Source organism: Clostridium sp. Marseille-P2415 (genome assembly GCF_900155545.1).
Taxonomy (GTDB): Bacteria; Bacillota; Clostridia; order Lachnospirales; family Lachnospiraceae; genus Lacrimispora.
In genome coordinates this window covers 1,500,573-1,543,929 of the sequence record NZ_LT732526.1, presented here as the reverse complement: position 1 = coordinate 1,543,929, position 43,357 = coordinate 1,500,573, and the positions used below count along the sequence as shown (strand labels likewise).

Sequence of the window (43,357 nt, the reverse complement as noted above, 5' to 3'; positions counted from 1 at the left end):
TCATGTAAAGAAACTCCGCAAAAAACTTTATAAGATCAAAGCCGAAGAAGGAATTGAATTCGTCCATGGAATCGGAAAACGTAAAACACAGTTGCAGCGCTCAATTGAGCGACTAGAAGAATATCTGGATAAGCTGAAAGAATACACAAAGAAAATCTACCAATGCGGTAGTCGTAATAGTTATTCAAAAACGGATCCAGATGCAACCTTTATGCGAATGAAAGAAGATGCGATGCTGAATGGACAGCTGAAGCCAGGCTATAACCTTCAGCATGGTGTGGATTCGGAATACATCACATGGCTTACGATCGGGCCACAGCCAACAGATACCACAACACTGATCCCATTTCTGAAAGATATGGAAGAACATTTAAATTTCAAATATAAAAACATCGTAGCGGACTCTGGATATGAAAGCGAGGAGAATTACCTATATATTGAAGAAAATGAACAGGTTTCATTCATCAAGCCTGCAAACTATGAGATTTCCAAGACGCGAAAATATAAAACAGATATAAGCCGCAGAGAAAACATGGAATATAACACAGAAAACGACTGCTATACCTGCAAAGCCGGGAAAAAACTTGTTTTAACAGGTACGAAACAAGGGAAAAGCAAAACGGGTTATGTAATCAGAAAAAACATCTATACCTGTGAGGACTGCTATGATTGTCCGTACAAAAGGGAATGTATCAAAGGAAACAACAGTAAGATACCTTTTGAAGAACGAGTAAAACGGCTTGAAGTATCAAAGGTGTTCCAACAAAAACGAGCAGAAGATCTGGAACGTATTCTCTCTGATGAAGGCTGTCAGCTTCGAATGAACAGAAGCATCCAGGCTGAGGGTTCATTTGCTGATGTGAAAACAGATATGAATTTCCATCGCTATCTATGCAGAGGGAAAAACAATGTACTTGCGGAAAGCGTTCTTCTTGCAATGGCTCACAACGTGAATAAGCTGCACCATAAGATCCAAAGAGAATGTACAGGAACACATCTGTTTAACCTTAAAGAAAGCGCATAAATTTAAAAAACCTTAAATAGCAGACAACTAAAAGCCGCTGAACAATCAGAGGTATAGTAGTTGTCTGCTATTTTTCTTTGTTCGTAAATCCAGAATAAAAATGAACTCTAAAAGCACTCAAAAGAGCTGGGCACCAGCTGATTTTAATCAACTAGTGCGACAGCCCCGCTTCTTTTGCTGTTTATTGAAAAATGGAAGTAATGGGGCTCGAACCCATGACCTTTCGCGTGTGAGGCGAACGCTCATCCCGGCTGAGCTATACTTCCATTTCGTGGAGATAGCGAGACTCGAACTCGTGACCTATGCGTTGCGAACGCATCGCTCTCCCAGCTGAGCTATATCCCCATGCCTAAATTATAGCACGAAGATTCTGAATTACAAGTATTATTTGCACAAATAAAAAAATATTCCTGGCAATGGAACCGGACCTGATTTTTTATTTCTGCATTTTTTAAAGAATCACATTAGTCTGACGGCCCTCCAGCCATTTGGTGATGTTGTCAAACACAATTCTTGCACGGGTTTCCATGGATTCTGCCGAAGCAAAGGCTACATGAGGTGTGGCTATGGTATTTTTGCTGTTAAGCAGCGGATGGGCCGGGTCAAGAGGAGGCTCTGTTTCAAAAACGTCGATTCCGGCACCGGAAAGATAGCCGTTATTCAAAGCCTCGGCCAGGGCATGGGAATCCACCACAGGGCCCCGGGCTGCGTTGATTATGTAAGCGCCCTTTTTCATTTTAGCGATGGTATCCTTGTTTATTAAATGACGGGAATCTTCATTTAAAGGGCAATGGAGGCTGACAATATCGGAACGGGACAGCAGTTCATCAAGAGATACGAACTCGATAAAAGAGGGCTCGTTTCCTGTCGGGCGGCGTTTGTATCCCAAAACCCTGCAGCCAAAAGCAGAACAAAGCTCTGCAGTTCTTGTACCGATAGCGCCGGTGCCGATGATCCCCACTGTCTTTCCCATGAGTTCACAGCCCACAAGTCCGTCCTTGGTTTTTCCTTCCCTGCAGCGGGCTTCAACCTGCGGTACATTCCGGAGAAGAGAAAGCATCATGCAGATGGTCAGCTCTGCCACAGCCTGGGTGGAATAACCGGCCGCATTGCTGACATGGATTCCTCTCGATTTTGCAGTCTCCAGGTCTACGTGGTCAACGCCTGTAAAGGCTACATCAATGAATTTCAAGTTCTCACAAGCAGAGATCACCTGCCCGGATAAAGGCATATTGGCAATCATGATGACATCCGCCTTCCCGGCCCGTTTGATCTGTACATCAGGGTCCGTGTCTTTGGGATAAGCGGTAAAGCTGTGTCCTGCTTCGATCAATGGCTTTGCGCATTCATTCAGTATGCTGTCCGGGATTCCCAGGGATTCCAGCAGTACGATATTCATAAGAATCACTCCAATCATAGTATCATATTTCAGGGCCGCAGTGACTGCGGCCCTGCAAAATTCATTATACCACTGTTTGGAAGATTAAAAAAGGTGGGATTTATATTTCTATACCGATTCGATAGAGTTCAGTTTTCAAATAAACAAAACAGGAAGAATTCCTGCTCTGATTGTTAAAAAAATAACTTGATAAAGACAGCGTTTTCAGGATTTTATAATCTTCATAATTATTTTCAACCATAAAAATTAGTTAAAGTGCAAAAAAAAAACTATACAAAAATTCTATTGTTTATGATAAGTTATTTGTATTTTCCTTCAAGGGGAAAAAGCGTTAAAATAATAACTGGAAACAATGTTAAAAAAATCACTAACAAGGAGGAATAAAATGAGTCAAATCATTCAACATTTGGTAGAACGATCCAGAAAGGCACAGCAGATTTTGAGTACCTATGACCAGAAAAAAACAGACGAAATTGTAAAGATGTTTGGAAAGGTGATTTTCGAACATGCAGAGTCACTGGCAAAGCTGGCAGTGGAAGAAAGCAGAATGGGCGTTTATGAAGACAAGGTTGCCAAAAACAAAGCAAAATCCAGAATTATCTGGAATGCCTTAAAAGGCAGGAAATCCATAGGCATCATTGGAAGAGACGAAAAAGCAGGGTTAATTGAGGTGGCTAAGCCAATGGGAGTCATTGCAGCAGCCACACCCTGTACCAATCCGATTGTAACACCAATGTGCAATGCCATGTATGCGGTAAAATGTCAGAACAGTATTATTATTGCTCCTCATCCCCGCAGTAAGAAATGTGCCATGGCGGTAGCGGAATTATATTATAAAGAATTAGACCGGATGGGGGTGCCCAGAGATATATTCCTGGTAATTGAAGACCCCAGCATTGATCTGACCAATGAACTGATGGCTGCCTGCGATGCGGTGATCGCTACCGGCGGAATGGGAGTTGTAAAATCTGCTTATTCCAGCGGAAAACCCAGTTATGGTGTGGGACCGGGGAATGTCCAGGGGCTTATTGATGAGGGGATTGATTACAAGGCAGCGGCAGGCCGCATGATAGCCAGCCGTATCTTTGATAATGGGATTATCTGTTCCGGTACCCAGAGTATCATTGCTCCCGAAAAAGATTACGACACTGTTATAAAAGAGTTTGTTTCCCAGGGCGCTTATTATATGGATGACCAGACAGTGCTTAACAGACTGGCAGATGTGGTATTTCCAGACGGTGTGATTAACAAAAAGGTAGTCGGACAGTCGGTGCAGACGATTGCAAAACTAGCCGGGATCACTGTTCCGGAAACTACAAAGGTGCTGGTAGTAAAACCTGAAAAGTACGGTGCCGGTGTGGTTTGGAGTAAGGAAAAGATGTGTCCGGTCATGGCTGCATACAGCTATAAGACATGGGAGGAAGCAGTACAGATTGCGTATGAAAATCTGGTTTATGAAGGAGAAGGACACACGGCAGATATCCAGTCGGATAACCAGGAGCATATTGAATATGCAGGTGTGAAGCTGCCGGTAAGCCGTGTGGTAGTCAACCAGACCTGTTCCAGTATGGCAGGGGGAGCCTTTGCAAATTCTCTGAATCCTACCACAACCCTTGGCTGTGGAAGCTGGGGCAACAACGCGATCAGTGAAAATCTGTTCTACACCCATCTGATGAACAAAAGCCGGATTGCATTTATTAAGAAGGATTGGAAGCAGCCATCTGATGAAGAAATTTTTGCTTAGGAGGGCAGGGCATGAATGAAATTATCTTAAAGTCTCAGATTTCATATTTTAATACCTGTGCGGAATTTGCAAAAGAATTTGATCTGGGAAGTCAGGATCTGGTGTTGACGAATGAATACATATATCAGCCGTATTTCGGACATCTGGGTCTGAACGTTCCTGCCATTTTTCAGGAAGCATATGGCACAGGAGAACCTACGGACGTTATGGTGGATGCCATTTTAAAAACGGCGGATCAATATAACTGTAAAAGAATTATTGCGATTGGCGGAGGTACGGTCATTGATATTGCGAAAGTGCTGGCAGTATCAGCAGGAGATTCTCTGGATTCTCTTTATGCCAATCCGGAGAGTATAAAAAAGAAGCATGAACTGGTCATTCTGCCGACGACCTGCGGGACCGGAAGCGAGGTAACAAATATTTCCATTATCAACAGAACCAGGCTTGGTACAAAGGTAGGTCTTGTATCTCCCCATATGTATGCAGAGCATGCCGTACTGGTACCTGAGCTTTTAAAGGGGCTTCCATTTTCCGTATTTGCAACCAGTTCCATTGATGCGCTGGTCCATGCGGTAGAATCAAGCCTTTCTCCTAAGGCAACATCTTATACCAAGCTGTTTGGGTATCAGGCGATTGAGATGATTTTAAAAGGTTATCAGGCCATTGCAGCCAATGGAAAAGATGCCAGATTACCACTTATGAAGGACTTTTTAATTGCCAGCAATTATGCAGGAATCGCATTTGGAACCGCAGGCTGTGCTGCCGTCCACGCCACCAGCTATCCTTTGGGAGGGACCTATCATGTGGCTCATGGAGAAAGCAATTATGCGATGTTTACCGGTGTACTGAAAAATTATATGGAGATTCGTAAGGAGGGTGAGATTGCCGTTCTGAACCAGAAGCTGTCCGGATTGCTGGGCTGTGATGCCAATGTGGTTTATGACAAGCTGGATGAACTGTTAAGCACAATTATTCCCAAAAAACCGCTTCATGAATACGGTGTCAAGCCGGAGGATTTAAAGATTTTCACAAAGAGCGTTATGGAACAGCAGAGCAGACTGATGGCAAATAATTTTGTACCTTTCAATGCGGAGAGGGTTTTAAAAATTTATCAGGAACTATATTAATTTAGAATATATGCTTGTGCTCCAAATCAAAGAGATATATTAGGAGCGCAGCAAAAGGAGGAGAGGATCATGGCATTAATGACAGGGGAAGAATTTGTAGAAAGCATGCGTAACATGAAGCTGAATATTTATATGTTTGGGGAAAAGATAGAAAACCCAATAGACCATCCGATTCTAAGACCATCCCTTAATTCTGTAAAAGCTACATACGATCTGGCACAGATGCCGGAATATGAGGATTTGATGACGGTAACTCTGGATGACGGGCGTAAAATCAACCGGTTTGCTAACATTCACAGAAGCACCGATGATCTTATCAAAAAGGTTAAAATGCAGAGACTGTGCGGTCAGAAAACGGCTGCCTGTTTCCAGCGCTGTGTGGGAATGGATGCCTTTAACGCGGAGTGGTCCACCACTTATGAGATTGATCAGAAGTATGGGACTCATTATCATGATAATTTTAAAAAATATCTCCGCATGGTTCAGGATAAGGATTTAACCGTGGATGGAGCGATGACAGATCCGAAAGGTGACAGAGGATTGGCACCCCATGAACAGCCTGATCTGGATCTGTATTTAAGGGTAGTAGAACGCCGTGACGATGGAATCGTAGTAAGAGGAGCAAAGGCTCATCAGACCGGAATCATCAATTCTCAGGAAGTGATTGTTATGCCTACCGTTGCTATGGGACCGGATGACAAAGACTTTGCGGTATCCTTTGCAGTTCCCACCGATGCAGAAGGTATTACAATGATTATCGGAAGACAGTCCTGTGATACAAGGAAGCTGGAAGACTCTCAGATGGATGTTGGAAACAGTGAATTCGGCGGAGTGGAAGCTCTTGTGGTATTTGATGATGTATTTGTTCCCAATGACCGGATCTTTATGAACGGGGAATTTGAGTTTGCAGGGATGCTGGTTGAGCGCTTTGCAGGATACCACAGACAGTCCTATGGCGGCTGTAAAGTGGGCGTGGGGGATGTTTTAATTGGTGCAGCCGCGCTGGCAGCAGATTATAACGGAGTTCCGAAGGCTTCTCATATCAAAGACAAATTAATCGAAATGACCCATTTAAATGAAACTCTGTATTGCTGCGGGATTGCATGCTCTGCCGAGGGAACACCGACAGAATCAGGGAACTATATCATTGATCTTCTGCTTGCCAATGTATGCAAACAGAATGTCACCAGATTCCCATATGAAATCGCCCGTCTGGCAGAGGACATTGCCGGAGGTCTTATGGTAACGGCTCCTTCTGAAAAGGATTTAGACAATCCGGAGATCGGCGGCTATGTGAGGAAGTATTTAAAAGGAACCGAAGGGGTGTCTACGGAAAATCGTCTTAGAATCCTGCGTCTGATTGAGAATTTGACCCTGGGAACTGCAGCAGTAGGTTATCGGACAGAATCCATGCACGGTGCAGGTTCTCCGCAGGCACAGCGCATTATGATATCACGCCAGGGCAACATTGGAAGGAAGAAAGAACTTGCCAAAGCGATTGCAAAAATCAAAGAACAGGAATAAAGGTGAGGTTACATAAGTATGGACTGGAGAAAAATATATACATCAAAACTGAAAACCATGGAAGAGGCCGTTAAGACAATAAAATCCGGCGACCGCGTGGTAATTGGCCATGCGGTGGGGGAACCGGTTAAATTAGTTGATACAATGGTGGATTATGCGGTTAAAGCTGATTTACGGGAGATTGAAATTTTTCAGCAGGTGGATATGGGGCATTCCCTCTATGCCCAGCCGGGAATGGAAAAACATTTCAGAGAAAACAGCCTTTTTCTCGGGGCGAAAACCAGGGATTGTGTCAACAGCGGACGGGGAGATTTCACACCCTGCTACTTTTACCAGACGCCTGATTTCTACCGCAATATAAAACGGCCGGATGTGGTACTGGCAACTCTGTCCCTGCCGGATGAAGACGGTTACTGCAGCTTTGGTGTTTCCTGTGACTATACAAAACCGGCAGCAGAGGTGGAGGGTGCGAAACTGATTGCAGTCTTAAATCCCAATATGCCGCGTACCCTGGGAGACAGTTTTATCCATGTAAGCGAGATCGATGTGATTGTGGAAGATGATACGCCTTTACCGGAGCTGGGGCTTCCTAAAATCGGTGAGACAGAGATGGCGATAGGAGAACACATTGCCTCTTTGGTTAACAATGGGGACTGTTTGCAGCTTGGGATCGGGGCCATCCCGGATGCAGTTTTAAAATTTCTTGGGAATAAAAAGGATCTGGGCATTCATTCTGAGATGATTTCCGATGGTGTGATTGATCTGTATGAAAAGGGGGTTATCAACTGCCGGGTAAAGAATTTTAATCGGGATAAGATGGTGGTGTCATTCCTTATGGGAACGAAACGGCTGTATGATTTCGCAGACGACAATCCCGGCATTTATATGGCACCGGTGGATTATGTCAATCATCCGGTAATCATAGGAAAGAACGATCACCTGGTTTCCATCAATTCCTCCTTAGAAGTAAACCTTATGGGAGAGGCATGTTCCGAAGCAATCGGGTTAAAACAGTTTTCCGGGATCGGCGGTCAGGTGGACTTTATCCGGGGAGCTTCTTTCTCAAAAGGAGGACGGTCTATTCTGGCCTTTCCTTCAACAGCAAAAAAAGGCACGATTTCAAAAATTGTTCCCTATCTGACCAGGGGAGGTACCGTAACTGCCGGCAGGAATGATGTGAACTATATTGTAACAGAATATGGAATCGCTAAAATGAAGGGAAATACGCTCAGAGAACGGGCACGTCAGTTGGTTGGAATTGCTGCCCCTCAGTTCCGGGATGATCTTGCAGAAGAATTTGAGAGACGGTTTGCAGAAAAATATCAGGAGGTGTAAGCTTATGGACTGGAGAAAAACGTATGCTTCAAAGGTAACCTCCCCTCAGGAGGCAGTAAAAATAATCCGTTCCGGCGATACGGTGTTAATTGCCCATGCGGCAGCAGAACCGGATTTGCTTGTAAGTGCAATGGTGGATTATGTAGTGGAACAGGATTTAAGGGATATCCATATTGTCCAGCAGCATGATATGGGGATATGCAAATATTTTGAGCCGGGGCTGGAAAAGCATTTTAAATATTCCTCTCTGTTTATAGGAGCCAGAAGCAGAAGTTATATTGCAGAGGGAAAAGGAGATTTTGTACCTGTTTTCTTTCACCGGATTCCTGATTTCGTGACCAATACAGAACCGGCAGATGTATTTCTTGTAACTCTGTCCCAGCCGGATGAACATGGGTACTGCAGTTATGGGTTATCCTGCGATTTTGCAAAGGAAGTTGGAGAAAGACCGGAAACGAAGGTAATTGGAGTTGTAAACCCCAATATGCCGAGAGTCATGGGGGATAATTTTATTCATGTAAACAAACTGGAATCCATTGTTGAAAGTGAGGAACCCATTCATGAACACAGCCGTCCGGCAATCGGGGAAGTAGAGGAGAAAATCGGAGCCAATATTGCCGGTCTTGTGCGTGACGGAGACTGTCTGCAGCTTGGAATCGGTGCGATCCCAGATGCGGTTTTGAAGTTTTTGGGGGATAAAAAGGATCTGGGTATCCATTCCGAGATGATTTCCGATGGGATTATGGATCTGTATGAGACAGGCGCAATTACCGGAAAAAAGAAAAATATAGACAGAGGCAGGATGGTAATTACATTCATGATGGGTACCAGAGAACTGTATGATTTTGTAAATGATAATCCAGCCATATGTATGATGCCTGTAAGCTATGTAAATGATCCGTTTGTCATAAGTCAGAATGACAATGTGGTATCCATTAATTCGGCTTTGCAGATTGATCTGATGGGGCAGGTCTGCGCGGAGTCGATCGGACTGAAGCAATACTCTGCAGTCGGGGGACAGATGGATTTTATCAGAGGTGCTTCCGCATCGAAAGGAGGAAGATCGGTCATCGCATTTGGATCTGCCACCAAGGGAGGAACCATATCAAAGATCGTCCCTTTTCTGACGGAAGGAGCTGCTGTGACCACAAGTAGAAATGACGTGGATTATATTGTAACTGAATATGGAATCGCCCATTTAAAGGGGAAATCCCTGAGGGAACGGGGGAGAGAACTGATAAAAATTGCCGCACCGCAATTCCGCGACGGACTGACAGAAGAATTTGAGAAACGTTTCAGGGAAGCATTTTAACTGCGAATCTAAGGGGGAATTATATGGACATAACAATGGTATCAAATTTATTGGAAACGCTTATGATTGTCGGATTTGGGCTGTCCTGGCCGTTTTCAATCTATAAGTCTTATGTATCGAGAACTGCAAAAGGAAAGAGTCTGCATTTTGAGTTTTTTATATGGCTGGGGTATATTTTTGGGATCGCCAGAAAATATATTTTGTATTATTATGCACATTCTGCCTATGACTGGCTGTTCTTTCTGTCCTGGTTTTTCTATTTTTTGAATTTTGTTGAAATTACATACGATATGTGGCTTTATAAAAGAAATGTAAAATTGGATAAAGAAAGAGATGGAGGTATGAAAAATTACCATGTTACAGACCCGGAATCCTGATTTCGGGTCAGAATAACATGGCTGTTTTGATATAAACAGGGATTATAACTGATGCCCAAGTATCTTATGTGCCATGTCAAGCAGTTCCGGATTTATTTCTTCCACCAGAACAACATCTTTTACGGTGGGGAAAGCGGTCTGGATCTCATACGTGATCAGTTCCTCATTTGTACTGTGGGCAGCAGGGCATCCGGAACATTTACCGGTTAGTCTTACTTTCAGGATCTGGTGTTCCAGACTTTGTATCGTTACATCCCCTCCATGCTCTTTCAGAATCGGACGCACCTTTTCATCAAGTATTGCTTCTATTTGTTTCACCGTAGTTTCCATATGAAACCTCCTTTGCATAGTAGTTTATCAGTGCGTTGGACGTTTGTCAATTATGACAGTGATATAAATATCTTATGGATGCAGATAAAAATTAAGAGAAGGAAGTAATGGTATGACTGCTAATTTCGAACATTATAAAGTTTTCTATTATGTGGCTAAATATAAGAATTTCACCAGAGCAGCCAATGCTTTGGTAACCAGCCAGCCATCGGTAACTTATTGCATGCAGAATCTTGAAAACCTGTTGGGCTGTAAGCTTTTTATCCGTTCCAGAAAAGGAGTCAAGCTAACAGAAGAAGGGGAATTGCTTTATGGCTATGTTGCTCCTGCATGCAGACAACTGCTTCAGGGGGAAGAAAAACTGGGGGAACTTCTGGGAGCGCAGCATGAGTACATAAATGTAGGAGCCACACAGATCGCCATGTTATCTTATCTGGTGGCAAGGCTGAATTTATTTCAGGAACAATATCCAAAGGTAGAACTTAATATTTTCAATTATAATACACATCAGACATTAAATGAGTTAAAAGCCGGAAAGATTGATTTGGCCATTATAACAACACCTTTTGAAGAGGAACAGACATTAAAGGTGGTCAGAGTTAAGCCCTTTAACAGCTTATTAGTGGGGGGAATTAAGTATAAGGAGTATGGGTCCGGCACTGCGTACTTATCAGAACTGTCAAAACTTCCGCTGATCACCATGTCCAGTTCCACAAGCACGTTTTCCTTTTTACGGGAATTTTACCGATCCTGCGGGCTGACCATGCAGCCTGCGATTAAAGTAGCGACTATGGATCTGATTCTTCCAATTATAACAAAAAATCTTGGCATTGGTTTTGTCCCGGAAGAGTTTGCCCGTCCTTTTATTGATCAGGGAGAGATTGTTGAGATAAAGCTGCATGAACCAATTCCGAAGCGCGATATCTGTATCGTAAGCGACACCAACCGGCCTTTGAATCCGGTTGCCAAAAAACTTCAATATATGCTGGAATGTCAGGAATAGCAGGAGGATTGAATGGTAATAGGAATCAAGTATTGCGGTGGCTGTAATCCGGTATATGACAGAGTCAGACGGGTGAGAAGATTTATAGAAGAGAATTCTCTTTATGAATACGTGGGGATATCTGCAAATCAACCGTGTGATTACTGGCTGGTAGTATGTGGATGCATCCGGAGATGTGCCAGATCAGTCCTGGTACGGTGTTTGGATCAGATACCGAAAAATGAAGCAGGAAAGCCCCTTTATACGGAACTGGATTCCCAAACGGGCACAAAGGGATAAGTGGTTTGTAACAATACATATGACCTTAACATAAAATGACAATATGAATTCCCCTTTTATAGAGAGGCAATGCCCATGTTTTCAAGCATTGGGTTTATAAAACAATCTCTGGGTTTCCATCAATAAATACAATGAGGTGGTTAAAATGCCAAACGAATTACACAGACATAGCTATAGTGGAAGTACAACGTTTGACAGCGGACATTTTCATGAATATTCAGGAATGACAAGCTCCGACCCTGATAGCGTAGGCCATATCCATTATATGGAAGGAACTACATCTTTTAATGATAGTCATGTCCATAATTACAGGATCGCAACAAGTCCTGCAATTTACGTTGATGGCGGTCATTATCACTATTACAGCGGTATTACCAGTGCAGCATTCATACCTGATATGCATATTCATTCATTCGCCGGATATACGTCAATTTACAATGGATGAGGTATCTTCTTCAGCGGTAAACTTTATAAGTCTGGGCTGCCTTTTTTGGGGAAGGCAGCCCTTTGCCTTGTTCATGGCCGGCCAGTATTGGTTGGCTGACATGTCATTTTATATTTTAGTGGTCCATGATTTTGGATTCCTCTACTGTGCTGTTAATAGGATGGCCATCCGTTACTGAAATACAGATCACTGATTAATAAGGTAGGAGCTCCATTATTATCTGCATCATATGCATGGCGTGCAATTACATAGTTATTTCCGTTCTTATATACATCCTGTCCGCCCGGACCCTTCCACTTGGAATTACCGGAATCTAAGATGGTGCCTCCTCCGTCTGCCATGCTCGTACCGTTCTTATCCTTAAATGGTCCGGTAATACTGGTGGAACGGCCATATATGATCTTATAAGTACTATTTACGCCCTGGCAGCAGACGCCGATGGAGGCGAAGAGATAATAATATCCGTCCTTGTAAATCATGGAGCCTCCCTCAATACCTCCGGATTTATAAGCAATGGAGTAAATGGTACCGGTCGGTTTCATTGTGGACGTATTCAGCTTTACAATATGCAGACCGTCAAACCAGGATCCAAATATAAGCCAGGGGCTCCCATTGGCGTCAATTACCATATTCGGATCGATAGCATTGTATGCATTGGTACCGGATTTTGAGGAGATAACCATTCCGTCATCCCTCCAGTCACCAGTCAAAATACTGGAGCAGGAGGTAAGTCCGATGGCTGAATTATTCTTTCCGAATTCCGATACGCAGTAGTACATGTAATACCGTCCATTATAATACTCTATATCCGGGGCCCATACATCATTTGTTCCCATCTTGGGAGCATAGTTCCTCCACCAGGGCAGCTCCGATGCAAAAATCTGCACTCCATTATGCCACGCCAACCCATCTGAGGAGTATTTCATTGCCAGACCCGTACCGGTACAAGGTGACCACCAGAGATTCCCCTCTTTAATTAGTGTGGGATCGTGAGAACCCACGTCCCCGGTAAGGTCCCAGAAAGCAGCCTGAACCGGTATTGTGCTTATCAGGGATACAAGCACGGATACAGCAATTGTTCGCAATAACATCTTCAATTTCAATATTGATCTCATCCTTTGCGCCTCCTTTAATCAGTTTTATTTAATTATATAATGTAATATAAATATATACTTAAATATATGCTTTTGTGACAATACCCTCACATAAGTGGATTTAGATTCTGCAGATTATACGGTTACGGTTGACTTAGTTAATCCGACAGAGGAAGCTTTGAATGTTAATCTGGAAGCAGAAGACATCACAAAATGCAGTGATATCACTGTAGCGCCCGGAAAAACATCAAAGCAGACGTTTACTGCATGTTTGGTAGACGGTCAACTTAACTTGAAATTTTTGGCAGCGAGTTCTGCTGTACAGGAATATATGTATCGTTTCTGGGCTGTCCCCCCTTACATTTGATACTGTTTTATTCGGCATATAGTTTTCTTCTATTTTCCCCTCTCCATTAACTTTTCAGTCCATATTTCCAACAAAGTATTTACATCATCAGAAAATTCACGTTCTGTTTGTGTTTCCTTCTTTTGTATTTCCTCCAGTATTTCAAAGGAAAAAGCAGACGCACCAAACTGATTCCATGCTTCAATCATACATGTTTCAGGGCAGAAATCAGTTGATACAGAAAATGCAAAACGATTCTGAGAACCCTGCATATCTGTTGTTGCCCGAATCCAGAGATTAATATTGCCATTACATTTAATACAGTACACTCCACCAATGAGTACTCTGTTTTTATATTGCTCTTTCAGGGCTTTTTTTGTAAGTTTTTCCATTTATTTTTCACCATCCATCTAAAAAATTATATTCTTAAATTCATAATACTTCAGACCCGATTCACACTCCCATTTTGAAATGACTTTATCGTTTTCTATGGTTTACTCCCCACGAAATAATTGTAGCTTTTGGTTATAGGTTTTTCAATAAACGCTCCGTAGAGTTATCAATCTATGCATTTATTCAGCCATTCGTCTGCAAGGACTGTCTGTCTCGGAATGAATGGAATATTATCAATTAAGATCTGGACAAAAGAATACAGGACCGCAGCAGATACGGTCCTGTAAATGAGATTACATCACTGGTGGCAGGATTAATTAAGGCGGAATTATTTTGCTGCCTTTTCCGAATAAACAGTGGTCACAAGAGTTTCATAAGGAACCCGTTCCTTTAATTGTCCGGATTCCTCCAGAATGTTTTCCAGAAGCTCAAAGCTGTCTTTCTGGAACACGGTATCCTTCTTCCAGGTATCCTGATCCTTATAACGTTCAATGATCGTTGCTATGGTATCTGCATCGGTTTCTTTAAACTGAGGCCGGATCACTTTAGCGATTTCTTCAGAAGAATGGGAATTCACGTATTCCAGGCCTCTCTGAATGGCGTTGGTAAATTTCTGAATCGTTTCCGGATTTTTTTCCAGATAGCTTTTTTTGGCACTGTAGGCAGTGTAAGGTACATAGCCGGAATCAACCCCCAGGGAAGCGACCACATATCCGCTGCCTTCTTTTTCCAGCCCTGTGGCAAATGGCTCAAACTCTACGGTATAGTCTGCATCATTGCTGGTAAAAGCGGCGGCAGTCAGACCGAAGCTGATGCTCTGGTCAATGGTCAAATCCGTGGCAGGGTCGATGCCATTCTTTTTTAGGATGTACTCGAATACCATTTCCGGCATACCGCCCGCTCTTCCGCCGAGAACCTTTTTTCCTTTTATGTCCGTCCATTTAAAACCAGGCTGGCCGCTTCTTCCTACAAGAAAGTTTCCGGCGCGCTGGGTCAGCTGGGCGAAGTTAACGGCATAATCCTCAGAACCGTTGGCGTAAGTATAGATGCTGGCCTCAGAACCCATAAATCCGATATCCGCATCACCTGAAATCAAAGCAGTCATTACCTTGTCGGCTCCGGCTCCATTGACCAGGGTCAAGTCAATGCCTTCCTCCTTAAAATATCCCAGTTCAATGGCTGCATATTGAGGAGCATAGAAGATCGAATGGGCAACTTCATTTAAGGTGACCTTTGTTAAATCGGATGCATTTGCTTTTGAACCGCAAGAAGTCAAACTAAGTAAAGCAGCTCCGGTAAGCATGGCCGCCAGAAGAATGTGATAGGCTTTTCTCATAAAATCCTCCTTTGGGAAACCTTAATACTACATTTTATTATGAGAATATGAGAACGTACTTTGTCTTAAAAAATTTTATAATTCCATGGTTACGGCAGATACATGGAAGAAGAGCGGTTTTATCTGTTTTCTGGCTGTGGTTCTGCAGCCTGTCAGGGAGATGGCCAGCATGGATGCCGCTAGGAGTAAGGCAATTGTCTTTTTCATATCATTCTCCCTTTATTCGTTCCTCCTAGTGCATTGTATGAAAGCTGACAAGTGCCGGTTCCGGTCATTTTTATATTTGTATATTTTAACATGGAATAAGAAGAGAAATTATGTTATACTGCTATAGTAAAATTTACAAAAGCAGGAGATATGCAATGGACTATCGGATGATTGTGCTGGATTTGGATGGGACTCTGACCAACCGGAATAAGGAGATTACACCCAGAACCAAGGAGGCACTTTTTGAATTAAAAAGGCAGGGGGGAGTCATTGTGCTGGCTTCCGGACGGCCTACCTATGGGGTGGTGCCGCTTGCCAGAGAGCTGGAGCTTCAGAAGTCAGGGGGATATATTCTGTCCTTTAATGGGGGACGCATGATCGATTGCAGGACCGGGGAAACTGTTTTTGCAAAAGAACTGCCTGTATCCTCCAACCGGAAAATTATCCGCATGGCCAGGGAGCATGGGGTGAACATTCTTACCTATGAGGATGACTTAATTGTCACCCCGGATGCTGCAGATGAATATGTGTGTAAGGAATCCGCCGTCAATAAGCTGGAAGTGAAAGAAGTGGAGGATATGGAAAGCTACGTGCAGTTTCCTGTTGTAAAATTCATGATGCTTGAAGAAGGGGATTACCTTGCCATGGTGGAGCCTAAAGTAAAGGCTGCTTTAGGGCGTGATTACAGCGTTTACCGGTCAGAACCTTATTTTCTGGAAATCCTTCCGAAGGGGATTGACAAAGCTGCAAGCCTGGAACGGCTGCTTTTAAGGCTTGGCATGGGACGGGGCGAGATGATTGCCTGTGGTGATGGATATAACGACTTATCCATGATTCAATATGCAGGACTTGGGGTTGCCATGGAAAATGCGGTCCTTCCGGTAAAGAAGGCGGCTGACTATGTGACCTGTTCCAATGATGATGACGGCATTGCCCACGTTGTGGAAAAATTTATGCTTTCCTGATGCTCCGGGGGTGGACTTTACGACTTTAATATGCTAAAATTCAGTTAAGAGCAAAAGGAAGAAAAAGGGGATTGATTAATATTATGAATAAAAAGATTAAGACAGATGCGGTAGACCATCTGTTTGAAGCCATTTTGACCTTAAAGACACCGGAAGAGTGTTATACCTTTTTTGAGGATGTGTGTACGGTAAATGAGCTTTTAAGCTTGTCCCAAAGGTATGAGGTGGCCAAAATGCTGCGGGAAGGCCGTACATATCTGGAGATTGCGGAAAAGACCGGGGCATCAACTGCTACTATCAGCCGTGTGAACCGCTCTTTAAATTACGGAAACGACGGATATGATATGGTATTTAAACGCCTGGAAGATGAGAAGAGAGAAGGTTAAGGAAAGACGGGGGACAAACCATGGACGGTTCCTGTCCTCCTGCCCCCTGTCCTTCCTGTGTTATTTTTTCTTTTTTATGGGTTCCGCTTCCCTTAAATCATCAATGATATGTTCGATAATCTGCTTCTTTAAATATACGTCAAAGGAAAGCCCGCAGATCCAGGCGAACAGACGAAGATATTCCACATCATCTTCCTCCAGCCCCTTATCCTCAAAGGTCTTTCCGACGCGTTCGTATTTTTCAACGATATCTTTCTTTACCCGGTCCATTTCCTCTGCTTCCAGTGAAAAGATTTCCTTGTAGATTTCTTCTAAGGGCAGGCCTTCCGGAGTGTTGAAATGTTTCTCCGTGATGGGGCGGAAAAGCTGTTCGATATCGTTAAAGGAAAGCATATTTTTAAAATAATATATAAATATAAGAAGCAGGATATGTTCTTTGGAATACTTCTTCTTATTGGGAGCGGGAAGCAGGTTGTTCTTGGCATAATTATTAATCATGGTCTTGGTAAGGACCTTGTCTTCAGGATAGCGTTTGGTATCTTTTAAATGTTCATCCATGAAGGTGGTGACCTGATCCATATACAAATCTATGTTCGGAATGGTTTCCGGTTTGATATGGCTTAAAGTCTCCAGACGCTTTAAAATATCCTGTATTCTCTCGTCGTTAGTCTTCATACGTTCCTCCGTTCTGTGTGGCGCGCAGCCGCACACAAGGGATAAACCCCTTAATCATATTATATAGTATTCAATACCAGATGACAAGGGGGAAAAGCTTTTAATAGACTAAATTTTTTTGAGAATACCTGAAAAAGTTTCTTGACATTTATAGAATGTGTGCTAATCTAGAACTATCAGAGTGATGAACGAAACACCCACGGGTATACCTCTATGCCCAGAAAACGTGGGCAGGAAAGATGAAAGGAGATACATAATTATGAAAAAAGTATTGGCTACAGAAAAAGCGCCGGCAGCGATCGGCCCGTATTCTCAGGGCATCCGCGGAGGCGATTATGTATTTGTATCAGGACAGCTTCCCATTGACCCGGCTACCGGCGCGTTTGCCGGTGAAGATATCGCGGCTCAGACAAGACAGTCCCTGACAAATATCAAGTCGATTCTGGAAAGCGGCGGCTTATCCATGGCTAACGTGGTGAAAACGACCGTTTTATTAAAGAATATCAGTGATTTTGGAGCAATGAACGAGGTTTATGCAACTTTTTTTGAAGGCGCATGTCCGGCAAGAGCTGCTTTTGAAGTAGCGGCACTGCCAAAGGATGCGCTGGTTGAGATCGAAGCTATCGCTTATTGCGGCGAATAATCGAAATAGTCTCTGTGCATTTGTTTTTTAGGGGAACAAAAGCAGGGAGTATGGCGCTCTGGAATGCATTATGGTGTTCCAGAGGGCTGTGCTCTCTTTTTCTGTTTCTATTAAAAAAGCTGTATTTCGAGAGGTCTTGTAGAAATAAAGGGCTTTTTGCGAAAGAAATGGGTTGCATATTGACGGACTTATATTATAATAAATTGAGGAAGTTCGATAAGCCCTGGGCTCATTGAACGGCTGATTTTCTGAATTTAAGCCGGTTTTTGCTTGCCTTATGAAAGAAAATCATGTTAAATATAAATATGGAAGTTGGTACGCTTACGATGAAAGTTGACGAAACGGCAGAAGAGTATCTGGACCGGATTCCCATGTGGGCCAGAAAGAAAAACTCGCTGGAAGATATCCGGAAGTTCCTTTGTGAGATGGGGGAACCGGATGAAAAGATGAAGATTTTTCATGTGGCAGGGACCAACGGAAAAGGATCCGTATGTGCATTTCTCCAGTCTGTCTTGACTGAGGCCGGCTGCCGGGTGGGGACGTTTACCTCACCTCATCTGACAGAAACGAGAGAGCGTTTCTGTATCAACGGAGAGATGGTACCGGAGGCCGCTTTTGAAGAAAGCTGCCAAGCCGTCAGAGCGCTTTCTGCCAGGATGGCGGAGAAAGGCTTCTGCCATCCATCCTATTTTGAATTTCTGTTTTATATGGCAATGGATCTGTTTCATAAAGCAGGAATGGATTTTGTGATTCTGGAGACCGGTCTGGGAGGGCGGCTTGATACGACTAATGTCATAAGGCATCCGCTGGTATCGGTAATTACCTCCATCAGTCTGGATCATACGGAATATCTGGGGGATACCATTGAAAGAATTGCATCCGAAAAGGCTGGAATTATAAAAAAAGGTGTGCCGGTTGTTTTTGACGGAAATGACCAGGAGGCCTCTGAAGTCATTCGTAACAGGGCAAAGGAGCTTTGCGCTCCTTTCTATGAAGTGGACAGGCAGGGCTATGAGATAACCGGATACGGAGATAAGGGCTATGAAGCCAGATTTTACAGTACAAAGGGAAGTTTTCTTGAAGTTACGGTCCCGTCGGCAGCCGAATACCAGGTAATGAATGCTCTTCTTGCGTTTCGGACCCTGGAGGCAGCAGGGTTACATAGAGTTTTGAAGCTTTTCATTGGAGCAGAACAGATGAAAGAGGGTTTCCTTCACATGCGCTGGCCTGCCAGAATGGAAGAAGCACTGCCGGGAGTATTTCTTGACGGAGCCCATAATCCGGGAGGGATCGAGGCTTTTGTAAAGGCGGCAGCCGGGTTGTGCAGGGACAGGAAGAGACGGGCTTATCTGCTGTTTTCCGCAGTGTCCGGGAAGGACCATGATAAGATGATAAAAAAAATCGCCGCAGCATTGCCTCTGGACCAGGTGGCGGTAGCTCATATTGATTCAGAAAGAGGACTTAATACAGAGATTCTTCTTAAGGAGTTTCAGAATGTCTGCGGCTGTGGTTTAAATGAATTTCAGTCGGTAGAGGAGGCTGTTTTGTACATGCTGCAAAAAAAGGATGAAGAACATCTGTTGTTTTGCGTAGGTTCCCTTTACCTGATGGGCGAGATAAAAACGGTTTTAAGGAGGAACGGATATGATTGATTTTGAAGCTGAGATTAACGATTACAGGCCGAGCCTGGAGGTTGATGCCATTGAGGATGCCATTGTGAGAAGCGATCTGACGGATATGAATGACCTGATGATGGATCTCATAAAAGAAGTCAGCAAGGAATAGGCGGTTAAAGTATGGATTATGAGAGAAAAACCCGCGTAATCGCAAACAGTTATTATAACATGGGCTTAGAACGGGCAAAGCTCCGGGATTTATCAGGGGCGGCAGAATGCCTGAAAAAAAGCCTTCATTTCAATAAGTATATGACGGACGCCAGAAATCTTTTGGGGCTTATTTATTACGAGGCAGGAGAGGTGGGCGATGCCCTTGTCCAGTGGGTCATCAGCATGAACTTACAGCCGGAAGAAAACAGGGCGGATCATTATCTCGGTGAGATACAGAGAAAAAAAGGCGCCATGGAGACAGAACGCCGTGTGGTGCGCAGATTCAATCAGGCGTTGGTTTATGCTCAGAACGGGAGTGAAGACCTGGCAATCCTTCAGCTTAACAAGGTTGTGGAAAGTAAGCCAAACTATGTGAAGGCCCAGCTTTTGTTCACACTCCTTTGTATCGCCAGAGAGGATTACCAGAAAGCCGGAAAAGCTGTTTACAAAGTACTCCAGATTGACCGAAATCATCCGAAGGCTCTCTGGTACAAGTCTTTGGTTCAGGATGCCGGAGGCAGTCCGAAAAGCGAGAGGGAACCGGAAAAAAGAAAGTTAAAAAATGTACTGTCCCACAGGCAGATGGAGGATGATGATGTTATCATTCCGCCAAGCTACAGGGAGAACACAAAAGACCAGGCAGTTGGGAACATACTTGCAGGGCTTTTACTCGGGGCTGCGGTCATTTTTTTCCTGGTCATGCCCGCCAACACAAAATCGGTCAATGCAAATCATAACCAGGAGATGAAAAAGTACAGCGAACAGCTGAGCCAGGCCAACCAGAAGGCTGACAGCCTGACAAAGCAGCTGGAATCCATGGAAGCGGAAAAGAAGACGGCGGAAGCCTCCCTGGCCTCTCTGACCAATAATGCCGACAGTATTTTGGCTCAATATCAGGCCGTGATCGGAATTCTTCAGGCGTATAAGAAAAATGACTTTCCATCTGCAGTCCGTATTTACGCCGGTTTAAATCCGGATCTCATCACCTCTGAGGATGTTCAGGCAGTAATCGGTGAGATAAGAAAAGATATGGTGGAGAAGGGCTGTCCGATTTTAGAAAGCCTTGGAGATAAGGCAGTGGAAGCGGGAGACACACAGACAGCTCTTGCCAATTACTTGAAATGCATTGATTTAAAACCAAACAGCTGGCAGGCAAAGTTCAAGACAGCTGTCATTTACAAAGGAATGGGAGAGAAGGAACAGGCCAATGGGCTGTTCTCCGATATCATAAATAACAGTAAGGATGAAGGGTTATCTGCCAAGGCAAAAACAGAACGGGGATTTTAAAGGCAGAGAACGAAGAAAGACACGACGGAAGAGGAATCTTTTTTGTGGTGTCTTTTTTCGTTTACACGGACCGGGTCCTGTGAATCAAACCGCTATTCTTTGGACAGCGTGACAGACAATAAGGAATGGAGGAGTATTGCATATGAATCAACCACACTTTACATATGAGGCAGAGGGACAGTCGCTGATCGTCCATCTGCCGGAGGAGCTGGACCATCATAACTGCGCAGGGCTAAAATACGAAACGGATTTAATCCTTTCCGAGAATTATATCAAACGCATCATTTTTGATTTTTCAAAAACCAGGTTTATGGATTCTTCGGGGATCGGCATTTTGCTGAACCGGTATAAGCAGATGGCTTTAAGCGGAGGAAGCGTAGCCATTTACGGCGCAGGCACCCAGGCTCTCCGCATTCTTAAAATAGGAGGCATTTTAAAATTAATGAAATTATATGACTCTAAGGAAGCAGCAGTCACAGGTTGAGGAGGAACGTATGTCAGAACAGAATAAACCAGAAATTCTGAAAATGGAATTGGAGGCCCTGTCAAAGAATGAGGAGTTTGCCAGAGTGGCAGTGGCTGTTTTTATGGCAAGGTTAAATCCCACTCTGGAGGAGGTGGATGATGTAAAAACAGCCGTGTCGGAGGCTGTCACCAATGCGGTCATCCACGGATATCAGGGGAATGGAGGGATCATTTACCTGGAAGTGGGGGTAAACGGACAGGAGATCACCGTAACCATCCGGGATACGGGTATCGGTATACCCGATATCAAACAGGCTATGGAACCGATGTTCACCACGGACCCGGATGGAGAGCGGTCAGGTATGGGCTTTTCCTTTATGGAAGCGTTTATGGACCAGGTGGAAGTTAAGTCATCGCCGGGAGAGGGAACTGCCGTGACCATGAAAAAGAAGATTAGCGGGTGAGCCTTATGGATGAGACCATGAGATTGATAGAGATGGCTCACGAAGGAGATAAAGCGGCAAGGGACCAGCTTGTAACCGACAATTTCGGGTTGATCTGGAGCATTGTCCGCAGATTTACGGGGCGTGGCTATGAGCCGGAGGATTTATTTCAAATCGGAAGCATTGGCCTGATGAAAGCCATTGACAAATTCGATCTGTCTTATGAAGTGAAATTTTCCACTTATGCGGTGCCCATGATAACCGGAGAAATCAAGCGTTTTTTAAGAGATGACGGGATGATCAAGGTCAGCCGTTCCATTAAGGAAATGGGCTTAAAGGTAAAAAATGTCCGGGAAGAGCTGGTGTACCGCCTGGGGAGAGAGCCCACCGTGGAAGAAATTGCAGGAGAAATCGGGGCCAGTAAAGAAGAAGTGGCCGCTTCCATTGAAGCGGGAGCGGAGGTGGAATCCTTATACCGGTCTGTTAATAAAAATGACGAAAACAGTATTTTACTCATCGATAAGATCGAAGAAGAAAGCTCCGCCCAGGAAGAGCTTCTTAACCGAATGGTGCTTCGCGATTTGTTAACCGCTCTTTCCGACAAGGACCGGGAAATCATCATACGGCGTTATTATTATAACGAGACCCAGAGCCAGATTGCAGCAAAGCTTGGAATATCCCAGGTTCAGGTATCCAGACTGGAAAAAAAGATTTTAAAACAAATGCGCGAAAAATTATAGAATAAAAAATTTCATACGGCTCATACTAGCAATGAAAAACCAGAGAAAAGGATGTGAGCACGTATGGAATCCATGAAACATAAGCTTGTAATGGCGCTCCTTGTTTTATGCCTGATTGCAGTTGCGGCTGCTATCTGGTATATGATTGCCGTTATGCCGGATGGAATGGAAAAAGAAGGAACTCTTGTAGAGGCCATCCCAGGATTGGAGATGATGGTTTCATGAGCAAGACCGTTTATTTAAATATCAGTCAGATTACAGAGGTTCATCATAAGGACATCCAGTTAAAGGATGTGGCGGATGTTTATTGTGACGATTCCGCCATTATGAATAAATGCAAAGCCCTGCGCATTAAAACCATACATTCAGACCGTACCAAACGGTATGTGGAAAGCACGCTCGATGTGATAAAGAAACTGATGGAAATGGATTCGACCCTCCAAATCAATAATGTGGGGGAAGTGGATTTTATCATAGACTACCATAAGTCCAGGAAACCCAACTGGATCTGGCAGTGGACAAAGACCATTTTCATATGCATCATCTGTTTCTGCGGCGCATCCTTTGCCATTATGACCTTTAATAATGACGTAAGTGTAACGGACGTTTTCAAGGAAATATACCGGATCGTCATGAGGCAGGAGTCCAGCGGATTTACCATTTTAGAGGTCAGCTATTCGGTTGGACTGGCTCTTGGAATTGTCGGTTTCTTTAATCACTTCGCAAAGTTCAAGATCAATACCGATCCGACGCCGCTGGAGGTGGAAATGCGGCTTTACGAAGAAAATATCAGCAAGACCCTGATTCAGAATGATGGAAGAAAGGAGTCGGATATTGATGTTTCTTAAAGAAGTATTTCTTTGTTTTATCGGACTCAGCGCTGGCGGCATTGTAGCAGCCGGCGTTTTTGCCTTTTTGGTAATCATCGGTGTATTTCCCCGGCTCATTGGAAAAACACATACAAACAAACACATCATGCTCTATGAGACGCTTATTATTCTCGGAGGTGTCCTTGGTAATTTAGGGGATATTTATGAATTCCCTTTTGGATTTGGAGGTAATGTGTTTCTGGGGATTTATGGGCTGGCGGTGGGAATATTTGTCGGCTGCCTTGTCATGTCACTTGCAGAAACCTTAAAAGCGCTGCCGGTCATCAGCCGCAGAATCAACTTAGGGGTCGGACTGCAGTATATAATCCTTTCCCTTGGACTGGGAAAATTAATTGGCTCACTGGTATTTTTTGCGGAAAAATTTGGGCAATAGAAGCAGGCACAGAAGGATACAGAATGGAGGAAAATAATGGAGATAAACAAAAAGGCATATGAAGCCTATGTAAAACAGGTGACTCCGGTAAATAAAAAATGGCCGGCAATCATAAAAGCTTTTCTGGTGGGGGGAGCCATCTGTACCATCGGCCAGGTCATTACCACCTTACTCATGAATGCAGGTCTGGAAAAAGAGACGGCCTCTGCCTGGACCACTCTGATTTTAATCGCAGCCAGTGTGATCCTGACCGGATTCAACATCTATCCGAAAATCACTAAATTCGGCGGAGCAGGCGCTTTGGTACCGATTACGGGATTTGCCAATTCGGTAGTTGCACCGGCGGTGGAATTTAAGCCTGAGGGTCAGGTATTCGGTGTTGGCTGTAAAATTTTTACCATTGCCGGTCCCGTCATACTATATGGGATTTTAAGCTCCTGGATCCTTGGACTTATCGTCTATGTAATGAAGGCCTTCAGCATGCTGTAGGAATGAAACGGTCAGAGAAATGGAGAGAAAAAAATGCAGATAGGAAAAGCTAGTATTAAATTTGAAGAACCTCCGATTATTGAAAGCATGGCTTCGATTGTCGGAAAAAAGGAAGGCGAAGGCCCCCTGGGGAAATTATTCGATGTGGTAGAGCAGGATGACATGTTCGGCGCTGACACATGGGAAAAGGCGGAAAGTTCCCTGCAGAAGCAGACTGCGGACCTTGCTATAGAAAAGGGAGATATCCGGAAAAAGGATATCCGCTACCTGTTTGCAGGTGATTTACTTGGCCAGCTGATTGCCACTTCCTTTGGAACCGTAGATTTGGAAATCCCTCTGTTCGGCCTTTTCGGGGCCTGTTCCACCATGGGGGAAGCTCTTAATCTGGGAGCCATGACAGTGGCCGGCGGATATGCGGATAAGGTTATGGCCATGTCCTCCAGCCATTTTGCGACAGCGGAAAAACAGTTCCGTTTCCCGTTAAGCTATGGAAATCAGAGACCGTTTTCTGCCTCATGGACGGTTACCGGCTGCGGCGCAGTGATTCTTTCAAAATTTAAAAAAGAGGGAATTGCAGCCATTACCGGAATCACAACCGGGCGTATGGTGGATATGGGCATTAAGGATTCCATGAATATGGGGGCTGCCATGGCTCCTGCGGCCTTTCATACCATACAGCAGAATTTTGATGATTTTCAGGTAGATGAATCGTATTATGATAAAATTATTACGGGAGATTTAGGTCAGATCGGGCGCAGCATTCTGTTGGATTTTATGAAGAACAAGGGCCACGATATAGAAAAACTGCATACCGATTGCGGTATTGAGATATATGATAAAGATACACAGGACACCCATGCAGGAGGGAGCGGCTGCGGCTGTGCGGCTTCTACCCTTTGCTCCTATATTCTTCCTAAAGTGCAGGATGGTACGTGGAAACGGGTTCTGTTTGTGCCTACCGGAGCGCTGCTTTCCACGGTCAGCTTCAACGAAGGAGAGACAATTCCCGGCATTGCCCACGCAGTAATGATTGAGAATATGGGTAACTTATCATAAGAGGAAATGCCTTACAGGCACTTTATGCCCAAAGAACATGGGCAATAAAGAGTAGAGGAAAGGAGACAGCTATGGAATACGTAAAAGCATTTTTAGTTGGAGGAGCAATCTGTGTGCTCATCCAGATATTGATGGATAACACTAAACTGATGCCTGGCCGGATCATGGTTCTTTTGGTGGTGACCGGAACCATCCTGGGTGCCCTGGGAATCTATCAGCCATTTGCCGACTGGGCCGGAGCCGGAGCTACGGTACCTCTTCTTGGCTTCGGAAACACCCTGTGGAAAGGTGTATCGAAGAGTATGAATGAAGACGGGCTGCTGGGGGTATTTAAAGGAGGTTTTACTGCAAGTGCAGTAGGAATCTCAGGTGCTCTGATCTTTGGTTATCTGGGTTCTGTCATATTCAAACCCAAAATGAAAAGCTGACGGTTACCCGGTTGTTATCCGGGAACAGTGACAGAGGCAGAGAGCCAGCCGCAAATCCTACGGCTGGCTCTTTTCCTTTTCATTTACACGGGCATCAGTTTTTGTTTTATAAATTTAATAATCACTCCAGGGAGGAATCTGTGTTGCCCCGCCTGGATTCTGAGGGACATATCCAGGACCATGTTGCTGCGGAATTCCTGTGGACGAATCCGGATCATATCCAGGAATAATAATGGAATTGGCGGAATGGACGGTACAGTAACCTGGCATAGCGTATTTGGAGTCGTCCGTTTCCCCTTCTTCTCCTGCAGGGAGTACCATGAATATGGCGGTGGTCCGTTCCGGGCAATAAGGCGTGGGCAGGCGGTGGGAAACGGAGCAGACGGTTGCGCGTACATGATTGTTGCATACGTCGGTCGGGACCGTCCCTTTTGCAAAATACTCCGTATAGACTGCATTGCCCCTTGGATCATTGTCGCAGATTCCGGAAACAGCCAGCTTGCCGGATTTCCGGCATATTTCCGCCGTTTCTATGCTGTCCGGTACCGGGAAACCGGGATCGGACATGCCTTCATGAACCCTGGTCATGATTTTCCGCCAGATGGCCTTATGAAAGGAGGCTCCTCCGTTTTGTTTGGTCAGTTTCTGGTTGTCGTCGCAGCCGGCCCAGATGCCGGCGGTATAATAAGGCGTAAAACCTACGAACCAGATATCATTGTTACCGGACGTGGTACCGCTTTTTCCTGCGCCCGACATGCCGGGAATCCTGGCGGCAGCACTGGTAGAACTTGGTCCGGAGCTGGAGAATTTTCTGCTGCTTTCCATGGAATCCGCCATGGCATCTGTTAGAAGGAACGCGGTAGAATCCTTTAATACCCGGTGGGTTTCAGGGGTGTTGTCAATTAATACCTTGCCATCATGGTCCAGTACCCTGGTAAAGAATATGGGCTTTGTATAGACTCCGCCGTTGGCTATGGTAGCATAGGCGCCGGTTAATTCTAAGTTTGAGACGCCATTGGTGATTCCCCCAAGGGCCAGAGCCGCGTTGTAATCGCTGTCGGTTAAGGAAGTGATCCCAAAATTCCTGGCGTATTCCACGCCGAGCTGAGGGGTTACGGTTTCCATCAGGCAGCGGACCGCTACGATGTTCATGGAATAGATGATTCCGTCACGTATGCTGGAATAGCCTTGATAACCGGAGCTGTACCAGTTCTTAAAGGTTTTATTCCCGACCGTATAGACGGAATCGTAATAAACGGTCCCCAGGGTGGCTCCGCAGGTGTCAATGGCAGGTGCGAAAGCTGTCAGGACCTTAAAGGCAGAACCTGGCTGCCGGACTGTATTACTGGCCCGGTTTAAGGTCAGGCTGGCTGTTTTTTCTCCACGGCCTCCGCTTATGGCTTTCACTTCTCCGGTCTTCTGATCCATGATGACGAAGGAAGCCTGGGGCTGCAGTATCTTATGAAGGCTTTCTCCCAGAATGGTATCCCCGTCTTTTAAAAGATAAGCCTTGTATCCATTTACATCGGCCTGGATTTCTTCATCCGTATTATACAGGCCGTCAAATCCGGTATCCCCGTTTTCTTTGTGGTAACGTTTTATGTTTTCCTCGGAATAATGGGTCGTGGTACCATCCTTGTGCGTGACTGACAGCCTGTATTCTATAGAATATCTGGCAGCCGAATAGTTTTCAGGGTTGTTGATTTCTTCATCTACAATGGTTTGTATATCCGGATCCTGGGTGGTGTATATGGACAGCCCCCCGCTGTATAGCATGTTATGCGCCTGGGTGTCCGTATAGCCCAGCTGATCCTTCATGGCTTTTATGACCTGTTCAACCAGTTCATCCGTAAAATAGCTGTATGGGGTGGAAGTTTCTTTCGTAACGATGTCTACATTCTGGATCCTGGAGTAGACATCATCGGCCAGAGCTTCCTCTTCTTCCTCTTTGGTGATATATCCCTGGTCATGCATATATTGAAGAATGACCTTTTGCTTGTCCGAGTTGGCCTTTTGACCGGTTATGGGGTTGAACTTTGAAGGGTTCTGGGTAATGCCTGCCAGTACAGCGCATTCGGATAAGGTTAAATCCGATACTTTCTTGTTAAAATATCTCCTGGCAGCCACCTTGACCCCGAGAGAGTTGTTGCCCAGATTAATGGTATTTAAATAGTTGGTTATAATCTGTTCCTTGGACATGGCTCCGTCCAATTTGACGGCCAGGAACCATTCCTGCAGCTTCCGCTCCAGGCGTTCCCCGAAGCTTTTTTCCATTCCGCCGCCGAAGACACTGTTTTTGATTAACTGCTGGGTTATGGTGCTTCCTCCGCCTGCGGTCGAATCCCCTGTCAGTACGCCCTTTACGGCGCGCAGGATAGAACGCAGATCAATGCCATTGTGCTCCCAGAACCTGGCATCTTCATAGGAAACGAACGCATTGATGAGGTTTTTGGGCAATTCATCATAGGTGGCCTCCTCCCGGTTTGATCCTGCGGTGACCAGAGTTTCCGTGACATTCCCTGCGCTGTCATAAACCGTTGTGGCATATTCGTTGGGTACAATGGTTGCGATATCGATATCAGGAGCATTGTCTATGATTCCTTTTATCATGCCAAATCCGACGCTGGCAGCAACAATGCCGCCAAACAGGCATAGCACAAATAGACTCTTTAAAAAGGCAAGAAAAACCTTGGTGGTGTATTTCCTTGCTTTTGAATTGGCAGATCTGATTTTTTTCTCTGTCGCTTGTTTGCCATAATTCATAGGAAACCTCCTTTACCGGTTCATTATACCAGACATTTTCGTGCAATTCAACACTTACCATTTTGGGGGGTATTTGGGGGAAATATACATGAGAGCTTGATTGGACTTGGGTTTTTGGATATAATGGGGGTGGTTGTTTAACCGAATCTAGCAAGCAGCGAAGCGGATTGCGAATATCCGCTTGACAATGAAGAGATGAGGAAGTTTATGAGAAAGGCCTACAGAATTTTATACCAGGGCGGTACAGGGGAAATAACAGAAAAGAAATCACGGTTTATAGCCAATTTAAAGCCTGTGGAATCAGAGGAGGAGGCCCTGTCCTTTATTGAGGAAACAAGAAAAAAGCATTGGGCTGCCAGACATAATTGCTATGCCTGGATTCTGGGAAAGAACGGGGACCAGAAGCGCTGCAGCGATGATGGGGAGCCGAGCCAGACCGCCGGAAAACCCATGCTTGATGTCCTGGAAGGAGAGGGCATTGTTAAGATTTGTGCGGTGGTGACCAGATATTTCGGCGGCACCCTGCTTGGAACCGGGGGACTGGTGAGAGCCTATTCCAAAGCTGTGCAGGAGGGACTTAAGGCCTGCACGGTCTTAACCATTGAACCGGCCAGGAAGCTTTCTGTTACGGCTGATTATAATGGCATAGGGAAAATTCAGTATTTATTGGGACAACAGGAGATCAAAATCCTGGACAGCGAATATACGGACCGGGTGGAGCTTACGGTTCTGGTTCCGGATGAGAGGCGGGAAAAGCTTCAGGCCGACATCATAGAAATTACGGGAGGACAGGCAGAATTGCTTGAATTAGAAGAAATTTATTACAGCATTTTTAATAAAGAAGTGCTTTTGTTTCCGGAATGAGACCAAAAGGATCGAAAAAACGCGAAAAAAATCTTGCAATATCAAATACAGGATGATATACTAACTAATCGTGATAATGTTTATGAGACTAAGGACAGAACTGGTCCTTAGTTTTTTATGATATGGGAACCGGTTTCCTGTATTTCTTTGTTGAAAGAAGAGAAAGAAGAGTACAATTTATGAAGATGAAAAGAGAAGACGTAAGAAATGTGGCGATTATTGCCCACGTCGATCACGGTAAAACAACACTGGTAGATGCGCTGCTCAAGCAAAGCGGTATTTTCCGTGAGAATCAGGAAGTTGTGGAGCGCGTGATGGACTCCAATGATATCGAGAGAGAGCGCGGTATCACGATTTTATCCAAGAATACGGCGGTCCATTTTGGCGGTACTAAGATCAACATCATTGACACGCCTGGCCATGCGGATTTCGGCGGAGAGGTCGAACGTGTTTTAAAGATGGTAAACGGTGTAATTCTGGTTGTGGATGCTTATGAGGGCGTTATGCCTCAGACCAAGTTCGTTCTTCGGAAAGCATTGGAGCTGGGACTGTCTGTGGTAACCTGCATCAATAAGATCGACCGTCCGGAGGCGAGGCCGGAAGAGGTAGAGGAAGAAGTATTGGAGCTTCTGATGGACTTGGATGCCAGCGAAGAACAGCTGGACTGCCCGTTTATCTACGCTTCCGCTAAGTCCGGATTTGCCAAGAAAGAGCTTAATGATCCGGAGAAAGACATGGCTCCTCTGTTCCAGACGATCCTTGATCATATCCCGGCGCCGGAGGGAGACCCGGAAAGTTCTACCCAGCTTCTCATCAGTACCATTGACTATAACGAATACGTTGGCCGTATCGGTGTTGGCAAGGTGGATAACGGAAAAATCAAAGTGAATCAGGAATGCGTGATCGTCAACCATCATGATCCGGACAAATTCCGAAAGGTAAAGGTGGGAAAGCTGTATGAATACGAAGGCCTCAATAAGATTGAGGTACAGGAAGCCGCCATCGGTGCCATCGTAGCCATATCCGGTATTACCGATATCCATATCGGCGATACCCTGTGTTCTCCGGAGAATCCGGAGGCCATCCCGTTCCAGAAGATTTCTGAACCTACGATAGCCATGAACTTCATGGTCAATGACAGCCCTCTGGCCGGACAGGAAGGAAAATACATCACTTCCCGTCACATCCGGGAGCGCCTGTTCCGGGAATTAAATACGGATGTCAGCCTCCGCGTGGAAGAAACCGATTCCCCGGACCGCTTTAAAGTTTCCGGCCGGGGAGAGCTTCATTTATCTGTTTTGATCGAGAATATGAGAAGAGAAGGCTTTGAATTTGCAGTCAGCAAAGCAGAAGTCCTGTACCATTTTGATGAAAGAAACCATAAGCTGGAGCCTATGGAGATCGCATATATCGATGTGCCCGAGGAATTTACCGGAGCGGTCATCCAAAAGCTTACAAGCCGTAAGGGAGAGCTTCAGGGAATGAGTCCGGCCAACGGAGGATATACAAGATTGGAGTTTTCCATTCCTTCCAGGGGACTCATCGGATACCGCGGAGAATTTATGACGGACACAAAAGGAAACGGAATCATGAATACTGCTTTTGACGGTTATGCGCCCTTTAAGGGAGAACTGTCTTACCGGAAGACCGGATCTCTGATCGCCTATGAGCCCGGGGAATCCATTACCTATGGTCTTTTTAACGCGCAGGAAAGAGGTACCCTGTTTATCGGGCCTGGAGTAAAAGTATATTCCGGCATGGTCGTGGGACAGAATCCAAAGGCAGAAGACATTGAAATCAATGTCTGCAAAACGAAAAAACTGACCAACACCCGTTCCTCAAGCGCAGATGAAGCTCTTAAGCTGACTCCGCCAAAGGAGATGAGCCTGGAACAGTGCCTTGACTTTATTGATACCGACGAGCTGTTGGAAATTACTCCGGCAAGTTTCCGGATCAGAAAGAAAATTTTAGACCCGACCTTAAGAAAAAGGTCTTCTCTTAACAAAAAATCATTGGCATAAATTGTAATTTAAAGGAGGATGCTGCCCCCGTTAGCCGAAAATTCGGCAAGGAAGCGGTGTTCTCCTTTATTTTTTTGTGCATTCTGCCTGGTTCTGTCGATATTTTTGGATTGTTTTTTATCATTTTATGGAATTCTTTCACATAAATTTAATATTAGCTGTGAAGCGTATTAGCAAATAAGTGAAAGAAGAGGAGAAATACAATGTCAGAAAAAATGATTGAAAACAACAAAGTAAGCGTTATAGGAGAGATTGTCTCCGGCTTCACCTTCAGCCATGAGGTATTTGGAGAAGGATTCTATATGGTGGATATAGCGGTAAACCGTCTCAGCGAACAGGCGGATATCATACCGTTAATGATCTCGGAACGCCTGATTGACGTCGAAGGGGACTACATAGGTTTAACGGTGGAATCCATAGGCCAGTTCCGTTCCTACAACCGTCATGAAGGAACGAAAAACCGTCTGGTGCTTTCCATTTTTGTGAGGGAAATCCATTTTATGGAAGAGTTTACAGATTATACAAAGACCAATCAAATTTTTCTGGATGGATATATTTGCAAAGCTCCCATTTACAGAAAAACACCTTTGGGAAGGGAAATTGCGGACTTGCTTCTTGCGGTTAACCGGCCATACGGAAAATCAGATTACATACCCTGTATCGCATGGGGCAGAAATGCGAGATATGCTTCCGGATTTTCGGTAGGAACCAGAGTGAAGGTATGGGGAAGGGTCCAGAGCAGGGAGTATACCAAGAAACTAAGTGAGACAGAATGCGAAAAAAGAGTGGCCTATGAAGTCTCAGTCAGCAAGCTGGAGTGTGCGGATTAGAAGCTTTTATTTATAAATTAAGGAAATGGTAAGAAAACTTGCAAAAAAATTAAAATTATGATACGATAAGCAGGTTCTAAAATAATATGTAAATAATTGCTTTTTTAGCTGTTATGAGGTGCTGAAAGATGAATAGAGGTACGATACAGGTTATATACGGTGAAGGCAAAGGGAAGACCACGGCTGCGCTCGGTATGGGAATCGAAGCTCTGACTAAGAACAGGACTGTCATCATGATACAGTTTTTGAAAGGCTGCCCGGGACGGGGCTCACTGGATATTTTAAAGCGTCTGGAACCGGAGATGAAGATATTCCGGTTTGAAAAGTCCGACGGTTTATTTGAAAATCTTTCAAAAGAACAGCAGGACGAGGAACGTATGAACATCCGGAATGGTCTGAATTTTGCTAAGAAGGTCGTATCAACCGGTGAATGCGATATGCTGATTCTGGATGAGATCCTTGGATTATTAGACCAGAAGATCATAGAGGCAGAAGAACTGGTGAAGCTGCTTCAGTCTAAAGTTGATGAAATGGAGGTCATATTAACCGGTAAGGTATTTTCTAGTGAAATGGAACCTTATGTAGACAGTATTCTGGAAATCGACCATGTTAAAGTTGACAACACAAAATAATAATGATAGTATGGTAACATACATAATAGAGTAGAGGTTGCGTTGCTTATTAGTACTCTGTCCGATGTATCAGGTACAGACGAGGGCAGGGGGAAGGAAGAGACGCCGAAGAACGGTATGGCCTGAGCGTACTTGTTCTGGGCATATGGTTAAGGGCCATATGACTGTCATCCATTTGGATGGGGAGCTACTTAAAGAAAGATGAGATTACCAGATTCTGAACTTTAAGAGCTGACCCTGTTGTCAGCTCTGTTTTTTACGCGTGCAGAATGCCGGGGGCAGGATGAAAGTTTACTATGTATGACGAAAAAGAATCAGGAGGATGATACCATGGCAATTTTTGAAGGCGCAGGTGTGGCGCTTATCACACCATTTAAGGAAAATGGAGAAGTGAGCTATGAGAAGCTGGAGGAACTGGTAGAAGAGCAGATCGCCGGAGGAACGGATGCGATCATTGCCTGCGGTACGACAGGGGAAGCATCTACCATGTCCCACGAGGAGCATTTGGATGTAATCAAATATGTATGCGAGGTGGCGAAAAAGCGGATTCCGGTTATTGCAGGAACCGGATCCAACAGTACGGATACAGCCGTTTATCTGTCCAGGGAAGCCGAAAAGCACGGCGCAGACGGGCTTCTTCTGGTTTCTCCCTATTATAACAAGGCGACTCAGAATGGGCTGAAGGCTCATTTTAAGGCGGTTGCAGATGTGGTAAAAATTCCGATTCTTCTATATAATATCCCTTCAAGGACCGGAGTGAATATTGCGCCGGAGACGATTGCTGATTTGTGTCTGCATGTTCCGAATGTTGTCGGTGTAAAGGAAGCCAGCGGTAATTTTTCCGCCATTGCGGATCTGATGAATCTGGCAGATGGCCGTGTGGATGTATATTCCGGCAATGATGATCAGATCGTGCCAATGCTTTCTCTGGGCGGAAAAGGGGTTATTTCTGTTCTTTCCAACATTGCTCCATCCCAGACTCACGAAATTTGTGAAGCTTATTTTAACGGCGACGTAAAACGGAGCGCCGGGCTTCAGCTTTCCGCTATTCCGTTAATAAATGCCTTGTTCTGTGAGGTCAATCCGATTCCGGTTAAGGCCGCCTTAAATCTTATGGGAAAGAATGCAGGTCCTCTGCGTCTGCCTCTTACCGAAATGGAGCCTGAGAATCAGGAGCGTTTAAGACAGGCCATGAAGGAGTATGGAATTTTATAATCGGTAAAAGATATACATATGGAGGAAAACATGATTAAGATGATAATGCACGGCTGTAACGGGGCCATGGGCCAGACCATTACCGGGATTGCAGCAGAAGAGGAAGATATTGCGATCGTTGCAGGAATCGATCCCAGTGATACGAAGCAGAATCCATATCCCGTATTCCCGTCCCTGGAAGCCTGTAATGTGGAGGCAGACGTGATCGTGGATTTCGCTTCCGCCAAAGCAGTGGATGGTCTTCTTGCGTACAGCATAAGGAAAAAGATTCCTGTGGTAGTATGCACCACAGGGCTTTCGGAAGAACAAAATAAAAAAATAGAAGAGGCATCGGGCCAGGTTGCAGTTCTGCGCTCCGCTAATATGTCTCTGGGTGTCAACCTGCTCATGAAGCTGGTTAAGGAAGCGGCCCAGGTACTTGCTGCCGCAGGCTTTGACATTGAGATATTGGAAAAGCACCATAACAAAAAGGTAGACTCCCCCAGCGGGACAGCCCTTGCTTTGGCTGATTCCATAAATGAGGCCATGGGCCTGAAGTATCACTATGTTTACGACAGGAGCCTTAAAAGAGAGGCAAGAGACAAAAAAGAAATCGGAATCCAGGCTGTCCGCGGAGGAACGATCGTAGGAGAACATGATGTGATCTTTGCCGGAAGGGATGAAGTTATCACCTTTAATCATACTGCTTACTCCAAGGCCATTTTTGCAAAAGGTGCTGTATCCGCAGCAAAATTCCTGGCAGGAAAAACACCTGGTTTATATACCATGAAAGATGTGATTGAATCATAATTTTCCAATATTTTCCACCATAATTCATTGCTTCTTTACACATACTATTCGTAGAAAATGAAAGGAGAATGTATTATGAAAAGAATAAAAACTTATGTATTTACCCTTCTTGTCATAATGGCAGTTATGTGTCTGTCTGCCTGTGGCACTACGAATAACGGCGGAACCACAGGAGGAGGCGCTGGAGGCACTACGTCTGCAACAACCCAGACAACAGCGGCGGCAACCACAAAAAGCGCCACTGATAAGACTACAGCCGGTACAACAACATCCGGTACAACAACAACCAATGGCACCGGCAAAGAGAGCACCGGCGTTGTTAACGGTGTTGTAAATGATGTAGAAAAAGGCGTTGACAAAATCACAGGGGAAAGCAATGGCCAGCCGACTACAGAAAGTACGACTGCAGCAAAATAGGCTGGAATATGAAGAAAAAAGCTTCAGGCATAAAATCAATGCTTGAAGCTTTTTTTAATATAAGATATAATATAGGCAGACATTTCTTACTGCTATGGAAGGCAGCTTCATTTATTATCCATCAAGGCCGATGATCCGGCTGGTTATCCGGTGACAAAAGACAAAGATGACACGACCTGAATGCAGGAACAGGGGGCAGAACATTCGTGAAAGGATATCAACGATATAATAAGAAAAAGAAGCCATGGAGAAATCTTATAGGGACCGGATGCGATAAAAAAGCCCGGAAAGGCATGTTTAAAAAATATCTGTATTTATCCGTGTGTCTGGAAGCAGCAATCCTTGCGCCCCGGTACGGAGAAACGGTTTACAGCCAGGCCCAAAGCTTTCTTTCTGTCAGTCAGGAAGCCGAAGCGGCAGAGGAAGAGTTAAGCGTGGGGCAGGACCGCAAAGCCGGAGAAACCAGAGAACAGGGCCTTTCTGTTGACTGGAAGGAGGGAACGGTAAAACTTTGGCGCAGGGTGGAACGTGTTGTTTTGCAAGAACCTGATTGAGAAACAAAAACGCATAGTGGTCATAAGTATTTATAATAATAAAACCAGTTGCAATCCTATTTTCGCTGTATTATAATTTCTACTGAAACACCAGAGTTTTATTTGAAAAACTTATAAATTAATTCAGAAAAGGACAGGTGGATACCATGGAGAAAAAGGAATTGCTGTATGAGGGAAAAGCGAAAAAGGTTTATACGACTGAAGATCCGGACGTATTGATTGTTTCATATAAAGATGATGCCACAGCATTCAATGGCCTGAAAAAGGGTACCATTGTGGGAAAAGGTGCAATCAACAACCGAATGACCAATTTTATCTTCCGGAAGTTAGAAGCCAAAGGCGTTCCGACTCATCTGGTTAAGGAATTAAACGACCGTGAGACTGCAGTAAAGAAAGTGGAAATCGTGCCCCTCGAGGTCATTATCAGAAATTACTCCGCAGGAAGCTTCGCCAAGAAGATGGGGATGGAAGAAGGCATTCCATTCGCTTGTCCGACACTGGAATTCAGCTATAAAAATGATGATCTGGGTGACCCGTTCATCAACAGCTATTATGCATTGGCCCTTAAGCTGGCTGCTCAGGAAGAGATTGATGCGATCACAGAGTATGCGTTTAAAGTAAATGAAGTACTTAAGGAATATTTTGACGGTTTAAACATTGACTTAATCGATTTTAAGATTGAATTTGGACGTTACCATGGACAGGTCATTCTGGCTGACGAGATATCTCCCGATACCTGCAGGCTATGGGATAAGGATACCCATGAAAAGCTGGATAAGGATCGTTTCCGCAGGGATTTAGGAGGTGTGGAGGACGCATACGAGGAAGTGTTCCGCCGGCTTGGCATCCAGTAAACAGTGCAGAGAGGGAAAACATTAGATGAATAACGAATTGAATTTCAATATCGACGAAGAGTTGCATGAGGAGTGCGGCGTATTCGGAATGTATGATTTCGATGGCAGTGACGTCGCCTCCACCATTTATTACGGATTATTTGCATTGCAGCACAGAGGTCAGGAAAGCTGCGGAATCGCGGTCAGCGATACCGGGGGCCCGATGGGAAAGGTAAGTGCGCATAAGGGAATGGGGTTATGTAACGAGGTCTTTACTCCGGAGATTCTGGAAAGCCTTCACGGCAATATTGGCGTAGGCCATGTTCGTTATTCTACTGCCGGCAGCAGCACAAGGGAGAATGCACAGCCTCTTGTTCTAAATTATGTGAAAGGAACTCTGGCCCTGGCCCATAACGGCAATCTGGTCAACGCACCGGAACTGCGCCGGGAACTGGAGTATACCGGGGCTATTTTCCAGACGACCATAGATTCGGAGGTAATTGCCTACCACATTGCCAGGGAGCGCGTGAAGACCCCCACCGTGGAAGCGGCGGTAGCAAACGCCATGAAAAAGATTGTCGGGGCTTATTCCCTTGTGATCATGAGCCCGCGTAAAATGATCGGAGCCAGAGATCCGTATGGATTCAAGCCCCTATGCATTGGAAAGCGTGATAATACCTATGTTCTGGTGTCGGAAAGCTGTGCCCTGGATACCATTGGTGCGGAATTTGTACGGGACGTCTGCCCTGGAGAAATCGTGACCATCACAAAGGACGGAATTGCATCGGATACCAGTTTATGCCTCAGGGATAAGTCAAAGGAAGCCAGATGTATTTTTGAATATATTTACTTTGCAAGGCCGGACAGCGTATTCGACGGTGTGAGCGTCTACCATTCCAGGCTTTGTGCGGGCCGTGCTCTGGCCGTGGATTCACCGGTTGAAGCAGATCTTGTGGTCGGAGTGCCGGAATCCGGCAATGCTGCGGCTCTCGGGTATTCCCTTCAGTCAGGGATCCCTTATGGAACCGCTTTTGTGAAGAATTCCTATGTAGGCAGGACATTTATAAAGCCCAAGCAGAGCAACCGGGAATCTTCCGTAAGGATCAAATTAAATGTGTTAAAGGAAGCCGTGGCCGGCAAACGTGTTATCATGATTGACGATTCCATTGTACGCGGAACCACCAGCGCCCTGATCGTCAATATGCTTCGGGAGGCCGGAGCAAAAGAAGTCCATGTCCGCATCAGTGCGCCCCCGTTTCTCCATCCGTGCTATTTCGGGACCGACATACCGGACGAGGACCAGCTGATCGCACATAACAGGACCATTGATGAAATCCGTGATCTGCTGGGAGCGGATTCTCTGTCTTATTTAAACATTGACCGGCTGAATGAGATGGCGGAAGGCCTTCCCATATGTACGGCATGCTTTAGCGGAGATTATCCGGTCGAGCCGCCCAAGGAGGATATACGGGGAGAGTATATAAGGTAATAAAACTTTAAGAAAAACCAGGGGCCGCCAGCCGGGCGGTCCCTGCTTTCTCTTCCCATAACATGAAAAATATGTTATTCTTATTGAAGATAATTAAATACTGTAAGGAGGAATATGGAAAACATGACAGATAGATACCAAAGCCCGCTGTCTGAGCGCTATGCAAGTAAGGAGATGCAGTACATCTTTTCCCCGGACAAAAAGTTTAAAACCTGGAGAAAGCTGTGGATTGCGCTGGCGGAAGTGGAAAAGGAACTGGGCCTTCCAATTACGGAGGAACAGATAGAGGAATTAAAGGCTTATCAGGATGAAATCAATTACGATGTGGCGAAACAGAGGGAGAAAGAGGTCCGCCATGATGTGATGTCCCATGTATATGCATATGGCGTTCAGTGCCCCAAAGCCAAAGGAATTATCCATCTGGGAGCGACCTCCTGTTATGTTGGGGATAATACGGATATTATCGTTATGACAGAAGCGTTAAAACTGGTCCGCAGGAAACTCATCAATGTCATTGATGAGCTGGCCGGATTTGCTGAACGCTATAAGGACCTGCCTACCCTGGCTTTTACCCATTTCCAGCCGGCCCAGCCGACGACGGTAGGGAAGAGGGCGGCGCTATGGCTTCACGATCTGACCATGGACTTAGAAGATCTGGATTATGTGACCGGCTCCATACGGCTTCTTGGTTCCAAGGGGACCACAGGGACCCAGGCAAGCTTTCTGGAACTGTTTGACGGTGATATGGACAAGGTGGGAAAGGTTGATTCCCTGATTGCGGAGAAAATGGGTTTTCCAGGCTGCTATCCGGTTTCAGGACAGACCTATTCCAGAAAAGTGGACAGCCGTGTGATCAATATTCTGGCCGGCATTGCCCAGAGTGCACATAAATTTTCCAATGACATCCGCCTGCTGCAGCATTTAAAGGAAGTGGAAGAGCCTTTTGAAAAGAGCCAGATCGGTTCTTCTGCCATGGCTTATAAACGCAATCCGATGAGAAGCGAGCGGATCGCTTCTCTGTCCAATTATGTAATGGCAGATGTGATGAACCCTATGCTGGTTTCTTCCACCCAGTGGTTTGAGAGAACACTTGATGATTCCGCCAATAAGCGCTTAAGCGTACCGGAAGGATTTCTGGCGGTCGATGGAATCCTGGATCTTTATATAAATGTTGTCGATGGGCTTGTCGTATATCCAAAGGTGATTGAGAAACATATGATGGCAGAGCTTCCGTTTATGGCAACGGAAAACATCATGATGGATGCGGTAAAGGCCGGCGGGGACAGACAGGAGCTTCATGAGAGAATCCGGGAACTGTCCATGGAAGCCGGCAGGAATGTGAAGGAGAATGGCCTTGATAACAATCTCCTGGAGCTGATCGCTGCAGATTCTTCCTTCAACCTTTCTCTGGAAGATTTAAAGGAGAGCATGGATCCTAAAAAATATGTAGGCTGCGCCCCGGCTCAGGTCACGGTCTATTTAGAAGAGGCAGTTAAGCCTCTTCTGGAAAAAAACAAAGAACTTCTAGGGCTGACAGCGGAGATTAACGTATAAGGAAATTGCGGGCAGACTTTGGTTTTCGTCAAGTCTGCCTGCCTTTTGTTTTCATATCAGGAGGAAGCCATGAGCAGTAATTTGGAATATTATAGGGTATTTTATTATGTGGCCCAGCTTGGAAGCATCACCCTGGCAGCGGAGAAGCTCTGCATTTCCCAGCCGGCCGTAAGCCAGGCGGTAAGACAGCTGGAGCAGTCTCTGGACAGCCAGCTTTTTCTCCGGACCTCAAAAGGTGTCCGCCTGACCCGGGAAGGCGAATTTTTCTATGGTTATATAAAAGCCGGTTTAGATAACATCTGGCATGGGGAAAATATGTTAAAGCGGCTTAAGGATCTGGATACAGGAGAAGTGCGGATCGGAGCCAGCGATATGACCCTTCAGTTTTATCTGCTGCCTTATCTGGAGAAATTTCATGAGCTGTATCCGGGGATCAAGGTGACGGTTTCCAATGGCCCCACACCTGAGACCTTGCGGTTTTTATACGAGGGAAAAATCGATTTCGGAGTGGTCAGCACTCCGTTTGAAGCAAAAAGTGAGGTTTTGCGCACCGATGTAAAAGAAATCCGGAATGTGTTTGTGGCAGGGGATAAATTCCGCTATTTAGAGGGGAAAGAGTTAAATTATGATATTCTGAAGGAGCTCCCCTGTATTTTCCTCGAAAAAAATACCAGCACCAGAACATTCATGGATGATTATCTTGCAGGTTATGGAGTGATGGTGGAACCGGAGTTTGAACTTTCTACCAGTGATATGATCGTCCAGTTTGCCATGCGGAATCTGGGGATAGGCTGCGTGATGTCAGGGTTTGCACAGGTGGAGCTGGAGAAGGGAAATCTTGTGGAATTAAGGTTCCGGGATGAAATGCCAAAGCGTCATTTTTCCATTATCACTGACACCAAAACGCCTGTCTCCCCGGCGGGGAAGCGGCTTTTGCAGTTGATGACAAGCAATATAAGCTGAAATTATATCAAACATAAATAATATTGACTTTACTTATGCTGATCTTTGCGATATCATAAGGAAGTAAAAGGCATTTTTTCACTCGAAGGAGGATCAATCAAATGGTAAGAGCAATCGTAGGCGCTAACTGGGGCGACGAAGGAAAAGGCAAGATCACGGATATGCTGGCAAAGGAATCTGACATCATTATCCGCTATCAGGGAGGCAGCAATGCCGGTCACACGATCATCAACAACTATGGCAAATTTGCCCTTCACCTTCTGCCCTCAGGCGTATTCTACAATCATACAACCAGCATCATCGGCAATGGCGTGGCACTTAATATCCCGTTCCTGGTTAAGGAAATTGAGGACATCGTAAGCAAAGGGGTTCCAAAACCCGGTATCCTGGTTTCAGACCGTGCGCAGATTCTGATGCCATACCACATTCTGTTTGACCAGTATGAGGAAGAACGCCTTGGAGGGAAGTCCTTTGGTTCCACGAAATCAGGGATTGCTCCGTTTTATTCAGATAAATATGCTAAGATCGGATTTCAGGTAAGCGAACTCTTTGATGAGGGATCCTTAAAAGAAAAGGTAACCCGCGTCTGTGAGATCAAGAATGTCATACTGGAGCACCTTTATCATAAGCCGGCCATTGATCCGGAGGAGTTATTCGGGACTCTGCTTAAATATCGGGAAATGGTGAAGCCTTACGTATGTGACGTTTCCAAATATCTTCATGAGGCAATCAAAGAAGGAAAGAACATTCTTCTGGAAGGCCAGCTCGGTTCTTTAAAGGACCCGGATCATGGAATTTATCCAATGGTTACCTCGTCCTCCACCCTTGCAGCGTATGGGGCCATTGGCGCAGGGATCCCGCCGTATGAGATTAAGAATATTACGACTGTAGTAAAAGCGTATTCCAGTGCAGTGGGTGCAGGTGCATTTGTCAGCGAGATTTTCGGGGATGATGCGGATGAACTGAGACGCCGCGGAGGTGACGGCGGAGAATACGGTGCAACAACCGGCAGGCCAAGACGTATGGGCTGGTTTGACGCAGTGGCCTCCCGGTATGGCTGCCGGATTCAGGGCTCCACAGAGGTTGCCCTGACCGTACTTGATGTATTGGGATACTTAGATGAGCTTCCCGTATGCGTAGGATATGAAATAGACGGAAAGGTTACAAAGGACTTTCCGACTACGGATAAACTTAATAAGGCAAAGCCGGTATACACTACGCTTCCAGGCTGGAAATGTGAGATCCGGGGAATCAAAAAATATGAGGATCTTCCGGAAAACTGCAGAAATTATATTGAATTTATTGAGAAAGAAATCGAGACACCGATTACCATGGTTTCCAATGGACCGGGAAGAGACGAAATTATATACCGCAAATAAGCATTGTGAACAAATATAAGGCGGAGAACGGGAAAAGAGCAGTTTGCTTTTCCGGTTCTCCGTTTTTTCATGTTCTCCCGTTTTTTTCATCGGAGTCTCTGTCATCCATGTCCGGCTTTATCACCCGGCAGACCAGCCCTGCAGCATAAAAAAAGACGGGTATTACAACAGAGGAAAATATGGCGGCCATCAGCCAGTTTTTTGAGTCAGGACTATGGAAAAAGGTGGATACGATTGCAATTACGTATATGGCGAGAATGATTACCAGCCCGAGAATGGCCAGGGGGCGTTTCCATTTCATAAGATATACCTCACTTTCCCAAAACGTTTCTTTCTTAATATTATATCCCATGAAGCATAAAATGGAAAGAAGGGCTTTGGGTTGTTCACAAAAACTTCAGATTTTGAAATCTGTACATTTCCATAAAAGTATAGTAAAATTTTAATTGAAAATACTAAACCCCTAGCTATGCTGGGGAGAATAGTGTAAGTGGAAACGGTGAGGATATAACGAAAAAGCCTCCTATGATAAAATGAGAATGGTGTCGCAAGCCAAACTCAAAAATAGGAGGCAGTCCCAATGGACAATAAAAGTTTATCACACAGTAGATGGAAATGCCAGTACCACATAGTATTTATTCCAAAGTATCGGAAAAAGCAACTATACGGACAAATAAAAGAAGATGTACGAGAAATACTTGGTACGCTATGCAAGTATAAAAATGTAGAAATAATAGCAGGAGCAGTATGCGTAGATCATGTACATTTAAGCTTAGCAATTCCGCCGAAGCTTAGTATATCAAGTTTCATGGGCTATTTGAAAGGAAAAAGTACGCTGATGATTTATGATAGACATCCAGAATTGCAGAGTAATTGGAATAAAGCGTTTTGGTCGCGAGGATATTATGTAGAAACCATTGGTAATATAACCGATGAAGCAGTACAGAAATACATTAAAGAGCAAGCAGAAGAGTCGCGCAAGGAAGATATGAGAAGTACCGCTTTTTAGCGGACCAGTAAGGATGCTTGCGACACCGCCCTATTGGGCGAGCAGTAAGAAAGCCCTTATTAGGGCTAATATCAAACCACCAGTTGAACTGGTGGTTGCTGACT

At 45.0% G+C, this 43,357-nt stretch carries 48 protein-coding genes, 2 tRNA genes and 1 riboswitch; of the genes, 39 read left to right on the top strand and 11 right to left on the bottom strand.

What is annotated here, in order from left to right; all coding sequences use genetic code 11:
* On the top strand, window positions 1-1,024 hold a 1,024-nt coding region (locus BQ9856_RS12055; RefSeq protein ID WP_139348654.1), incomplete at its 5' end, for a transposase.
* Window positions 1,025-1,216: 192 nt separating this feature from the next.
* Here BQ9856_RS12055 and BQ9856_RS12050 read toward each other — a convergent pair.
* The 3 genes from BQ9856_RS12050 to BQ9856_RS12040 all read right to left on the bottom strand — a co-directional run bounded on the left by BQ9856_RS12050 (window position 1,217) and on the right by BQ9856_RS12040 (window position 2,423).
* Window positions 1,217-1,290 (bottom strand) — tRNA-Val (locus BQ9856_RS12050).
* Window positions 1,291-1,296: 6 nt separating this feature from the next.
* A tRNA-Ala gene (locus tag BQ9856_RS12045) sits at window positions 1,297-1,369 on the bottom strand.
* Window positions 1,370-1,475: 106 nt separating this feature from the next.
* On the bottom strand, window positions 1,476-2,423 hold the full coding sequence (locus BQ9856_RS12040) for a 2-hydroxyacid dehydrogenase (protein ID WP_077611254.1): 948 nt from the start codon (window positions 2,421-2,423) through the stop codon (window positions 1,476-1,478).
* 385 nt (window positions 2,424-2,808) lie between these two features.
* Between BQ9856_RS12040 and BQ9856_RS12035 the strand changes: the two genes are divergently transcribed.
* The 6 genes from BQ9856_RS12035 to BQ9856_RS12010 all read left to right on the top strand — a co-directional run bounded on the left by BQ9856_RS12035 (window position 2,809) and on the right by BQ9856_RS12010 (window position 9,842).
* Entirely contained in the window at window positions 2,809-4,167 is a 1,359-nt protein-coding gene (locus BQ9856_RS12035; protein ID WP_077611253.1) for an aldehyde dehydrogenase family protein, read from the top strand.
* 11 nt (window positions 4,168-4,178) lie between these two features.
* Window positions 4,179-5,294 carry a 4-hydroxybutyrate dehydrogenase gene (locus BQ9856_RS12030; protein ID WP_077611252.1) on the top strand — a complete coding sequence of 372 codons (1,116 nt, stop codon included), beginning with the start codon at window positions 4,179-4,181 and terminating at the stop codon, window positions 5,292-5,294.
* Window positions 5,295-5,363: 69 nt separating this feature from the next.
* Complete coding sequence (locus BQ9856_RS12025; protein WP_077611251.1) at window positions 5,364-6,818, top strand: 4-hydroxyphenylacetate 3-hydroxylase family protein; 1,455 nt, start codon at window positions 5,364-5,366, stop codon at window positions 6,816-6,818.
* Window positions 6,819-6,836: 18 nt separating this feature from the next.
* Window positions 6,837-8,153, top strand: a complete 1,317-nt coding sequence (locus tag BQ9856_RS12020; protein WP_077611250.1) for an acetyl-CoA hydrolase/transferase family protein — start codon at window positions 6,837-6,839, stop codon at window positions 8,151-8,153.
* A gap of 4 nt (window positions 8,154-8,157) precedes the next feature.
* Window positions 8,158-9,465 carry an acetyl-CoA hydrolase/transferase family protein gene (locus BQ9856_RS12015; RefSeq protein ID WP_077611249.1) on the top strand — a complete coding sequence of 436 codons (1,308 nt, stop codon included), beginning with the start codon at window positions 8,158-8,160 and terminating at the stop codon, window positions 9,463-9,465.
* Between the two features lie 23 nt (window positions 9,466-9,488).
* Window positions 9,489-9,842 carry a hypothetical protein gene (locus tag BQ9856_RS12010; protein WP_235839197.1) on the top strand — a complete coding sequence of 118 codons (354 nt, stop codon included), beginning with the start codon at window positions 9,489-9,491 and terminating at the stop codon, window positions 9,840-9,842.
* Window positions 9,843-9,884: 42 nt separating this feature from the next.
* Here BQ9856_RS12010 and BQ9856_RS12005 read toward each other — a convergent pair whose 3' ends face one another.
* On the bottom strand, window positions 9,885-10,172 hold the full coding sequence (locus tag BQ9856_RS12005; protein WP_077611248.1) for a NifU family protein: 288 nt from the start codon (window positions 10,170-10,172) through the stop codon (window positions 9,885-9,887).
* A gap of 112 nt (window positions 10,173-10,284) precedes the next feature.
* On the opposite strand from BQ9856_RS12005, the gene BQ9856_RS12000 reads away from it, so the two are divergent.
* The 3 genes from BQ9856_RS12000 to BQ9856_RS11990 all read left to right on the top strand — a co-directional run bounded on the left by BQ9856_RS12000 (window position 10,285) and on the right by BQ9856_RS11990 (window position 11,899).
* Window positions 10,285-11,175, top strand: a complete 891-nt coding sequence (locus BQ9856_RS12000; protein WP_077611247.1) for a LysR family transcriptional regulator — start codon at window positions 10,285-10,287, stop codon at window positions 11,173-11,175.
* Between the two features lie 12 nt (window positions 11,176-11,187).
* Window positions 11,188-11,454, top strand: a complete 267-nt coding sequence (locus BQ9856_RS11995) for a hypothetical protein (protein ID WP_077611246.1) — start codon at window positions 11,188-11,190, stop codon at window positions 11,452-11,454.
* A 145-nt stretch (window positions 11,455-11,599) separates the two neighbouring features.
* A complete protein-coding gene (locus BQ9856_RS11990) occupies window positions 11,600-11,899 on the top strand; it encodes a YmaF family protein (protein ID WP_077611245.1) in 300 nt (99 codons plus the stop codon).
* 152 nt (window positions 11,900-12,051) lie between these two features.
* Here the strand turns inward: BQ9856_RS11990 and BQ9856_RS11985 are convergent, their stop codons facing one another.
* The 4 genes from BQ9856_RS11985 to BQ9856_RS25460 all read right to left on the bottom strand — a co-directional run bounded on the left by BQ9856_RS11985 (window position 12,052) and on the right by BQ9856_RS25460 (window position 15,275).
* Window positions 12,052-13,014, bottom strand: a complete 963-nt coding sequence (locus BQ9856_RS11985) for a glycoside hydrolase family 43 protein (protein ID WP_077611244.1) — start codon at window positions 13,012-13,014, stop codon at window positions 12,052-12,054.
* Between the two features lie 375 nt (window positions 13,015-13,389).
* Window positions 13,390-13,731 (bottom strand): GIY-YIG nuclease family protein, encoded by a 342-nt coding sequence (locus tag BQ9856_RS11980; RefSeq protein ID WP_077611243.1) that lies wholly within the window; start codon window positions 13,729-13,731, stop codon window positions 13,390-13,392.
* Window positions 13,732-14,060: 329 nt separating this feature from the next.
* Window positions 14,061-15,068, bottom strand: a complete 1,008-nt coding sequence (locus BQ9856_RS11975; protein WP_077611242.1) for an ABC transporter substrate-binding protein — start codon at window positions 15,066-15,068, stop codon at window positions 14,061-14,063.
* 75 nt (window positions 15,069-15,143) lie between these two features.
* Window positions 15,144-15,275 carry a hypothetical protein gene (locus BQ9856_RS25460; RefSeq protein ID WP_268875591.1) on the bottom strand — a complete coding sequence of 44 codons (132 nt, stop codon included), beginning with the start codon at window positions 15,273-15,275 and terminating at the stop codon, window positions 15,144-15,146.
* A gap of 155 nt (window positions 15,276-15,430) precedes the next feature.
* Here BQ9856_RS25460 and BQ9856_RS11970 point away from each other — a divergent pair, with 155 nt between their 5' ends.
* Both BQ9856_RS11970 and BQ9856_RS11965 read left to right on the top strand, forming a co-directional pair.
* Window positions 15,431-16,240 carry a Cof-type HAD-IIB family hydrolase gene (locus tag BQ9856_RS11970; protein WP_077611241.1) on the top strand — a complete coding sequence of 270 codons (810 nt, stop codon included), beginning with the start codon at window positions 15,431-15,433 and terminating at the stop codon, window positions 16,238-16,240.
* 83 nt (window positions 16,241-16,323) lie between these two features.
* Entirely contained in the window at window positions 16,324-16,626 is a 303-nt protein-coding gene (locus tag BQ9856_RS11965) for a YerC/YecD family TrpR-related protein (protein ID WP_077613354.1), read from the top strand.
* A gap of 60 nt (window positions 16,627-16,686) precedes the next feature.
* On the opposite strand, the gene BQ9856_RS11960 is transcribed toward BQ9856_RS11965, so the two are convergent.
* Window positions 16,687-17,301: a DUF1836 domain-containing protein gene (locus BQ9856_RS11960; protein ID WP_077611240.1), complete on the bottom strand. Its 615-nt coding sequence runs from the start codon at window positions 17,299-17,301 to the stop codon at window positions 16,687-16,689.
* Between the two features lie 259 nt (window positions 17,302-17,560).
* Between BQ9856_RS11960 and BQ9856_RS11955 the strand changes: the two genes are divergently transcribed.
* From BQ9856_RS11955 to spoVAE, 13 genes are all read left to right on the top strand, one after another.
* Window positions 17,561-17,944, top strand: coding sequence for a RidA family protein (locus tag BQ9856_RS11955; RefSeq protein WP_077611239.1), 384 nt, complete (start codon window positions 17,561-17,563; stop codon window positions 17,942-17,944).
* 290 nt (window positions 17,945-18,234) lie between these two features.
* The gene (locus tag BQ9856_RS11950; protein ID WP_235839196.1) at window positions 18,235-19,596 is read left to right on the top strand and encodes a bifunctional folylpolyglutamate synthase/dihydrofolate synthase; all 1,362 of its coding nucleotides are present in this window, start codon (window positions 18,235-18,237) and stop codon (window positions 19,594-19,596) included.
* The gene (locus BQ9856_RS24865) at window positions 19,589-19,729 is read left to right on the top strand and encodes a hypothetical protein (protein WP_200801300.1); all 141 of its coding nucleotides are present in this window, start codon (window positions 19,589-19,591) and stop codon (window positions 19,727-19,729) included. The genes BQ9856_RS11950 and BQ9856_RS24865 overlap by 8 nt, the downstream gene beginning before the upstream one ends.
* A gap of 11 nt (window positions 19,730-19,740) precedes the next feature.
* Window positions 19,741-21,057, top strand: a complete 1,317-nt coding sequence (locus BQ9856_RS11945; RefSeq protein WP_077611238.1) for a tetratricopeptide repeat protein — start codon at window positions 19,741-19,743, stop codon at window positions 21,055-21,057.
* Between the two features lie 142 nt (window positions 21,058-21,199).
* Window positions 21,200-21,541, top strand: a complete 342-nt coding sequence (locus tag BQ9856_RS11940; protein WP_077611237.1) for an STAS domain-containing protein — start codon at window positions 21,200-21,202, stop codon at window positions 21,539-21,541.
* A gap of 10 nt (window positions 21,542-21,551) precedes the next feature.
* Window positions 21,552-21,986: an anti-sigma F factor gene (spoIIAB, locus tag BQ9856_RS11935; protein ID WP_139348686.1), complete on the top strand. Its 435-nt coding sequence runs from the start codon at window positions 21,552-21,554 to the stop codon at window positions 21,984-21,986.
* Window positions 21,987-21,991: 5 nt separating this feature from the next.
* Complete coding sequence (gene sigF, locus BQ9856_RS11930; protein WP_077613352.1) at window positions 21,992-22,705, top strand: RNA polymerase sporulation sigma factor SigF; 714 nt, start codon at window positions 21,992-21,994, stop codon at window positions 22,703-22,705.
* 63 nt (window positions 22,706-22,768) lie between these two features.
* Window positions 22,769-22,930: a hypothetical protein gene (locus BQ9856_RS24860; protein WP_200801299.1), complete on the top strand. Its 162-nt coding sequence runs from the start codon at window positions 22,769-22,771 to the stop codon at window positions 22,928-22,930.
* Window positions 22,927-23,553, top strand: coding sequence for a stage V sporulation protein AA (locus BQ9856_RS11925; RefSeq protein ID WP_077611235.1), 627 nt, complete (start codon window positions 22,927-22,929; stop codon window positions 23,551-23,553). Before BQ9856_RS24860 ends, BQ9856_RS11925 begins: the two co-directional genes overlap by 4 nt.
* On the top strand, window positions 23,543-23,968 hold the full coding sequence (locus BQ9856_RS11920) for a stage V sporulation protein AB (protein ID WP_077611234.1): 426 nt from the start codon (window positions 23,543-23,545) through the stop codon (window positions 23,966-23,968). The genes BQ9856_RS11925 and BQ9856_RS11920 overlap by 11 nt, the downstream gene beginning before the upstream one ends.
* Before the next feature lie 36 nt (window positions 23,969-24,004).
* Window positions 24,005-24,457 carry a SpoVA/SpoVAEb family sporulation membrane protein gene (locus BQ9856_RS11915; RefSeq protein WP_077611233.1) on the top strand — a complete coding sequence of 151 codons (453 nt, stop codon included), beginning with the start codon at window positions 24,005-24,007 and terminating at the stop codon, window positions 24,455-24,457.
* A gap of 33 nt (window positions 24,458-24,490) precedes the next feature.
* The gene (gene spoVAD / locus BQ9856_RS11910; RefSeq protein ID WP_077611232.1) at window positions 24,491-25,513 is read left to right on the top strand and encodes a stage V sporulation protein AD; all 1,023 of its coding nucleotides are present in this window, start codon (window positions 24,491-24,493) and stop codon (window positions 25,511-25,513) included.
* A 71-nt stretch (window positions 25,514-25,584) separates the two neighbouring features.
* Window positions 25,585-25,941 carry a stage V sporulation protein AE gene (gene spoVAE / locus BQ9856_RS11905; protein ID WP_077611231.1) on the top strand — a complete coding sequence of 119 codons (357 nt, stop codon included), beginning with the start codon at window positions 25,585-25,587 and terminating at the stop codon, window positions 25,939-25,941.
* A 114-nt stretch (window positions 25,942-26,055) separates the two neighbouring features.
* Here spoVAE and BQ9856_RS11900 read toward each other — a convergent pair whose 3' ends face one another.
* The gene (locus BQ9856_RS11900) at window positions 26,056-28,704 is read right to left on the bottom strand and encodes a transglycosylase domain-containing protein (protein ID WP_077611230.1); all 2,649 of its coding nucleotides are present in this window, start codon (window positions 28,702-28,704) and stop codon (window positions 26,056-26,058) included.
* Window positions 28,705-28,911: 207 nt separating this feature from the next.
* Here BQ9856_RS11900 and BQ9856_RS11895 point away from each other — a divergent pair, with 207 nt between their 5' ends.
* The 13 genes from BQ9856_RS11895 to BQ9856_RS11835 all read left to right on the top strand — a co-directional run bounded on the left by BQ9856_RS11895 (window position 28,912) and on the right by BQ9856_RS11835 (window position 42,244).
* Entirely contained in the window at window positions 28,912-29,568 is a 657-nt protein-coding gene (locus tag BQ9856_RS11895; RefSeq protein ID WP_077611229.1) for a YigZ family protein, read from the top strand.
* Between the two features lie 179 nt (window positions 29,569-29,747).
* On the top strand, window positions 29,748-31,589 hold the full coding sequence (typA, locus tag BQ9856_RS11890) for a translational GTPase TypA (RefSeq protein ID WP_077613351.1): 1,842 nt from the start codon (window positions 29,748-29,750) through the stop codon (window positions 31,587-31,589).
* A gap of 203 nt (window positions 31,590-31,792) precedes the next feature.
* Entirely contained in the window at window positions 31,793-32,419 is a 627-nt protein-coding gene (locus BQ9856_RS11885) for a single-stranded DNA-binding protein (RefSeq protein WP_077611228.1), read from the top strand.
* Between the two features lie 128 nt (window positions 32,420-32,547).
* Complete coding sequence (locus BQ9856_RS11880) at window positions 32,548-33,051, top strand: cob(I)yrinic acid a,c-diamide adenosyltransferase (RefSeq protein ID WP_077611227.1); 504 nt, start codon at window positions 32,548-32,550, stop codon at window positions 33,049-33,051.
* A 23-nt stretch (window positions 33,052-33,074) separates the two neighbouring features.
* Window positions 33,075-33,249: riboswitch (Lysine riboswitch) on the top strand.
* Between the two features lie 132 nt (window positions 33,250-33,381).
* Window positions 33,382-34,266, top strand: a complete 885-nt coding sequence (gene dapA, locus BQ9856_RS11875; RefSeq protein ID WP_077611226.1) for a 4-hydroxy-tetrahydrodipicolinate synthase — start codon at window positions 33,382-33,384, stop codon at window positions 34,264-34,266.
* A gap of 30 nt (window positions 34,267-34,296) precedes the next feature.
* A complete protein-coding gene (gene dapB / locus BQ9856_RS11870; protein WP_077613350.1) occupies window positions 34,297-35,055 on the top strand; it encodes a 4-hydroxy-tetrahydrodipicolinate reductase in 759 nt (252 codons plus the stop codon).
* A gap of 75 nt (window positions 35,056-35,130) precedes the next feature.
* Window positions 35,131-35,472: a hypothetical protein gene (locus tag BQ9856_RS11865; RefSeq protein WP_077611225.1), complete on the top strand. Its 342-nt coding sequence runs from the start codon at window positions 35,131-35,133 to the stop codon at window positions 35,470-35,472.
* A gap of 206 nt (window positions 35,473-35,678) precedes the next feature.
* The gene (locus BQ9856_RS11860) at window positions 35,679-36,026 is read left to right on the top strand and encodes a hypothetical protein (RefSeq protein ID WP_077611224.1); all 348 of its coding nucleotides are present in this window, start codon (window positions 35,679-35,681) and stop codon (window positions 36,024-36,026) included.
* A gap of 146 nt (window positions 36,027-36,172) precedes the next feature.
* Complete coding sequence (gene purC / locus BQ9856_RS11855; RefSeq protein ID WP_077611223.1) at window positions 36,173-36,880, top strand: phosphoribosylaminoimidazolesuccinocarboxamide synthase; 708 nt, start codon at window positions 36,173-36,175, stop codon at window positions 36,878-36,880.
* 25 nt (window positions 36,881-36,905) lie between these two features.
* Window positions 36,906-38,348 carry an amidophosphoribosyltransferase gene (purF, locus tag BQ9856_RS11850; protein WP_077611222.1) on the top strand — a complete coding sequence of 481 codons (1,443 nt, stop codon included), beginning with the start codon at window positions 36,906-36,908 and terminating at the stop codon, window positions 38,346-38,348.
* A gap of 123 nt (window positions 38,349-38,471) precedes the next feature.
* Complete coding sequence (purB, locus tag BQ9856_RS11845; RefSeq protein ID WP_200801298.1) at window positions 38,472-39,902, top strand: adenylosuccinate lyase; 1,431 nt, start codon at window positions 38,472-38,474, stop codon at window positions 39,900-39,902.
* A 69-nt stretch (window positions 39,903-39,971) separates the two neighbouring features.
* Window positions 39,972-40,865 carry a LysR family transcriptional regulator gene (locus BQ9856_RS11840; protein ID WP_077611220.1) on the top strand — a complete coding sequence of 298 codons (894 nt, stop codon included), beginning with the start codon at window positions 39,972-39,974 and terminating at the stop codon, window positions 40,863-40,865.
* A 101-nt stretch (window positions 40,866-40,966) separates the two neighbouring features.
* The gene (locus tag BQ9856_RS11835; RefSeq protein ID WP_077611219.1) at window positions 40,967-42,244 is read left to right on the top strand and encodes an adenylosuccinate synthase; all 1,278 of its coding nucleotides are present in this window, start codon (window positions 40,967-40,969) and stop codon (window positions 42,242-42,244) included.
* A gap of 67 nt (window positions 42,245-42,311) precedes the next feature.
* Here BQ9856_RS11835 and BQ9856_RS11830 read toward each other — a convergent pair whose 3' ends face one another.
* The gene (locus tag BQ9856_RS11830; protein WP_077611218.1) at window positions 42,312-42,545 is read right to left on the bottom strand and encodes a hypothetical protein; all 234 of its coding nucleotides are present in this window, start codon (window positions 42,543-42,545) and stop codon (window positions 42,312-42,314) included.
* A 279-nt stretch (window positions 42,546-42,824) separates the two neighbouring features.
* Here BQ9856_RS11830 and tnpA point away from each other — a divergent pair, with 279 nt between their 5' ends.
* Window positions 42,825-43,253: an IS200/IS605 family transposase gene (tnpA, locus tag BQ9856_RS11825; protein ID WP_077611217.1), complete on the top strand. Its 429-nt coding sequence runs from the start codon at window positions 42,825-42,827 to the stop codon at window positions 43,251-43,253.
* Window positions 43,254-43,357: the final 104 nt, after the last annotated feature.

Excerpts from the sequence above, each read along its gene's own strand:
- BQ9856_RS11940 (WP_077611237.1), top strand. The coding sequence starts at position 21,200 with ATGAATCAACCACACTTTACATATGAGGCAGAGGGACAGTCGCTGATC.
- BQ9856_RS12030 (WP_077611252.1), top strand. The coding sequence starts at position 4,179 with ATGAATGAAATTATCTTAAAGTCTCAGATTTCATATTTTAATACCTGT.
- purC (WP_077611223.1), top strand. The coding sequence starts at position 36,173 with ATGGAGAAAAAGGAATTGCTGTATGAGGGAAAAGCGAAAAAGGTTTAT.
- spoVAE (WP_077611231.1), top strand. The coding sequence starts at position 25,585 with ATGGAATACGTAAAAGCATTTTTAGTTGGAGGAGCAATCTGTGTGCTC.
- sigF (WP_077613352.1), top strand. The coding sequence starts at position 21,992 with ATGGATGAGACCATGAGATTGATAGAGATGGCTCACGAAGGAGATAAA.
- BQ9856_RS11980 (WP_077611243.1), bottom strand. The coding sequence starts at position 13,731 with ATGGAAAAACTTACAAAAAAAGCCCTGAAAGAGCAATATAAAAACAGA.
- spoIIAB (WP_139348686.1), top strand. The coding sequence starts at position 21,552 with ATGTCAGAACAGAATAAACCAGAAATTCTGAAAATGGAATTGGAGGCC.
- BQ9856_RS11945 (WP_077611238.1), top strand. The coding sequence starts at position 19,741 with ATGGATTATGAGAGAAAAACCCGCGTAATCGCAAACAGTTATTATAAC.
- BQ9856_RS12010 (WP_235839197.1), top strand. The coding sequence starts at position 9,489 with ATGGACATAACAATGGTATCAAATTTATTGGAAACGCTTATGATTGTC.
- BQ9856_RS11975 (WP_077611242.1), bottom strand. The coding sequence starts at position 15,068 with ATGAGAAAAGCCTATCACATTCTTCTGGCGGCCATGCTTACCGGAGCT.
- BQ9856_RS11900 (WP_077611230.1), bottom strand. The coding sequence starts at position 28,704 with ATGAATTATGGCAAACAAGCGACAGAGAAAAAAATCAGATCTGCCAAT.
- BQ9856_RS11830 (WP_077611218.1), bottom strand. The coding sequence starts at position 42,545 with ATGAAATGGAAACGCCCCCTGGCCATTCTCGGGCTGGTAATCATTCTC.
- BQ9856_RS11885 (WP_077611228.1), top strand. The coding sequence starts at position 31,793 with ATGTCAGAAAAAATGATTGAAAACAACAAAGTAAGCGTTATAGGAGAG.
- BQ9856_RS11880 (WP_077611227.1), top strand. The coding sequence starts at position 32,548 with ATGAATAGAGGTACGATACAGGTTATATACGGTGAAGGCAAAGGGAAG.
- purB (WP_200801298.1), top strand. The coding sequence starts at position 38,472 with ATGACAGATAGATACCAAAGCCCGCTGTCTGAGCGCTATGCAAGTAAG.
- BQ9856_RS11995 (WP_077611246.1), top strand. The coding sequence starts at position 11,188 with ATGGTAATAGGAATCAAGTATTGCGGTGGCTGTAATCCGGTATATGAC.
- BQ9856_RS12040 (WP_077611254.1), bottom strand. The coding sequence starts at position 2,423 with ATGAATATCGTACTGCTGGAATCCCTGGGAATCCCGGACAGCATACTG.
- BQ9856_RS11970 (WP_077611241.1), top strand. The coding sequence starts at position 15,431 with ATGGACTATCGGATGATTGTGCTGGATTTGGATGGGACTCTGACCAAC.
- BQ9856_RS11925 (WP_077611235.1), top strand. The coding sequence starts at position 22,927 with ATGAGCAAGACCGTTTATTTAAATATCAGTCAGATTACAGAGGTTCAT.
- spoVAD (WP_077611232.1), top strand. The coding sequence starts at position 24,491 with ATGCAGATAGGAAAAGCTAGTATTAAATTTGAAGAACCTCCGATTATT.
- BQ9856_RS24860 (WP_200801299.1), top strand. The coding sequence starts at position 22,769 with ATGGAATCCATGAAACATAAGCTTGTAATGGCGCTCCTTGTTTTATGC.
- BQ9856_RS11950 (WP_235839196.1), top strand. The coding sequence starts at position 18,235 with ATGTTAAATATAAATATGGAAGTTGGTACGCTTACGATGAAAGTTGAC.
- BQ9856_RS25460 (WP_268875591.1), bottom strand. The coding sequence starts at position 15,275 with ATGAAAAAGACAATTGCCTTACTCCTAGCGGCATCCATGCTGGCCATC.
- BQ9856_RS11960 (WP_077611240.1), bottom strand. The coding sequence starts at position 17,301 with ATGAAGACTAACGACGAGAGAATACAGGATATTTTAAAGCGTCTGGAG.
- BQ9856_RS11915 (WP_077611233.1), top strand. The coding sequence starts at position 24,005 with ATGGAGATAAACAAAAAGGCATATGAAGCCTATGTAAAACAGGTGACT.
- BQ9856_RS11835 (WP_077611219.1), top strand. The coding sequence starts at position 40,967 with ATGGTAAGAGCAATCGTAGGCGCTAACTGGGGCGACGAAGGAAAAGGC.
- BQ9856_RS11895 (WP_077611229.1), top strand. The coding sequence starts at position 28,912 with ATGAGAAAGGCCTACAGAATTTTATACCAGGGCGGTACAGGGGAAATA.
- BQ9856_RS11840 (WP_077611220.1), top strand. The coding sequence starts at position 39,972 with ATGAGCAGTAATTTGGAATATTATAGGGTATTTTATTATGTGGCCCAG.
- purF (WP_077611222.1), top strand. The coding sequence starts at position 36,906 with ATGAATAACGAATTGAATTTCAATATCGACGAAGAGTTGCATGAGGAG.
- BQ9856_RS11920 (WP_077611234.1), top strand. The coding sequence starts at position 23,543 with ATGTTTCTTAAAGAAGTATTTCTTTGTTTTATCGGACTCAGCGCTGGC.
- dapA (WP_077611226.1), top strand. The coding sequence starts at position 33,382 with ATGGCAATTTTTGAAGGCGCAGGTGTGGCGCTTATCACACCATTTAAG.
- BQ9856_RS12005 (WP_077611248.1), bottom strand. The coding sequence starts at position 10,172 with ATGGAAACTACGGTGAAACAAATAGAAGCAATACTTGATGAAAAGGTG.
- BQ9856_RS12035 (WP_077611253.1), top strand. The coding sequence starts at position 2,809 with ATGAGTCAAATCATTCAACATTTGGTAGAACGATCCAGAAAGGCACAG.
- BQ9856_RS11965 (WP_077613354.1), top strand. The coding sequence starts at position 16,324 with ATGAATAAAAAGATTAAGACAGATGCGGTAGACCATCTGTTTGAAGCC.
- BQ9856_RS11985 (WP_077611244.1), bottom strand. The coding sequence starts at position 13,014 with ATGAGATCAATATTGAAATTGAAGATGTTATTGCGAACAATTGCTGTA.
- BQ9856_RS12025 (WP_077611251.1), top strand. The coding sequence starts at position 5,364 with ATGGCATTAATGACAGGGGAAGAATTTGTAGAAAGCATGCGTAACATG.
- BQ9856_RS11955 (WP_077611239.1), top strand. The coding sequence starts at position 17,561 with ATGAAAAAAGTATTGGCTACAGAAAAAGCGCCGGCAGCGATCGGCCCG.
- BQ9856_RS11990 (WP_077611245.1), top strand. The coding sequence starts at position 11,600 with ATGCCAAACGAATTACACAGACATAGCTATAGTGGAAGTACAACGTTT.
- BQ9856_RS12015 (WP_077611249.1), top strand. The coding sequence starts at position 8,158 with ATGGACTGGAGAAAAACGTATGCTTCAAAGGTAACCTCCCCTCAGGAG.
- BQ9856_RS12020 (WP_077611250.1), top strand. The coding sequence starts at position 6,837 with ATGGACTGGAGAAAAATATATACATCAAAACTGAAAACCATGGAAGAG.
- BQ9856_RS12000 (WP_077611247.1), top strand. The coding sequence starts at position 10,285 with ATGACTGCTAATTTCGAACATTATAAAGTTTTCTATTATGTGGCTAAA.
- typA (WP_077613351.1), top strand. The coding sequence starts at position 29,748 with ATGAAGATGAAAAGAGAAGACGTAAGAAATGTGGCGATTATTGCCCAC.
- tnpA (WP_077611217.1), top strand. The coding sequence starts at position 42,825 with ATGGACAATAAAAGTTTATCACACAGTAGATGGAAATGCCAGTACCAC.
- BQ9856_RS24865 (WP_200801300.1), top strand. The coding sequence starts at position 19,589 with ATGATTGATTTTGAAGCTGAGATTAACGATTACAGGCCGAGCCTGGAG.
- dapB (WP_077613350.1), top strand. The coding sequence starts at position 34,297 with ATGATTAAGATGATAATGCACGGCTGTAACGGGGCCATGGGCCAGACC.
- BQ9856_RS11865 (WP_077611225.1), top strand. The coding sequence starts at position 35,131 with ATGAAAAGAATAAAAACTTATGTATTTACCCTTCTTGTCATAATGGCA.